Below are 57,671 nucleotides of genomic sequence, written 5' to 3' on the forward strand. Positions count from 1 at the left end.
CTTCGTCTAGAGGCCTAGGACACCGCCCTTTCACGGCGGTAACAGGGGTTCGAATCCCCTAGGGGATACCACTATTTTAAATTTGTGTTATTAATAACATGAATATTTACCAGAAATGGGGCCTTAGCTCAGCTGGGAGAGCGCAACACTGGCAGTGTTGAGGTCAGCGGTTCGATCCCGCTAGGCTCCACCATATTACTGTTCAATGCAGTAAGTGAAAAAACCACCTTAGGGTGGTTTTTTTATACCTAAAATTTAAATGTCTTTCGATAGTCGTCTAGCTCTTTGGGCAACATTTCACCCACTTGCTCATTCCATTATATATGTTTTAAAGATTTGGTTTGATAGAGCGGGAGAGGGGCGATTAACGCAATTAGTTTCTGGTCGTTTCGATTTTTATGGGCTAGTTGAATTTTATGTCATAGATATCTGTACAAGCAGCAGATCTACCGAGCACGCTTTAGCAAACTAATTCAAGGTGAATAGCTGCATTAATGGTTATTTCTTTATAAAGCTAGTTAACGCAGAATTAGACAGTCGAAACGCTCCAGAATGCCTAGTTTTATCGGTTCTGATGCTGTGACTCTTAATAAACAAAGAGTGAGCTTGAACCTAGTTCAACTATGCTCTTCAATCGTTACAAGCTGCATGATCTTGTATGTTCCAGACATACATAAGACATTTCCTCCACCCATGGAGGTTAGATGCAGCGAATGTCATTAAAGCACGAGACTATATGGATATAGGAGGTAGAGTAACGCAGGAGCAGTTACCGAGGAGCACTTAATGACCTTGTCTCAGTGCCGCTAAATTATCGCTGAGCGACCAAATGTTTATACTGATTGGTATAATACACTTGCCCATTCCACTTTATGTTTCAATGATTTGCTACGATAGAGTGGGTGAGGGGCCTTAGTTCAGCTATGCTTCTGACTCGTTGCAAACCACATGGATGTATTGAATGCCTTTTGAGCAGGACTCTATGGATACAGAAGGTTGAGTATCGCAGTCGCAGTAACCTAGGTGCATTTAACTACCTAGGCTCTGAGCCGATAAATTTTCGCTGAGGAACCAAATCCTTTTAGATGTAACAATTTTATAGCAGGAAGCAAAAAGCCATCATTGTGATGGCTTTAAGTTAGTCGATAGTTAACTTAGTCAATACCTAAGAAGCCACCAGTCTGATGGGCCCAAAGCTGCGCGTAGATCCCACCGGAAGTGATTAACTCTTGGTGAGTACCTTGCTCAACAATTTTACCTTCATCCAATACAATTAATCTGTCCATTGCTGCAATGGTTGATAATCGATGTGCGATGGCAATAACAGTTTTACCTTGCATCAGCTGATATAAGCTTTCCTGAATTGCAGCTTCAACTTCAGAATCGAGTGCTGAGGTGGCTTCATCAAGTAGCAGGATAGGTGCATTTTTAAGTAATACCCGCGCAATAGCGATACGTTGACGCTGACCGCCTGATAATTTCACACCGCGCTCACCTACTTGAGCATCGAGCCCTACATTACCCTCGGGATCGCTTAACGTTTGAATAAATTCATAAGCTTGTGAGTTCCTAATTGCAGCTTCTAACTCTTCATCACTTGCATCAGGGTTACCATAAAGAATATTGTCACGAATAGAGCGATGTAACAGTGAAGTATCTTGGGTCACCATGCCAATATGAGCGCGCAGAGAGTCTTGAGTGACCTCGGTGATATTTTGCTTATCGATAGCAATATTGCCTGACTCAACATCATGAAAGCGCATTAATAGATTAACCAAGGTTGACTTACCAGCACCAGAGCGGCCGACTAAGCCCACCTTTTCTCCTGGCTTAATGTTCAAGTTTAGCTGGTCGATAACACCTGTATTCTCACCATAGTGAAAACTGACATTATTGAAATCGATGCCGCCTTTACTGACGTTAAGCGCGGGGGCATTATCGATGTCATTAATCTCTGTTGGTTTAGATAGGGTATTCATGCCATCTGCAACAGTACCTATGTTTTCAAATAGTGAGCTGATCTCCCACATGATCCACTGTGACATGCCGTTTAGTCTTAGAGCCAGACTGATCGCAATCGCTATTGCGCCAACGGTAATGGCATCATCACGCCATAACCATATAGAGACTGCCGCAATAGAGAAAGCAAGTATGTAATTGATAACCTGTACACTGACATTAATCCAAGTCACTAAACGCATCTGTTTATACACGGTTTCTAAAAAGGTGCGCATACTGCTTTTGGCGTATTCAGCTTCTTTTTGGGTGTGTGAAAACAGCTTTACGGTAGCAATGTTAGTGTAACTATCGACGATACGGCCTGTCATGGTTGAACGAGCATCGGCTTGTTCGGTTGATACTTTTTTAAGTTGCGGCAAAAATCGCCACTGCAAACCTACATAAACAGCTAACCAAATAAGCATGGGGATCATTAATCTCATATCTGCTTTGGCAATCATCACCACCATGGAGGTGAAATAAACCAAGATATAAACTAAAACATCCAGCAGTTTAGTGACTGTTTCACGAACAGCGAGCGAGGTTTGCATCACTTTAGTTGCAACGCGGCCTGCAAAGTCATTTTGGTAGAATGACACACTTTGCTTTAACAGATAGCGATGAGCTAACCATCTGATAGACATAGGATAGTTGCCTAGTAAACCTTGATAAACTATCAGCGCATGCAATAAGGTAACTAACGGGATCACCACCAGAACCAATACGGTCATACCGAGTAAGCGTGCGCCTTCTTGCTCAAATAAAGTCTCTGGATCATGTTGAACGAGTAAGTCGACCAGATCGCCCATAAAGCCAAATAGCGATACTTCAAGGATCGCGAGTAACGCGGTCAAAATCGACATAATAACCAGGGGGACTTCAAAGCCACGGGTGTAATGGCGGCAAAAAGCGTAGACCCCTTGCGGCGGTTGTTGTGGTTCTTTGCTAGGCAGCGGATCGACCCAAGACTCAAATCGTTTGAACATGTTTTTACTCAGTTTTATAGAAAAGTTAGAAAAATCTAATGAATTGATAGCATATCGGATTACTTAGATTAAGTGTATACAAAGCAGTGTAACTAAATATTCTTTATGTTCAGTTCCGTTTTCCGCTAGTTCGCAATCAGCATGTTGCGTACTATTGTTGGCATTAAAAGAGTTCTTGGGGCTAAACATGGTCGAGCACAATTGTCAGACCGATCTGCAAGCTTGCCGTAAAGCAAGGCTTGCTCGCGATCCACGTTTTGATGGGCAATTCTTTATTGGTGTATTAACGACCAAAATTTATTGTCGGCCAATTTGTCCTGCTGTTAGCCCAAAAGAGCAAAACGTAAGATATTTTGACACTGCACTTCAGGCCGCGAATGCTGGTTTACGGCCTTGTCTTCGTTGTCGCCCCGATAGTGCACCACAATCTTATGCGTGGAAGGGAACACAAACCACACTCGATAGAGCAAAAGCTTTGATCGATAGTGGCGCGATTTCAGGACAAGACGGTGAGAGTATAGAGAACTTAGCGAGTCGCTTAGGCATTAGCAGCCGTTATTTACGAAAACTATTTCAAGATAAGCTGGGTACATCGGTGAAATCTTATGCTCAATATCAACAACTGATGTTAGCCAAACAACTACTGCACCAAACTAAGCTGAGCATTACCCAAGTGGCGTTTGCAGCAGGTTTTAACAGTATTCGCCGCTTTAACGAAGTGTTTCAGCAGACATTACAGCTAACGCCTAGTGATTTACGTAAAAGAGCAACCATCACCAGTGATGCAACTAAAACGGAATTATGTGAAACGAAAGGGCGTATTGCACTGAACTTACAATTGAGCTTTAGACCACCATTACGTTGGCCTGAACAGCACCACTTTTATCAAGTTCGTGCGGTGCAAAACATGGAATGGCTAAATGACGAATTGAGTTATGGCCGCAGTTTCACTATTAATGAGGTAAGTGGTTACTTCAATGCTAGGCTCGACAGTGCTGCAAACCTATTTAATGTTGAAATTGTATTAGAAGATGATAGCGCATTGGCGCAACTTGGTTTGATTATCAACGAGATCCGTAGAGTACTAGATCTTAATGCCAATATTACACAAATAGATAATGCATTACGCGAGTTAACGCCTATCAGCAGTTTAATGCGTAAAGGGTTAAGGTTGCCTGGTGTTTGGTCGGCATTTGAAGCAGGCTGTCGTGCAGTGCTTGGCCAGCAAGTTAGTATTGTACAAGCATCAAAATTACTTAATCAGTTAGTGCTCGCTTATGGCGAAGAACGCATGATAGGCGATAGAAGGGTTAAGCTTTTCCCTACACCAAAGGTCGTCGCTAGCGCAGAATTAAGCGAGCTAAAAATGCCCGGCGCCAGAAAGAAAGCACTGAATGCACTCGCTCAATTTGTGACAGAAAATCCAGATGCTGATTTAGTCGATTGGTTATCAATTAAAGGCATTGGTCCATGGACCGTGGCTTACGCCAAGATGCGTGGTCAGAGTGATCCAGATGTTTTGCTATGTGGCGATCTTGTCGTAAAAAAGAGAATTTTAGCCTTGTATGCCGAACAAGGTTTGAACAATGATAATTACACTGAAATAACCGAGTCATTGGCAAAGCAAATCGCCCCTTGGGGGAGCTATTTAACTTTTCAATTGTGGAACCTTTGATAATGAGCAAAATTAATCCTATTGCCAAACTTAACTTCCAAACAAGTTATGGACAACTCTCCCTTTGCGCTAACGCTCAAGGTCTAACCCACCTTAACTTTATTCCTAGTGCTGAAGATGAATGGCAAACTCGCGAAATAGATAATCAACAGATCATCGATAACCTTGACGGAATTGCAGATAAGCAGGAGTTGGCTGTTGCTGAGCAACATTTAGCGCAAGCCCAACAAGAGCTGATGGAATACTTTGCCCAAAAACGACAGTATTTTGAGGTGGCGCTTGCGCCAAAAGGCACCGAGTTTCAAAAACAGGTGTGGCAAGCGTTAACGGAGCTAGAGCACGGTCAAAGCTGCAGTTACGGCGAGATCGCTAATAAAATAGCTAGACCGAAAGCGGTTAGGGCAGTAGGTACTGCTAATGGGGCTAATCCGATTGCCATTATTGTGCCTTGCCATAGAGTGATTGGTAAAAATGGCACATTAACGGGTTATGCTTATGGTTTAGCGTTGAAGCAAAAGTTACTCATACTTGAGGGCTTATCGGTTTAGCTTATTCATTTAGCTTAACTTTCCATGATTCACTTTTGGAGGTTCACTTTTTAGATTCATTGCTAGGGCTCACTTATACAGCCGTTTATAACAATGATTCTAGAGCTGTGGTGACACGCAAAGCGGTCCACTAAGAAAGATAAGCTTTTAAGCCGATATTAGCGTAGAATAAGCGCCTTATTTTTGATTAGGCATTAACCTGTAAATTATGACTCAGCCAGTATCTTCAATCGACAACGCAACAACTCATAGCGACTTTACTCAACTAGGGCTGATCCCTGAGTTGCTTGAGACCTTAAAACTGCTGAGTTATACCACGCCAACTCCCATTCAGTCGCACATGATCCCAGCTGTGATTGCTGGCAAAGACGTTCTCGGTGGTGCAAAAACAGGTTCGGGTAAAACGGCAGCATTTGCCTTACCGATTATTCAAAAACTCGCTAAGGCAGGTCCACGAAAAGCAGGCAGTAACTTCGTTTCTTGCTTAGTGTTAGTGCCAACTCGTGAATTGGCCCAGCAAGTAAGCGACAGTTTTATGCGTTACTCGCAGCTTATTAAGCCTAATCTAAAAACACTTGCGGTATACGGTGGTGTGTCAACTAACACCCAAATGCAAAGCTTGCGTGGTGGCGCAGATATTGTGGTTGCAACGCCTGGTCGTTTAATTGATCTTATTTCAAGTAATGCACTTAAATTAGATAAGACCCACACCTTAGTGTTAGATGAAGCTGACCGCATGTTAAGCCTTGGTTTTACCGAAGAGCTTAATGAGCTGTTAGCCAAATTGCCAAAAGCTAAGCAAACCTTATTGTTCTCTGCAACGTTTCCAGAAGAAGTGCGTGAACTGACTAGCTCACTACTTAATAACCCTGTTGAAGTTCAGCTACAGGATGAAGAAGAAACCACCTTAGTACAGCGCGTTATTACCGTTAACCGTAACCGTAAAACAGCATTGCTAGCACAGTTGATTAAAGACAATCAGTGGCAACAAGTGTTGATTTTTGCCAGTGCCAAGTACAGCTGTAACCGATTAGCACAAAAGTTAGAAAATGCGGGTATTACTGCAGAAGTATTCCATAGCGACAAAGGCCAAGGCGCGCGTAACCGTGTACTAGACGGTTTTAAGTCTGGTGACATCAGCGTGTTAATTGCAACTGATATTGCAGCTCGTGGTATCGATATTGAAAAGCTGCCGATTGTGATTAACTTTGAGCTACCAAGAAGCCCAGCAGATTATATGCACCGTATTGGCCGAAGTGGTCGTGCAGGTGAGGCTGGTTTAGCAATGAGTTTAATTTCTCATGATGAATATCAACACTTTAAGTTGATTGAAAAGAAAAATAAAATTCGCCTAGAGCGTGAGCAGATCCCGGGGTTTGAAGCTGATCTTGAAGCACCTGAAGATTGTCCTTCTCGCGATGTTAAACCAATGGCCAAACCAGCAGGTACTGGCAAAAAGCACCGTAAAAAAATCAATGCTGAGGTCTGGGGCAAAAAGTCTTAAATCAGCTATTCAACTTAAAAAAATTAGGGACTCTTATTGAGTCCTTTTTTGTATTCAGTGATATCAGTATAAGAATTTAACCGCCATTTTGCGGCCTAGCGTCAAATTTTCATCATAGGTTGTAGTGCTCGGTAATAAAGCAATAGCGCACCATGGCGGCTTTAGGTATGCTCTTGTCGATTTACCGTCTCTTATGCTGATTGGTATTAATACTCACAATTTATCTAGGAAACACTATGCAGCACCTATTTTGGTTAGTAGAGGGGCAAATTGCAGGACGCAGTGGGCCGAACAAAGACCCTTGGGATCTTGCACAGATAAAAGCATCGGGTGTTGATGCAATTTTATCTGTTAATCATGGTGAAGAGTGCAACGCACAAGAGATTGCAGACTTAGGTTTAGACTACCTATGTGTGCCGTTTTCAAGCAACATTCCGCCTAAAGAAGAAGATCTAGCACTTTGTACTGAGCAAGTACCCAAAGCGCTGGCTTTTATTAGGCAATGTGAGCAGCAAGACAAAACCGTATTAATCCACTGTCGCTCAGGTAAAGATCGCACAGGTCTTATTATGGCTTACTATTTAATGGATAACGGCGCAGCGCCGCTTCACGCAGTTAGCCAAGTTAGGGCTGTTCGAGATATTGCATTTAGCTCCGAAGGTTGGGATCAATTTGCATTTGATGTGCTTTATGCGCTACAAGATTAACTAAGGTTCGCAAATAGAATAATAAAATGAATGCAAAAGGATTGCAGACGTTCACTCCATTAAAGTTACTTCTTATTTTGGCAGTTTGGATTTTTACCGGCTGCCAATCTTCTGCTGTTTTTCCCGATAAAACCATCTCAACCCAACTTACGCCGCAAAAAGATTGGCCCCTTGTGAGTTATGTACAAGATGATTTAAAGGCTCACCCAGACCTAACCGGTGTATTCCCCCTTGCCGATGGGGTTGATGCGTTAATTGCTCGTTTAGCGCTGGTAAGCGCAGCTAGTGCCAGTATTGATATGCAATATTATATCTATCGTGGTGACGATAGTGGCCGCTTACTGATGTGGCATTTAATTGAAGCCGCTGAACGCGGGGTTAGGGTCAGAATTTTATTTGATGATATGGCGATTAAAGATGCTGATGAAGCACTTGTCATGTTAGCTCAGCACAAAAATATAGAGGTGCGTTTATATAATCCTTCTTTTGAGCGTAGTTTTCGTAATCTTGCTTTTATTGCTGGGTTTTCTCGGTTAAATCATCGCATGCACAATAAGTCATTAACCGTCGATAACGCCATCACTATAGTCGGTGGGCGTAATATTGGTAATGAGTACTTTTCTAATAATACCGACGTAGAGTTTGGCGATTTTGATTTAATGGCAATTGGTGATGCGGTAGGGCAGGTATCAGATCAATTTGATCTGTATTGGAATGCGCCAATTAGCGTTGAGATCAATGCGCTTACCGAACACCGCGTTAGCGATGAGCAAGCTGCTGAGGAACTAAAGTTGGTTGAAGCCGAAAAGCTAGCCTACAACGCGAACCCTTATATTGAGCGATTATCGCAAAGTGACTTAATTCAGCAAATGCAAAATCATAGTCTGTTTTGGTATTGGGGGCCGACAACACTGGTTTTTGATCAACCAGACAAACAGAATCACACCTCTGACACCGACAGCATTTTAGCTAATTTAAGTGCTTTTTTAGCCGAGGCTCAAGATGAAGTGATATTGGTGTCACCTTATTTTGTGCCGACTAAAGCAGGCACTGACAGCATCATCGAAACTGTTAGACGAGGCATAGATATTACGATATTGACCAATAGTTTAGCGGCTACAGATGTTCTCGCAGTTCATGCTGGATATCGTCAATATCGGCAACGTTTATTAGAGGCGGGGGTTAAGATATTTGAGGTGAAAGCCAATCCTGATGTGAAAAAAAGCAGTAGTTGGAGTGGCAGTTCTAAAAGTAGCTTACATGCTAAAACCTTCATAACAGATAGACGTTCGGTATTCGTCGGCTCGTTCAATTTCGATCCGCGTTCGGCTTGGTTGAACACTGAAATGGGCCTAATTGTTGATAATAAACAGTTGGCTCAAGAAATCGTTGCTAGCATTTCAGCTAACTTAGCTGAGAGTACCTATCGACTATCAGTCGAAGACGAAGAGATCGTTTGGTTTGATGATTTTAACCAGCGTAAAATTTTTACTGAGCCTGATGCAGGGTTATGGCGTAAATTTCTTGTCGATTGCATCGCATTATTACCAATCGAGTCCCAGCTTTAATTGTTTGATTTTATAGCTTAGGTTACAGTTTCTCATACAAAGTAATGTACTCATGGCGATAAGTCGTATGGACGCAATAACTAAAAATAAACCTAAGAGTAAAGCCAATCAGTCCCAAGGTTTGCTGCTGTTTAAATTATCGCTGACTCAGTTGTTTGCCTTAGGCACTCTGAAAATTCGAGAATTGGTACCTTATAGTCCACTGAGTGCGATTCCTCATTCTCACCCTACCATTTTGGGCGCTGCTACAATACGTGGTGCGACGATTCCGATTATCGATATGGCAGCTGCGATTGGATACCGGCCAATCACTGAGGAAGAGCGTAAGGATAGCTATATCATTATCACTGATTGTCAAAGGATGGTTATCGGATTTTTGGTTCGCTCAATCGATAAAATTATTGAGTGTAACTGGCGTGATATTGAAAAGCCGCCAAGCACACTAGGTAAAAATGCATTTTTGACTGGCGTGACTAAAATTGATGATAAGTTGGTGCAGCTGCTTGATGTCGAGTTATTGCTATCTAAGGTGTTCCCGCTCAGCCCCGAAACCACAAGAGCTATTTTGACCGATGTGCAGCGCGAATATTTAAAACCGATGAACATCTTGCTAGTGGATGACTCGAAAGTTGCGCGTAAGCAGCTCAGCGACGCCCTTGATAGCATTAATATTCCGTACCAAGTAACTGCAGACGGTAAAGAGGCGCTGGCTATAATGGAGCAAGCGGAGCGCGAACATCAGCCAATCAATATTTTAGTGAGTGATATCGAAATGCCAGGTCTTGATGGTTATGAATTGGCATTTGAAGTCAAGAATAACTCAGCCATTGCACCAGCCTACATTATCTTACATACCTCACTTTCAAGTGAGATCAGTGTCAGCCAAGCCCACCAAGTCGGTGCTAATGAAGCGTTAACTAAATTTTGTGCTCATGAACTTATTGAGGCTATGCTGCGCGGGGCTGAAAAAGCCTCTGCAAACGCCAATCTTTAGGACCTTATTAGCAAGATGTTAACCGTGAGTAATTTAAAGCGCTAATTGCTTAGCAAAGGTAGACAATACTTGCTGCTTCCGATACAAACTGTATAGAAGGGAGATTGACGCTATATAAAAGGCGCAAATCATAAGCGGCCTTTGTATTAGGGTTTCTACATACTATAAAAATGACAGGTTAAGTAATGAATCAAAAACCATCTTTGTTTGCCAAGTTGGCAGACGGCAGTTTAGTGTTACAAATTCTTATTGGTATTATCGCAGGTGTTGCATTAGCTACGGTATCTAAAACCGGCGCAGAAAACGTTGCGTTTTTAGGGCAACTATTTGTTGGCGCGTTAAAAGCAATTGCACCTGTGTTAGTTTTCATTTTGGTTGCGGCATCGATTGCCAATCAAAAGAAAAATGCTAAAACCAATATGCGTCCGATCGTAATTTTGTACTTATTTGGTACGTTTTCGGCTGCAGTAACCGCTGTTTTGATGAGTTTTGCATTTCCAACTACACTTGCGTTGAGTTTAGATGCAGCGCAGGCTAATCCACCAGAAGGGATTGGCGAAGTTGTCCACACATTATTGTTCCAACTAGTTGATAACCCAGTTAATGCGTTAATGACGGGTAACTACATAGGTATTCTTGCTTGGGGTGTGGGCTTAGGTCTTGCTCTGCATCATGCAGCAGACTCTACTAAGCAAGTGTTTGCCGATGTGAGCCACGGTGTATCACAGATGGTACGCTTCATTATCCGTTTAGCGCCTATTGGTATTTTCGGTCTAGTGTCTTCAACATTTGCTACAACGGGTTTTGCGGCTATCGCAGGTTATATGCATTTGTTATTGGTGTTACTAGGCGCTATGGCAATCATGGCGTTAATTATTAACCCTGCGATTGTGTACTTTAAAATACGTCGTAACCCATACCCATTAGTGTTTACTTGTATTCGTGAAAGTGGTGTTACAGCCTTCTTCACTCGTTCAAGTGCGGCAAATATTCCGGTAAACATGGCGCTGTGTGAAAAGCTAAAGCTACATGAAGATACTTATTCTGTGTCTATCCCACTTGGCGCAACAATCAACATGGGGGGCGCGGCAATTACAATTACAATTTTAACGCTGGCAGCAGCTAATTCGATGGGTATTCAAGTTGATCTGCTAACGGCTATTTTATTAAGTGTGGTTGCGGGTATTTCTGCTTGTGGTGCATCAGGTGTTGCGGGCGGCTCACTGCTACTTATCCCGTTAGCGTGTAGTTTGTTTGGTATTTCAAACGATGTGGCGATGCAAGTTGTTGCAGTTGGCTTTATTATTGGTGTCATTCAAGATTCTGCTGAAACAGGCTTGAACAGTTCTACAGACGTTATCTTTACCGCTGCTGCTTGTGAAGCTGCTGAGCGTAAAGAGAACGCGTAATTAGCTACACGGTGAAGCACATCATGCGTTAACCACTGTAAAGTCTTACTAAATACTAAAAGCCCACTACGTAGAGTGGGCTTTTTCGTTAGGTCTGGGTAAATAATCATGCGCCCACAATACCCAGTGGCATGCCTGTCTTCCATGCGCCACGAGTAAAGTCAGGAAAGTCCACTGAGTTACTGCGATTATTAACAGACTCTTCGCTGAGAATATTGACCACCGACCAAGCTGCACCGTCGTATACATCCTGATCCAGTGGTTCGCCATTACGTAAGCAATACACCATGCGCCACAGCATTAAAAAATCCATGCCGCCATGGCCACCATTACGCTCTGCTTCTTTACCCATTTGCAGCCATAGCGGATGATCATATTTGGCATACCAGTTTTCCATATCCATATCCCATTTATGGAAATTTCCTGATCCACCTTGCTCAATAGCGATTCTATTGGGGAAGCCTGCAAACACACCATTAGTACCTTGGATGAGATTATGGCGGCTGTATGGTCGAGGCGTAGTGGTATCGTGTTGAACCATAATGGTTCGGCCTTTAACAGTTTTAATTAATGAAGTATTAATATCGCCATTGATATAGTTGAGCTGGTTACGTTGATGATCTGCAGGGAACTCTCGCTCAGCATATAAGGCACGCCCGAGAGCTGGGGAGCTCATTGATGTGAGGTAATCAAACCTATCGCCGCGGTTGATATTCATATATTGCGATACTGGCCCTAAACCATGTGTAGGATAAAGATTACCGTTACGTTTTGTATGCCAGCCCGTGCGCCATGAGCCGGTTTTACTGTCAATTTCCTTCATCTGCCAGCGCAGCTCATGGATATAAGCTGCTTCGCCATGCAGTAACTCACCGAATACTCCCTGACGCACCATATTGAGCACCATTAACTCATCGCGGCCGTAGTTGACGTTTTCCATCATCATGCAGTTTTTTTGTGTACGCTCTGCGGTATCGACAATCTGCCAGCACTCTTCAACGGTTAAGGCGAGTGGCACTTCCACAAAAGCATGCTTACCGCTTTCCATGGTATCTATAGCCATAGGGGCGTGCCATTTCCACGGAGTTGAAATGATAACAATATCAATATCATCTCGACTTAATAAATCTTTATAAGCGTTGTCGTTACCGGTATATCGCGAAGGTTTTGCTAACCCTTGGGCTTCAACAAATTCAATGGATTTGTCTAATACACTGGCGTCGGTATCACAAATAGCTTTAATTTCGACTCCCTCTAAATGACAAAAATGTTTTACGTGGCCAGAGCCCCGCTGGCCGACGCCAATAAAGCCAACACGCACAATATCCATTTTAGGAGCAATAAGCCCCATCACAGTGTGTTGGTTAGCCGGTTTTTGTTGCACAGCGTTGGCTGTAGATAAAGGAAGTTGTGAAGTAAGAATTCCAGCGGCAGTCACACCCGCTGTTTTTAAAAAGTGTCGGCGATTAAACTTCATTGTAGGTCCTGTAATGCCAATCAGAATATTGTGCTACGGCTACTTTGGTGCTTGTTTGATTAGAAAATCGTGGAGTGAATAGTTGATTCCGGAAATCGTCATTCTCCTTTTCTACTCATTTTGAGCTCGTCTAGCAAAAGTGGTTAGCGTCAGCTAAATTTTACACTGATTGATTTAGTATTATTCTTGAACAAGAACACAAAGTTATATCAGATTTTGACCAGAAATAGGTTAAAAACTGGTATGAAGTGTTAAATACTTGTCTTTTAATGCGCATTGGCTAAAGTAATGCATAGAAAGTGATTTATATCGCATTTTTAATTTTTTGTTGCGATACACTCAAATGGTAATTTAAGCGGAGTTTACGACTTTTGAATGTGCCCCATTGTTGAGCGGCTTTATCTAAGCTTTGCAAACTTGTGTCGCTGATTTTAAGAGTAAACTCAAACAACGATTGAATGTGGATAACCAAGATAACTAACCTACAAATGCTTTTAAATGGAGAAATGAGCTGATGACTCTTGTGCGCAGTAAGACAGATGAAGTTATTCAAATTGAGAAAGGTGCCAAACTCAAGGAGATGGAAATGTCGGTTGTTGAAAAGCGCAAGCGGTTGTCTTGGCGAGAAGATGAGATTGCAAATCGAGAGGTTGTTGGTCGTTGGATAGATGAAAGACCATTACTGGGTGATAACATTACTCTTTATAAGCAAGAAGGTAAGTATTTTTTAGAGACTTGGTATTTAGATGGCTGTCATAGCTTAGATGAAATGACGTTCGAGCGTACTGATGAAGGCATTAAGCTTGAAGATAAAGGCGGTAACATTTTTGGCGAGTATTTTTTGCTTACCACGAGTAATGAGCTAAAGTTTTGTAATTCATCAGATTGTTATTATACGGCCAAAGTTGATGTTGCTGCAGCGTAAATACAGTCAATAGCGGTTGGATTGATTTTAAAGGGGCATAAGCCCCTTTTTTGATCTATTGCTTAAAAAGGATGAGCACTACTAAAATGCATTGGCTTACCTGAGTAGGGATGAATAAAGCTTAACTCTTGAGCGTGTAATTGTAGGCGCTTAGCTGCATTAATAATATTGTCATCACCATAGAAATCATCACCTAAAATAGTGTGTCCTAACGCTTGCATGTGTACGCGTAACTGGTGAGTTCTGCCTGTAACAGGCTTTAGCTCAACTAATGACTTATTTTCCCCTTGGCTAATCACTTTATAATGAGTGATTGCAGTTTTGCCTGTCTCGCTGACCATCTGTTTAGGTGGATTGGCTTTGTCTGCTGCAAGAGCAAGTTCAATAACACCATTTGCATCAGTGAATATACCCGCTACTTCAGCAATGTAAGTTTTTTGAGTCTGTCTATTCTGAAATTGAGTCTTTAGGCTCGATTCAGCTTTTTTATTACGGGCAAATACCATTATCCCCGATGTTGCACAGTCTAAACGGTGCACCAAAATACAGTCTTTAAACCGTTCTTGTAAACGGGTGAGGGCGCAATCGTGAGTGTACTCAGCGATCCCTGGATTTGAAAGCAAGCCAGAGGGTTTATTGATAACGATAATATCTCGGTCGATATAACGGATATCTAACCAAGGGATACTCGGGGGCTGATAGCTAAATATTTGCATGTGTTCTCCTATTAGGCGGGATTCTAGCAAATACTTAGCTTTTAGACATGTACTTAATGCAACGGTGACTTAGCTTGTGCTTTGTTATTAAACAGAACGCAACAGTTACAAATACTCAGGCGGAGTATTGCGGGTCCATAAACGGCTATATGCCATTAATTGTGGGTAGAAAGTACGAAATGCAATTTCAATATCTGTATCGAGTTTTTTGACACATTCCTGCGCGCCATTAAATATCTCAGGTTTTGATACACGTTTGGCGACAGAAGCTAAGGTTTGATTTAGGCCTTCTCGTGTTTGATAGGCGACCAACCAGTTTTCTTGACGGATTTTAGGGGCGATAGAAACGAGCTTTTCTGGCAGTGCATCACAATCGTCAATAGCGTTGTAGGCTTTTACCGCAAACTCTTCCAGCGTTTGATGATGATACTCATCCCAGTATTTAGCCAACATATGGTCAAAGCTCAAATCTATAATAATCGGCGCTGCACGAGTCAGTGACTTTGGGAATAATGTCAGTAATTCTTTGGTGATTTCATGGCTGTCAGTCAGTTGGTCTATTTGCCTATGTAGCCATATTCCTTGTTGAAGATGTTTTGGAAAATCTTCGATACTGCCTTTTGCAAAATCGCCAGCGATATTGGCAGCCATTGAGGTCTGGCTGTTGTCTGCTAAATGAAGGTGTGCAAGAAAGTTCATATTTTATACTTGGTGATACGCGTACTTCACGGTATCATGCTGCGCGATGCGAAGGAAATTCTTTCTCAATTTAGTTGGATTATTCCAGTTAAATACGGGCTTTATATTAAGAATATGCGTCAAATGATAATAAAATGTCCATCAATTAAACGGTTTGAGGATCAAGGATGATGTGGAACTGGTTAACCCGAAAGCTTGTTAGAAAACAGCAAGTCACCCGTAGAAAAGTCAATATTGACATTCCCTACCAGCAGCATAGCTATCGCAGAGAAGACTTTGATAATAAAAGTGCCAATGCGCCTGTAAAAACTAAATCGGATTCATTTAAGTCACTAAGCTAATCGTTATATGTGCGATTAGCAGGTGCGCTTAAATCGTTAATTGACGGTTTTTTAAGTCTGGATTGTTGATCTTCTATTACGCTAGTCATAGACTAGCGGCCGATTTAGACACATTTGAGACTTTACATGCGCGTTGCTGATTTTTCGTTTGAACTCCCTGATGAGTTAATTGCCCGTTATCCTACTGCTGAGCGAACTGCCTCTCGATTGCTGTCACTTGATGGTAATAGTGGCGCGCTGGCTGATTTGCAGTTCACCGATATTTTAGAACGAGTCAATCCTGGCGATTTGATGGTATTTAATAATACTCGAGTGATCCCTGCACGCATGTTCGGTCACAAAGAGTCAGGTGGTAAGCTTGAAATTCTAGTCGAGCGTATGCTTGACGATAAGCGTGTGCTTGCACATGTGCGTTGCTCTAAGTCGCCTAAAGTGGATAACATTATCTGCCTGGATGCTGACTACAAGATGAAAATGCTTGCTAGACATGACGCATTGTTTGAACTAGAGCTACAAGGCGATAAAACGATTCTTGAAGTGCTAGAAGAAGTTGGCCATATGCCACTGCCACCTTATATCGACAGACCCGATGAAGATGCCGATAAAGAGCGCTATCAAACGGTTTATAACCAAAACCCAGGCGCAGTAGCTGCACCTACAGCAGGCCTTCACTTTGATGATGCTATGCTGGCAAAGCTTAAAGAAAAAGGCGTAAAGACTGCGTTTGTGACCTTGCATGTCGGCGCGGGCACGTTCCAACCGGTTCGCGTTGATAATATTCTTGATCACAAGATGCATTCAGAGTGGGCAGAAGTGCCACAAGACGTGGTTGACCTAATCGCGACAACGAAAGCCGCTGGTAATCGTGTTATTGCGGTCGGAACAACTTCAGTGCGTTCTTTAGAGAGTGCAGCTAAAGCATCAGCAAACGAATTAGAAGCATTTAGCGGTGATACTGATATCTTTATTTACCCTGGATACCAGTTCCAAGTTGTCGATGCAATGGTGACCAACTTCCACCTACCAGAGTCAACGTTAATCATGCTTCTTAGTGCATTTGCTGGCTTCGATGAGGTAAAAAACGCCTATCAGCACGCGATCGCTCAAAAATACCGCTTCTTTAGCTATGGTGACGCCATGTTTGTGACCAAAAAAGCGAACTAATTATCAAAATTGCTTTAAAATACCCAGTTCATCATTAATGAAGTGGGTATTTTTTTATCTGCGTTTTTAATGCATATTTTGGCATTTAGGGTTGATACTGAATTGTTTGCCCTTATGTTTGTCATAATCTTAGACTCAAATACTTGAGTTAACTCGGGTCAGACTGTTTATCTGGCGAGGTGAAAAATGAAATTTGAATTAGATACAACTCAAGGCCGCGCACGTCGTGGTCGTTTGATATTCGAACGTGGCACTGTAGAGACTCCAGCATTTATGCCTGTGGGAACCTACGGTACCGTTAAAGGCATGACGCCTGAAGAAGTGCGTGAAACTGGCGCTGATATTTTACTAGGTAATACGTTCCATTTATGGTTACGTCCTGGTGAAGAGATCATGCGTAAGCATGGCGATTTGCATGACTTTATGAACTGGCAACGTCCTATTTTGACAGACTCTGGCGGATTCCAAGTATTTAGCTTAGGTGATATCCGTAAGATCACTGAAGAAGGCGTTCACTTCCGCTCACCAATTAACGGTGAAAAGATTTTCTTGGACCCAGAAAAGTCAATGCAAATTCAAGATTCATTAGGCAGTGATGTGGTAATGATTTTTGACGAATGTACGCCATACCCAGCAACAGAGGACGAAGCACGTAAATCGATGCAGATGTCACTTCGTTGGGCACAGCGTTCACGCGATGAGTTTGACAGACTTGAGAACCCGAATGCACTGTTCGGTATTATTCAAGGTGGTGTCTATGAAGACCTACGTGACGAAAGCTTAAATGGCCTAGTTGATATTGGCTTTGATGGATACGCTGTTGGTGGTTTAGCAGTTGGCGAGCCAAAGGAAGACATGCACCGCATTCTTGAGCATGTTTGTCCAAAAATTCCAGCTGATAAACCTCGTTATTTGATGGGGGTCGGTAAGCCAGAAGATTTAGTTGAAGGCGTACGTCGCGGTGTAGACATGTTCGATTGTGTTATGCCAACTCGTAATGCTCGAAATGGTCATCTGTTTACCAGTGAAGGTGTTATTAAGATCCGTAATGCACGTCATCGTGATGACACTTCACCACTCGATGATAAGTGTGATTGTTATACCTGTAAGAATTATTCTCGGGCGTACCTTTACCATTTAGATCGTTGTAATGAAATTTTGGGTGCTCGTTTAAACACCATTCATAACCTTCGCTACTATCAAAGATTGATGGAAGGTTTGCGTGGCGCTATCGAGACAGGTACATTAGACGCCTTTGTTACGGAATTCTATACCAGCCAAGGTCGAGAAGTACCTGAAGTTCCTGAATTATCCGATTAATTTTTACTCAGACAATAAGAAGAGAATACTATGTTTATTTCAAACGCATATGCAGCTGATGCTCCTGTTGGTGGCGCTGGTGGTACGATGGAATTGATTTTCATGTTGGTCATTTTCGGCCTAATTTTTTACTTCATGATTTTCCGTCCACAATCAAAGCGCGTTAAAGAGCACAAGAACCTAATGAGCTCTTTGAGCAAAGGTGATGAAGTGCTAACAAGCGGCGGTATTCTAGGTAAAATCGCAAAAATCAGTGATGAAAACGACTATGTATTGTTGACTATCAACGAAACAAGCGAAATCACGATCAAGAAGGATTATATTGCGGCCGTATTGCCAAAAGGCTCTATTAAGTCACTTTAAGCCAAGAGGGCAATGGCGTGTTGAATAAATACCCGATGTGGAAAAACCTGATGGTGATATTAATTATCGCCGCCGGTGCATTCTATGCGATACCAAACCTTTTCGGTGAAGACCATGCAGTTCAAGTGGTTGCCACACGAGGAGCCGAGGTCTCAGCGTCGACAATGTCGACAGTAAATGATGTATTAAAAAGCAAAGGTATCGCTGTAAAGCGTTCCGAGCTTGAAAATGGTCAGTTGTTAGTACGTGTTAATAATGGTGAAGAGCAATTAATTGCTAAAGAAGCTATTAGTGAGGCGTTAGGCGACAAGTTCACCGTAGCATTAAACTTAGCACCAGCGGTACCTGAGTGGCTTGAAGCCATGGGTGGTTCACCAATGAAGCTAGGTTTGGACTTACGCGGTGGTGTGCACTTCTTAATGGAAGTAGACATGGGTGAAGCGATTCGTAAGATGACCGAAGCCAAAGTCGCAGACTTTAGAACTGATTTACGAGCTGAGAAAATTCGCTACGCGGGTATTCGCAACGGCGCCAAAGGCATCGAGATTAAATTCCGCGATGCTGAGACTTTAGCTAAAGCTGAAAGCTTTCTTAAGTCTCGCAGCAACGACATGGTCTTCCAAGACAAAACTGTTGGCGAAGACTATGTTCTTGTTGCAAATCCAAGTGAAACTTACCTAAAGCAAGTTAAAGAAGAAGCGCTACAGCAAAACATCACTACACTGCGTAACCGTGTTAACGAGTTAGGTGTGGCTGAACCTGTTGTACAGCGTCAAGGTGCTGAGCGAATTATCGTTGAGTTACCGGGCGTTCAAGATACTGCTCGTGCTAAAGAAATTTTAAGCGCAACAGCATCTATCGAATTCCACATGGTTGACCAAAAAGCTGACGTTCAAGCAGCAATGAGTGGCCGAGTTCCAGCCGGTTCTGAGCTTTATCAGCGCCGCAGTGGTGGCCCTGTTGTATTGAAGAAAACAGTTATGTTGACCGGTGACCATATTCAAGGCGCACAGCCAAGCTTTGATGAATATAGTCGTCCACAAGTATCAATTAACCTTGATGCAAAAGGTGGTTCAATCTTCTCTAATGTCACTAAAGACAACATCGGCAACCCAATGGCAACGCTATTTATCGAGTATAAAGATACCGGTGAAAAGAATGCTGATGGTAGCGTGAAGATGAAGAAGATAGAGGAAGTTATCTCTGTTGCGACGATTCAAGCACGTTTAGGTCGTAACTTTGTGATTACTGGCCTTGAACATGCTGAAGCACAAAATCTAGCACTATTGCTACGTGCAGGTGCCTTGATTGCGCCTGTTTATATTGTTGAAGAACGCACAATTGGTCCAAGCTTAGGTCAAGAAAATATCGAAAACGGTATGCAAGCGATGATCTGGGGTATGGCTGTAGTACTTATCTTCATGTTGGTTTACTACCGTGGTTTCGGTCTAATCGCAAACCTTGCACTAACAGCTAACTTGGTGATGGTTGTGGGCGTTATGTCTATGATCCCAGGTGCTGTACTTACTCTACCGGGTATTGCTGGTATGGTATTGACTGTAGGTATGGCGGTTGACGGTAACGTACTGATTTACGAACGTATTCGTGAAGAACTTCGTAACGGTCGTAGCGTACAACAAGCGATTCATGAAGGTTATGGCAACGCGTTTTCAACCATTGCCGATGCAAACATCACTACCTTTATGACAGCATTAATTCTATTTGCTGTTGGTACTGGTGCGGTGAAAGGTTTCGCTGTTACCTTGATGATTGGTATCGCCACTTCGATGTTTACTGCCATCGTGGGAACACGTTCAATCGTGAACGCGATTTGGGGTGGTAAGCGTGTGAAGAAACTATCTATTTAAGGGACGTTGATAATGTTACAAATATTAAATGTTAAAAGTACAGTCAACTTCCTACGCCACGCACTACCTATCAGTATTTTCTCTGCTGTATTGGTGCTGGGGTCGATTGCAAGTTTAGCAACGAAAGGGATTAACTGGGGCTTAGACTTTACCGGTGGTACGGTTGTCGAGCTTGAGTTTTCAAAACCTGCTGATCTTAACGCTGTGCGCAGCAGTCTTGTGACTGAAGCGGTTGGCGGTGCAGTGGTACAGAACTTTGGTTCTAGTCGTGACGTGCTTATTCGTCTTCCTGTTAAAGATGACTTTAAAAGTGAAGATCAAGTTAATGACGTAATGGCAGCTGTGACTCAGCTTGATGCTTCAGTGATCCAAAAGCGTGTTGAGTTTGTTGGACCACAAGTAGGTAAAGAGCTTGCAGAGCAAGGTGGCCTTGCGGTTTTAGTTGCACTGATCTGTATTCTAATTTACGTGTCTTTCCGTTTTGAATGGCGCTTAGCATTAGGTTCTGTGGCGGCACTAGCGCACGATATCATCGTGACCTTAGGTGTATTCTCGGTATTACAACTTGAGTTTGACCTAACGGTATTAGCGGGTTTATTAACCGTTGTCGGTTACTCGCTGAACGATACCATCGTAGTATTTGACCGTATTCGCGAAAACTTCTTAAAGTTGCGTAAGAGCTTGCCGGAAGAAGTTGTGAATATCTCAATCACGCAAACCATGAGCCGTACTATTATTACTACAGGTACAACATTAGTTGTGGTTGTCGCCTTATTCCTAAAAGGCGGCACAATGATCCACGGTTTTGCTACTGCACTACTAATGGGTATTTTTGTTGGTACTTTCTCTTCAATCTACGTAGCAAGTTTCTTAGCGATTAAGTTAGGGATCAATCGTGAGCACATGATGCCAGTAGAAATCGAAAAAGAAGGTGCAGATCAAGATGCATTGATGCCTTAGTTTTAAGGTATAAATAGAAAGCCACCCAAGGGTGGCTTTTTTTATGCTTGCGATCTGCTTGAACTAATTGTTTCGTTAGCTTAAAAAACTATTAAAATAGGCTTAAGTTGGTGTAGTGTGTTGTTCGAAAAAACAGCGCTCGACAGGCTGGATGATTTAGCAGTAGCATGTAGTTCTATTTCACCATTATCTTAATCAGGCCAAACGCGCATAAGTAGTAAGGAATGACATGGAAGAGCAAACACGTTTAGTCGCAACGGGGAATCTGCTGGAAGCTCATACTTGGAAAGGTATGTTAGAATCGAGTGGCGTGCAAGTTGAGATCAGAGGTGAAGCCTTATTAGGCGGCGTTGGTGAGTTACCTACAGGCATTCAAAACGTCGAGCTTTGGGTGACTGAAAGCCAATATGAACTCGCTAAAACACAAATGGCTTCTTTAGATGCGCAGTGTCCACAATGGAAGTGTGTGAGCTGTCATGAAGTGAATGAATCGAGTTTCGAGCTCTGCTGGAATTGCGGCGCCGAACGCAGTGAGAAATACAGTTAATGAAACATAACCCAGGTTTTTTAGCGCTTGTAGAAAGCATTCTTCCTCAAGTGACAGAAGTAACGGTTGAGCAGTATCAACAAGCTATGCAAGCTTGGACATTACTCGATGTTAGAGAGGATTCTGAGTGGCAAAATGGGCATTTACCCAATGCTCAGCATTTAGGGCGTGGCATTATTGAGCGAGATATTGAAACCTTATTTGCCGACAAACAAACACCATTAGTGCTTTATTGTGGTGGCGGTTATCGCTCGGCATTGGCAGCGTATAACCTGCAAGTTATGGGTTATAGCAAAGTCGTATCATTAACAGGTGGTTATAAGGCATGGCTTGAGCGACAATTGCCGATAGAACACGACTAAACGAGTCGTAACTTGTCGTTAAGGTGTCACTATAGATGCAATATTTTCCGCTGTTTGTCGATACTCAATCACTCAAGGTTCTGGTTGTTGGTGCGGGCGATGTTGCCAGCCGTAAACTGGATTTACTTAGCCGTACACAAGCGCACATCAAAGTGATTGCGCTTGATGTATGTCAAGACACCCAAGCTTATGTTCAGTCAGGGCGCATATCGCTCGAACAGCGCAGCATTAAGCAAAGCGATATTAAAGATTGTGATTTACTCTATCTTTGCACCGCCGATACAGCGCTGAATGAACAGCTTGCGGTGTTTGCACAAGAGCAAGGCATTTGGGCTAATGTGGTTGATAATCCCAAGTTTTGCCGCTTTATTACTCCCTCTATCGTTGATCGAGGACGTTTACAAATCGCCATCAGTACCGCTGGCGCAGCCCCTGTGTATGCTCGTGAGCTCAGATCTCGATTAGAATCCTGGTTACCACAATCTATTACTCCATTGTTTGATTTTATTGCCGAGCGTAGAGGCGAAGTACAACAGCGACTGCCGGTATTTAAGCAAAGAAGGGTATTTTGGGAGCAGTTCTTCAGTCGAAACGATACTCGCTATGACGAAAGTACTGAAAAACACTATCAATCTAGTTTTACAATTAGTAAGCAGCGTGGAGAGTTATTGCTAATTGATACAACTACAGATCCTAAGTTATTGCCTATTGGCGCCATGCCCTATCTACAAAAGATTGAAGTTACTTACTCACGCCTAGATGTGCCATTCGAGCTGAATGAGCTATTAAGAAGGGATGCGAGTATAAGCAGTCAATTCGATACAAAATGCATAGAAGCACAGTTGGCTAAAGGGGAGTCATGCTTAGTTTTTGGCAATGTTGATGAAATCAACGATTTAGCAGAGCAATTTCCTAACGCCAAATACCTCAAACCAGGCAGGCTTTAGCGCCATCGTTGATGAGTTGACTTTTTAGAACTCAGATTATGTGTTGATAGACGAAATTAAGGTAAACTTGCCGCAAATTAATTTGTGAATATTCTCATGGCACTTAAAGCAACCGTATTTAAAGTCGCAATTCAAATCGCTGATATGGATCGCGGTTATTACCAAGATCATCAATTAACTCTAGCACAACACCCGTCTGAAACAGATGAGCGTATGATGGTGAGATTGCTAGCTTTTGCTATGAACGCCAGTGACTCACTGACATTCAGTAAGGGCTTGTGTGTTGATGATGAACCTGAGCTTTGGGACAAGTCATTATCAGATGAAATTAACCTATGGGTTGAGTTCGGCCAAAGTGATGAGAAATGGTTACGCAAAGCTTGCGGTCGCGCTAAACAAGTGCAACTGATCACTTATGGTGGTCGTAGTGTGCCGATTTGGTGGAAGCAAAATGAAGCGACTCTTGAGCGTTATGATAATCTTACGATTTGGAATATACCTGAAGAAGCAGTAAAAGCCATGGGGCAACTTGTTGGTCGGAATATGGCATTGCAGTTCAATATTTGCGAAGGCCAGATCTGGATCTCTGATAATGATAACTCGGTACTTGTAGAACCTGAGTTACTAAAAGGTCTGCAAGAATAACCTGTTAATAGAACTTAAAAAGTTTTATTAAGGTAAGCTTGAATACAAAGAATAAAATAAAAAGCCAGTCAAATGACTGGCTTTTTATTGTTATAGCGTAGAGGTGAAACTGCTAAGCCTCTTCAGCAGTTTCAATATCACCTTTGCCCTTGGTCTTAAGCATGATTAGAGCGGTAACGATTAAGGTTGATACCACACCTGCTACAGTAGACAAGGTCATTGGAAGACCTGCACCTAATGTAGGTGAGCTAAGCATAAAGCTAATCACCACAGTCGTCATAAACATGGCTGGAATAGTACAGATCCAATGAAATTTATTTAGACGTAGTAAGTAAGCTGATGCTGTCCATAACATCATTACCGCAGTCGCTTGGTTTGCCACGCCGAAGTAGCGCCAAATCACACCAAAATCAACTTGAGTTAGTACTGCACCAGCAGCGAATAATGGGATAGCAAACATCAAACGCTTTGGTAGTTCGGTTTGAGGCATTTTGAAAAACTCAGCCAAGATTAAACGAGCGCTACGGAAGGCTGTATCACCAGACGTAATTGGCAATACAATTACACCTAATACCGCTAAGAAACCGCCTACAACGCCGAGTAACCCAGTAGATGCTTCATAAACCACGTTTGCAGGGTTGCCTGCCATACCTGCGTTTAGTCCTTCAACACCGCCGAAGAATGAAAGTGCGATAGCACACCAGATCAACGCGATAATACCTTCACCAATCATAGCGCCGAAGAATACAAAGCGGCCATTCGATTCATTTTCAACACAGCGTGCCATTAGCGGAGACTGAGTTGCGTGGAAACCTGAAATAGCACCGCAGGCAATAGTAATAAACAGTGCTGGCCATAGTGGCATATCATTCGGGTTAAGATTTGTTAGGAAGTCACCCACTTCAACGCCAGGTAATAGGCTATGCTCGCTAGAAACGATTAAGGCGATAGTTAAGCCTACAGACATAAATACCAATAGCGCGCCAAAGAATGGATATAGGCGGCCAATGATCTTGTCTACTGGTACGATAGTCGCAATTAAGTAGTAGCAGAAGATAATACCAACGAAGATGCTCACATCCCAACCGGTTAGCTTGCCAAGTAGACCTGCAGGAGCTGAGATAAATACCACACCAACAAGTAGCAATAGGATAATGGCAAATACGTTCATAAAGTGCTTAGCGCCTTTACCTAGGTATTTACCAGCAAGGCTTGGTACTGACTCACCGTTGTTGCGAACTGACAACATACCAGAGAAATAGTCGTGAACAGCACCGGCGAAGATACAACCAAGTACAATCCATAACATGGCTGCTGGACCGTATAGCGCACCAAGAATTGGACCAAAAATAGGACCCACACCAGCGATATTCAATAACTGAATTAAGTACACTTTACCTTTTGACATTGGCACATAATCAACGCCGTCAGTCTTTGTAAATGCCGGGGTTTGGCGCTTGGCATTGATGCCAAAAACTCTTTCGACAAATGCACCGTAAATGAAATAACCACCGATCAACAGACCGACGCAAAGGAAAAACCACGTCATAATTATTAACTCTCCAAACTTAGAATGGTCGCGAGTGTATAGATATTTATGACGTCTGGAAGTGGCAACTGACTGAGCGGTTAAATTCTCTAGTTAAGCGGCAGCATGGCGTTGTTAGTGGTTGTAGCGCACCAAGCTTAAGCCTACTGAAAATCAAATAACAGCTGGCTAGCTTATCGTTGCGCTGTGAGATCAGAGCTTTGCCTTTGCAGGAGCTGTGGCTTAATAAGTGTCTTTGGAACTTAAATTTAATTCATTGCAGTCGTTGCGTTTAACTACTTGGGTTGAAACAACTGAGTATGGTTTTTGTTTATTGAAAGCCAAATAGTTGTTTGAGTTGTTTTAAGTAGCGTCGTGACACTGGAACTTTTGCGCCGGAGCGAGTAGTCACTTCGGCACCTGCATCTTGTACTTCAATTTCTGCAATTGCTGTCGGTGCAATTAAATACTGCCTGTGGCAATAGATAAGTGAGGTTTTTTCTTCGAGTACCCTCAGTGTCATATGGGTGTGCACAAGCTCTGTTGCTGTTGCTACATGGACGCCGCTCATATCGCTATAAATATACTGTACTGAATCAGTGGCGATTACTTTGAGTTTATTGCCACAAAAACAGGGAATGTGCGCTAGCTTCTCGCTGATGATAGGCCCAAGTGCTTTAGGAGTAAGATCTTTACGTAATCTCGCTAAAGTACTAGTAAAGCGATTATCATCGATAGGTTTGAGTAAATAGTCGAAGGCTTGCTTTTCAAATGCGGTAATAGCGTACTCGTCAAATGCAGTGACAAACACGATCCTTGGCATGTCATCAGGATCGAGCATGGCGGCTAACTCTAATCCGGATATTTTTGGCATTTGAATGTCTAAAAATATCAGTTGAGGTTTGAGTTTTGTGATTGCTTGAATTGCTTCGATTGCATTACTGCACTGCGCCACAATGTCAAAATCTGGCTCGTTCTCAAGTAAAATCGCAATTTCTTCTCTAGCGTAGGGTTCATCGTCAATGATAATGCAACTAATCACGGTTAAGATCCCATATTCGGTAAGTGAATACTGATTGTAGTGTAAATATTTGGCTCAAAATCGATGGAGACTCCATATTGAGGGCCAAATATATTTTGAATGCGTTTATCGACAATGTTCATACCTAAGCCTTCGCTGTCTGTTGTGGGCGAGTAAAGCCCGGCATTATCTGTTACAGACAACAATAAGGTGTCATCTGCTAATTGTTCACCTTTAACGACTATCACACCTGCATCGAGCATGTTAGAGATGCCATGTTTAACCGCGTTTTCAATAATAGGCTGCAAAGTAAATGCTGGTAACTTGCATTGTTGCAATGACTCTGGAATTTCAATGTTGACGGTTAACTTATCGATAAAGCGCGCTTTTTCAATGGTTAAGTAGGAGTCGATATGCTCAAGCTCATCAGCCAGTGATACAAGGCCTGTGGTACGCTTTAAGTTTATGCGTAAAAACTGCGATAGGTTTTGAATGAGCTGGCGCGCAGTGTTGGGATCGCGGCGGATAATTGCCGCAATCGTATTTAATGCGTTAAACAGAAAGTGCGGATTCACCTGCGCCTGCAATAGCTTTAACTCAGCTTGAGTGAGTAAGCTTTGCTGCGCTGCAAAGCGACCATACAGAATTTGGTTTGACAACAAGCGGCCTAAGCCTTCACCTAAACTGCGATTAATATTTAAAAATAACTTTTTCTTAGGCTCGTAAAGTTTAATGGTACCTATCACCTCCGCATCAGAGCGCAGGGGAATAACTAAACATGAACCTAATTGGCACTCTTTTGAGATAGAGCAAGAGTAGGGCGTGTTGACGCCATCGGCAAACATCACTTTATCTTGCTCAATCGCATCTTGAGTGAGTTTTGAAGATATCGGCGTGCCGGCGATATGGTGATTGTCACCTATGCCGCAAAATGCCAGCAGCTTTTCAGTGTCAGTAATGGCGACCGCGCCCACTTTAGTTTCTTCAATAACTATTTGTGCAACTTGCTTGCTGGCCTCTTGGGTAAAGCCTGTTGATAATATACCGACACTGCGCTCTGCGATGCGTAAAGATTGTGTTGAAAACACTGATGACATCTTGTCGTACATGGCTTTTTGATCGCGAATAATACTCATAAACAGCGCCGCACCAACAGAGTTGATAAGCAGCATAGGTAAAGCTATTTGTTGGACTAAGATCCAGGCTTCATCAAAAGGTTTGGCTACCGATAAAATTATCAGCATTTGCATCACCTCTGCCGCAAAGGTAACTATGCATACCATCAACGGAGAATAAATTAACTCTTGTTGGCCGATACGGCGCAGGTAATAGCTAAATAGTCCCGCAGATAAGCCCTCAAGTGTTGTAGAAATCGCGCAGGCTAGATCGGTAAAACCGCCCATGCTGTAACGGTGTAATCCACCAGTGAGTCCGACAAAAAAGCCGGTAACGGGGCCACCAAGCAAGCCGCCTAACACTGCGCCCATTGCTCGGGTATTAGCAATAGCATCATTAGTTTGCTCACCAAAGTAGGTTGCCATGACGCAAAAGCCAGAAAAGATAAAGTAGATATAGACTTTATGGGGCAGGCGAGTAGCGGCTTCAGTAAATACTTTGAATAGCGGAGTCTTACTCATTAGATAAACGATCACCATATAAAGGCTCATCTGCTGAGTTAGAAGTAATATTAGTGACATGCAAGGCTCACAGGCTAAATTGCTGGCGGTTATCTAGTGGTGTATAGCTAAATTAATATAAGCTCACTTAGTCCAATCTACCTAGATAATTTTAGCCGTTTTGGCATGACTGCCAAGCAGATCAAAGTTTTCAACAGCAATATGGCGTATAAGGCGTTTAATATATACACCTTAATGAGATTAACAAAATGTCTGAGCTAACACTTGATTCAATTCATGGTCACAAGGTAATGGAGCTTATGCTTGCACATGGGCAGTCGTTAACTAAAGAAGCATTGAAATCATTGATGCACCAAACCTTTGGTGAGCAAGCTCTTTATCATACTTGTTCTGCATCTGAGATGGACGCTGACGCTTTAATTGAGTTCTTAGAAAAGAAAGGCAAGTTTATTCATTTTGATGATGGCATTGCAATTGCCGCAGACCGCATTTGTAATCATTAAATTTATATGGCCCGCTACTGCAGGCTTTTTTTATCTAATTTAAAAACTTGTTTTATGAATAGATGCTACGGGCAGACTTTAGCCATCAGCCATGAAGTATAAGAGTTATACCGACAAAATTGCTGATGTAATGAGTTAGAGCTGTAATAGTAAAAGCATACTCAAGCCTTATTGATGCTTAATCAACGGCATTAAATCAGTTGTAAAGCCACTTGGAAACTCGAATCCGCCAACTGTTTACAGCGGCAAACTTGGCCTTTTACAATATTTTGATTATCCATATCTGGATTAAATGTCACGGCAATTAATGTACCTAAAGGCATTGATTGTGTGCATTGCAATAATGCTCCCATACGAGATAGGTCAATGCAAAGAGCGGCTGCTGGCTTGGTTATAACATCGACTTCGCTTTGTATGCTAATCATGACCCTTTCTGACTCCATATCTACGCGAGCCGATTTGCGCCTGTCTTCTCTATAATTTTCCATGAGCGGTTATCCTTGCATCTATCAGTTTATCTCTTACTGGCAACTGTCGATATTAATAGTAAATGACTTCAATGAGAAATTTCATCATAAACTGTCTGAACGCTGGAGACAAAAAAGCCCAAAGCATTGCTTTGGGCTTGTCGTTTATAACGTGTCTACTTTTCGTCTTCGTCTCTAGGGCGAGGATAAGGCAGTTTTAGTTGTCCCCAACGGATCACAATTACCGTTGCTGCTAGCACTAATGTCGACAAGGAAATGGCGATTATTCGCCAGTCATCCATGGCTTTCATGTCTAAAATTAGATAACGGGCTAGGGCAACGATGGCGATGTACAGCGGCATGCGGATCGGCAATTTACCTGATTCGGCATAGTGAGACACCATTGCTAGTACTTCAAGGTAAATAAACAGTAGAAGTAGATCCGCAAGTGCAACGGCACCTACATCAAAAATATGTTTGATCTCTTGGCCAATCGCAACAACCGTGGCGATAGCAATAATAATAAGTACTAGATGTTCTATGGCCTTAATACTGGTAATGCCATATTTTCGATACATTTTATCCATGATGTTCCCTACTGCAGTCGTTTGATAAAGGGTATCAGCAAATCAAAAAAATGTGACATTATCGATGTGACGCTATTCACAATTGCGTTTGATATTTTTCTTGGTGAATCGTAAATAAATACAAATTGTAAGTGATATGTTTTTGATTCACCTAAATTGATAACGGTTTGTCTGATATTTAAATGCTTTAAAATCAAATGTATCGAATTTAAAGTTACGCTAAAGGGGAAGTGTTTAGGCCACAAATTGCAAATTTGGTGAACTGTCTGTTGAGACATGCCGATTAATGAGCGAGCAAGAGTTTATGCTGATTGGTATTAATCGCGTATTAGTTGATGTGATATATGAGCTTGATGAAAAAAGCATATAAAAAAACCGCCCTTAGGCGGTTTTCATCTTAAACGTAAATTAACGTTTAAGTGCTTCGCTCAATAATGGGCGGAAAGACTTAACTAATGCTGTAGTCGTCTTTGGAGAACCAGCAACGATGTTGCCAGAAACTAGGTAGTTGTGGTTACCAGTAAAGTCAGTAACAGTACCGCCAGCTTCACGCACGATCAGATCGCCTGCAGCGATGTCCCATGGCTTTAGACCGATTTCGAAGAAACCATCTACACGGCCAGCAGCTAAGTAAGCTAGATCAAGAGCTGCAGAACCTGCACGACGTACGTCAGCAGACTGAGTGAATGCAGTTGCAAATAACTTCATGTAAGTTTCAGTGTGCTGTTTAGCTTTGAATGGGAAACCGGTAGCAATAATAGTTTCGTCCAAATCTTTGTTAGCAACACGGATACGGAAATCGTTAAGTTTTGCAAACTTACCGCGTACAGCAGAGAACAGTTCATCACGGATTGGATCGTAAACAACAGCGACTTCAGTTTTGCCTTTGAATTGCATAGCAATAGAAACAGCAAAATGAGGAATACCTCTTACGAAGTTGTTAGTGCCATCCAGAGGGTCAACAATCCATACGTAATCTTTGTTTGTTCCTTTATTCTCACCAGTTTCTTCACCAATAATAGTGTGGTCTGGGTAAGATTTACGGATCTGATACGTGATTGCAGCTTCAGCTTCCTTGTCTACGTTAGTCACGTAGTCGTTAATGCCTTTTGAACTGACTTCAACTCGGTCTAGTTCTGCATAGGCGCGCAAAATCGTTTGGCCGGCAGCGCGAGCAGCGCGCACAGCAATGGTATGCATTGGAAGCATTGCAAATCCCCTGGATGTAAAAGAACGGATATAAATTATCGGAGGCGGATTATACTCTATTTGACCGTTATATCAAATGCTGATTTTTGTATAAGCAAAATGGGTCGCTTGTGGTAACATTCTTTCACGTGTTCTCTCAGAAAAATAAGTAGTTTCATGCTCAGCAATATTCGCGTCGTTCTTGTCGGTACTTCCCACCCAGGGAATATAGGTTCAACAGCCCGTGCTATGAAAACCATGGGGTTATCCACTTTATATCTAGCGGAGCCAAAAGTTGAGCCAGATGGCCACTCTATTGCGCTAGCAGCGGGTGCATCAGATATTTTAAAGCACGCTATAACAGTTGGCTCTGTAGAAGAAGCGATTGCAGATTGTAGCTTGGTTATCGCAACCAGTGCTCGTAGCCGCACGTTAGATTGGCCAATGCTAGAGCCGCGTGAAGCAGGTGAGAAGCTTGTAGGTTCTGCACTAAACGGCCCGGTTGCTATTGTGTTTGGTCGCGAAAATAACGGCCTAACAAATGAAGAACTGCAGCGTTGTGATTACCATGTGGCTATTCCGGCTAACCCAGAATATACCTCATTAAACTTGGCTCAAGCAGTACAGATTATTTGTTATGAAGCCCGTGTCGCGCATCTAGCACAAGTACAAAGCACAACAGAAGTTGGCGCGGTAGAAGGTGATGAGTCTGAGCAAGACTACCCATCATCAAAAGAGCGTGAAAACTTTTTCGAGCATTTGGAAAATACCTTATTCTCGACCAACTTTATTGTTAAGAATCATCCTGGCCAGGTCATGACTAAGTTACGTCGTTTATTTAGTCGTACTCGTATTGAGCGCCAAGAGATGAATATTTTGCGCGGTATTTTAACTTCGGTTGATAAAGTCGTTGCTAAAAACGAGACTAAAGATAAGTAAAGCGCTAAAAAGGAAGTAGCTAAATGGGTGTTATCGCAAGACTGAAAGACGACATAGCCTCTATTTACCATAGAGATCCAGCGGCTAACGGTACAATTGAAATTTTATTCAATTACCCGGGAATGCAAGCGATTTGGATCCACAGGGTGAGTAATAAATTGTGGGTTAGAAATTGGCGACTTTCAGCGCGATGTTTGTCAACGTTTTCACGTTGGCTAACCGGAGTTGAAATTCATCCGGGCGCAACGATTGGCGACCGCTTTTTTATCGACCATGGTATGGGCGTAGTCATAGGTGAAACCGCAAATATCGGCAACGACTGTACGCTTTATCATGGTGTGACCTTAGGTGGTACAACATGGCAGGCAGGTAAACGCCACCCAACATTAGGTAATAATGTGGTGATTGGTGCGGGTGCTAAGATATTAGGTCCGATTACCATGCATGACGGAGCTCGTGTGGGCTCAAATTCTGTAGTAGTAAAAGATGTGCCTGCAGACACTACAGTTGTCGGGATCCCTGGCCGGGTAGTGGCAACGCCGTCGGCGCAATCAAAAGAAACCTCACAGCGCCGCACTGAAATGGCTAAAAAGTATGGTTTCGATGCTTATGCGGTATCACCAGATAATCCAGATCCGGTTGCTAATGCGATTGGTCAAATGCTCGATCACATGCATTTAATGGATTCTAAGGTCCAAGAAGTCTGCCAAGCCGTACAAACTTTAGGCGGAAGTGTCTGCACTGAGAAGCTGCCAGAGCTCGATGTTGAAGATTTTAGTGAAGCAGAATTAGCGGCAGCGCAGAAGCGTCAGAAGTCATTAGATGAGTTTGATCCCATTATCTAGCAGAATGTGCGTTTAAAATCTTAAATGCCATTGAATCTTGCCTAATAAACAGGTTAAATACCCCAGCAAAATGACGGGGTATTTAATTCCTGTCATGATCCTATTAATACCTGACCAAATTGCTAGGTTTTATACTTGACTAAAATAGTCGGGTATGTTGAAATTAGCCTATGCTTTTTTGGGAGACGTAGTAGCATGAAACTTACATCGAAAGGTCGGTACGCAGTCACAGCAATGTTAGATGTTGCTATGCATTCAACAAATGGTCCTGTGCCATTAGCCGATATTTCTGAGCGTCAAGGGATCTCTCTATCTTACCTCGAACAACTCTTTGCAAAACTTAGAAAGAACGGCTTGGTTTCAAGTGTCCGTGGGCCCGGTGGTGGATATCGCCTAGGTACAGACGCTTGTGAGATCTCAGTTGGTATGGTTGTACGTGCGGTTGATGAGTCCGTCGATGCAACACGTTGCCAAGGTCAGGGAAACTGCCAGAGTGGAACGCGATGTTTAACCCATTCTCTGTGGGGAGACTTAAGTAATCAAATCTCCGATTTTTTGAATGGCATATCGTTAGCAGGATTAATGCATAAAAGAGATGTGCAGTTTATCTCCGTTAAACAGGATAAATTGCAGCAGGAGCAAAGGCTCAGCATTTAGCAGCTTTTGTTATGAATATAAAAATTATTTTTTGTACGTTGTAAGTGGTCTCCGCTAGAGGCTACAAAGTACGGAGTGTGTGATGAAGCTACCTATCTACTTAGATTATGCTGCGACGACGCCGGTTGACCCTCGCGTTGCAGAGAAAATGATGAAGTGCATGACAATGGACGGCATTTTTGGTAACCCAGCGTCTCGTTCTCACCGTTACGGCTGGCAAGCTGAAGAAGCGGTTGATATTGCGCGTAACCAAATTGCTGACCTTATCAATGCTGACCCACGTGAAATTGTTTTCACATCTGGTGCAACTGAGTCTGACAACCTTGCAATTAAAGGTGTTGCTCACTTCTACCACAAGAAAGGCAAGCACATCATCACCAGCAAGACAGAACATAAAGCCGTTCTAGATACTTGCCGCCAACTTGAACGTGAAGGCTATGAAGTGACTTACCTTCAGCCTGAGCCAAGTGGTCTAATTCCGGTTGCTATGATTGAAGCTGCTATGCGTGAAGACACTATTTTAGTGAGCATCATGCAAGTGAATAATGAAATCGGTGTTATTCAAGATATCGACGCAATTGGTGAACTTTGTCGTTCACGTAAGATTGTATTCCATGTTGATGCGGCGCAAAGCGCTGGCAAAATGCCTATCGACGTGCAAAAGACTAAAGTCGACTTGCTGTCTATTTCAGGCCACAAAATGTACGGCCCGAAAGGTATTGGCGCACTATATGTGAGCCGTAAGCCACGTATTCGCCTAGAAGCAGCAATGCACGGTGGCGGACATGAGCGCGGCATGCGCAGTGGTACACTAGCAACTCACCAAATCGTGGGTATGGGTGAAGCTGCAGCAATTGCAAAAGCGGATATGGATGTAGACAACGAGCGTATTCGTCGTTTACGTGACAAGCTTTGGAATGGTATTAACCACATCGAAGAGACTTATATCAACGGTGATATGGAAAACAGACACTGCGGTAGCCTAAACGTCAGCTTCAACTTCGTTGAAGGTGAGTCATTAATGATGGCATTAAAAGACTTAGCAGTATCTTCAGGTTCAGCATGTACTTCAGCAAGTCTAGAGCCTAGCTACGTATTACGTGCATTGGGTCTGAATGACGAAATGGCGCATAGCTCAATTCGATTCTCAATCGGTCGTTTCACGACAGATGAAGAGATCGACCATGCAATAGAAACGATTAAAGAATCTATTGGTAATTTAAGGGAAATGTCTCCGCTTTGGGAAATGTTCAAAGACGGTATTGATCTAGACACAGTTCAGTGGGCACACCACTAACCTTAACTTAATTCACGAATAGATAAATTGGAGTTGTATCATGGCTTATAGCGAAAAAGTAATCGACCATTATGAGAACCCACGTAACGTTGGTTCATTTGATAAAAATGATCCGTCAGTTGTGACTGGCATGGTAGGCGCACCAGCTTGTGGTGACGTAATGAAGCTACAACTGCGCATCGACGACAACGGTATTATCGAAGACGCTAAGTTTAAAACTTACGGTTGTGGTAGTGCTATTGCTTCTAGCTCACTAGTAACTGAGTGGGTTAAAGGCAAAACAATTGAAGAAGCTGGCGCAATTAAAAACACTGATATTGCTGAAGAGTTAGCGTTACCACCAGTAAAAATTCATTGCTCAATTTTGGCTGAAGATGCGATTAAAGCCGCTCTTGAAGAGTACAAAACAAAGCAATCTAAGTAATACCTGGAGTTAAGATGGCAATTAGTATCACTCCCGCAGCGGCTGAACGTGTTAAGAGTTTCTTAACTAGCCGTGGCAAAGGTTTAGGCTTACGTTTAGGACTTAAGACATCAGGTTGTTCTGGTATGGCTTATGTACTTGAGTTTGTTGATGACCTGAATGACGACGATGAACTTTACGATGTCGATGGTGTAAAAATTATCATCGACGCTAAAAGCTTTATTTATCTTCAAGGGATTGAGTTGGACTTTGTTAAAGAAGGTCTAAACGAAGGTTTCCAATTTAATAACCCGAACGCGAAAGGTGAATGTGGCTGCGGTGAGAGTTTTACCGTTTAAGCCATTTAAAGTTAAACTATGAATTATTTCGAGCTGTTTAGTTTACTTCCTTCCTATGATGTCGACACCGCCTTACTTGCAGATCGCTATCGCGAACTGCAAAGGGCGGTTCATCCCGACAAATTTGCTAACGCAAGTGAGCAAGATAAGCGTCTGTCAGTGCAACGCACTGCGCAAATTAATGACGCTTTCCAAACGCTTAAAAATCCAATTCAACGCGCTGAACATTTGTTAGCACTGAAAGGGTTAGAGCTTAGTCATGAATCTACCACGTTAAAAGATACGCAATTTTTAATGCAGCAGATGGAATGGCGTGAATCGCTTGAAGATATTGCTCACAGTAATGATCCTGAAGACGATATAGCCGCGTTATACGACTCTTTTGACCAATACGCTAAACAGATCACTGCAGAACTAAAAGTGTTATTGATTAGCGATCTTGAAGTGGATCATTTGCAGGCTGCAGATCAAATTCGTAAACTCAAGTTTATGGCAAAATTACAAGATGAGTTGACTAGGGTGGAAGATGCACTCTTCGATTAGTCAGCGGTCTTAATTTTATAATATTGTTGGCTCAAGCTATTGAGCCAACATTTTTTTAAGTTGGATATTTATGGCACTTTTGCAGATAGCAGAGCCTGGACAGAGCGCTGCTCCCCACCAACATCGTCTCGCCGTTGGGATAGATTTAGGCACCACTAACTCACTTGTTGCTGCGGTTCGTAGTGGCGTAGCGAATACTTTACCTGACGAAGATGATAGACATTCTTTACCTTCAGTCGTTCGTTATACCCAAGATACAGTGATGGTAGGGCGAGACGCTGAAGCGTTTTCTGCTCAAGATCCGCAAAATACCATAGTGTCAGTTAAACGCTTTATGGGTCGTAGCCTAGCTGATATTCAGTCTGGCTCGCAGTCTTTTGCTTACGAGTTTGAAGCAAGTGAAAATGGTTTACCGATATTTGTCACGCCAAGCGGTAAAGTTAACCCAGTACAAGTTTCTGCCGAAATTTTAAAGCCGCTGGTGGCCCGTGCGGAATCAACACTTGGTGGCACGTTAGAAGGTGTGGTGATAACCGTTCCTGCTTACTTTGATGACGCGCAACGTCAAGGCACTAAAGATGCAGCAGCACTGACTGGTGTAAAAGTATTACGTCTTTTAAATGAACCAACAGCAGCAGCGATTGCTTACGGTTTAGATTCAGGTCAAGAGGGTGTAATCGCCGTTTACGACTTAGGTGGCGGTACTTTTGATATTTCAATTCTACGTTTAAACAAAGGCGTATTTGAAGTTTTGGCAACCGGTGGTGATTCCGCTTTAGGCGGCGATGATTTTGACCATGCGCTGCAGGCTTATTTAATTGAACAATGGCAGTTAGTTGATGTTAGCGCTAGCCTCAATCGAAAAATACAGATTGAAGCGCGCCGGGTAAAAGAAGCATTAACTGATGCAGCAGAAACAGTCGCAAGTGTTATTGATGATAACGGTGCTGAGCAGTCTTTATCTATCAGCCGAGAGCTATTTGATAGCCTGATCAGTAAGCTTGTAAAGAAAACCATCGCAAGTTGCCGCCGCGCACTGCGTGATGCCGATGTTAGCGCTGATGAAGTACTTGAAACTGTCATGGTTGGTGGTTCAACTCGAGTGCCTTTAGTGCGCCAAGAAGTTGAAAGCTTCATGGATAAAACGCCGTTAACTTCTATTGACCCCGATCGCGTGGTTGCCATTGGCGCAGCGATTCAAGCGGATATCTTAGTCGGTAATAAGCCAGAATCTGATTTATTGTTACTTGATGTTATTCCATTATCGCTTGGTATTGAAACCATGGGCGGCTTAGTTGAGAAAGTGGTTTCACGTAACACCACTATTCCAGTTGCCCGTGCGCAAGAGTTTACCACGTTTAAAGATGGTCAAACGGCAATGGCGTTTCATGTGGTTCAAGGTGAACGTGAGTTAGTGGCTGATTGTCGCTCACTGGCTAAGTTTACTTTACAAGGTATTCCGCCGCTTGCGGCCGGCGCTGCACATATTCGAGTGACGTTCCAAGTTGATGCAGATGGCTTGCTAAGCGTAACGGCAATGGAAAAATCCACCGGGGTGCAATCAAGTATTCAAGTTAAGCCGTCATTTGGTTTAAGCGATGAAGAAATTGGCAGTATGCTGAAAGACTCGATGGCTAATGCGAAAGATGATATTACTCGCCGTATGCTAGCTGAAAAGCAGGTTGAGGCTGCTCGTGTGCTCGAGTCATTAAGTGCTGCATTAAATAAAGACGGTGATTTACTGTCAGATGATGAACGTACAGCTATTCAAGCCGATATGGCATTACTTGCACAAACTGCAAGTGAAGAAGATGCTGATGCGATTGAAAAGGCTATTGAAGCATTAGATACGGCGACGCAGGACTTTGCTGCTAAGCGTATGGATAACTCAATTAGACTCGCTTTAAAAGGGCAGTCGGTTGACAATATATAGGTAAGGTTATGCCACAAATTGTATTTCTACCCCACGAAGAGTTGTGTCCAGATGGCGCAGTAGTTGAAGCGCAAGAAGGCGAGACGGTTTTAGACGTTGCACTACGTAACGGCATCCATATTGAACATGCCTGTGAAAAGTCGTGTGCTTGCACCACTTGTCACGTCATTATTCGTGAAGGCTTTGATGAGCTAGAAGAGAGTGATGAGCTAGAAGACGATATGCTAGATAAAGCATGGGGTCTAGAGCCTGAAAGTCGTTTATCTTGCCAATCACGAGTGCCAGCCTCTGACTTAGTGGTGGATATCCCTAAGTACACTATCAATATGGTTAGCGAAGGTTAGTCCTAGGCGAACTTAAATTGATTTTTTAAAAGCCAGTAGCTAAATCTACTGGCTTTTTTGTTTTTATTATCTTCTCCAAGAATCCTGCTAACAGGCATTAGTTTGCGGTTATAAGCAATGAATACAACTTTCTTTATTTGTGTTCGGGAAGCATTTTTCAAAAAATGCTTAGATTAGCTCACCTTTTTAAATGATTGCTTCGAGTTGGCTTATACTCAATCAAGTGCAGATAAAAGGAGCGTAACGATGAAGCTAAAATGGATAGATTCATTAGAAATTGCTTTAGAGTTGTTAGAGAAATATCCCGAGGTAAATCCTGAAACAATTCGCTTTACCGATCTAAATGAGTGGATATTAGCACTTGATTGTTTTGACGATGATCCTAGCCATTGCAATGAAAGAGTACTCGAAGCAATTCAGGCAAATTGGATTGCTGAAAAATGAGACACTTTGGCAGCATTAAGCTTATAAGTGTGATATCGATCTACTCTGTTGATTGTTGACTGCGCAATTCCATTTGCAGTTGATCCGTATCAAGTGTCGTTGCAAAAATTGTTCTAGATTGAAGTCTAATTTTGAGTGGCTTTGGTTTAAGTCATCATTTTTCATTATTTTGAGAAAGGGATGTGAACATGCGTAAGTTATTATTATTAGGCACAATCTTGTTATCTCCTGCTGTTGCTTTTGCTCATGAGGGGCATGGTGGTGTTGGTTTATTTCATCACTTTGTTGACTTAGCTCCGGCGTTAGCACTTTTAGCGGTTATTGGTGTAGGCTTTGTTTGGGTTAAAAAACGTAAGTAATATTGTGATAAATGATTGGCTAATTTAGTTGGTCAATCGTTTAGCTTTAGTTAAATTAGCTATAAAAAATGCAAAGTGACGGCTGTAAAGTGTGACCCACCCAGACTTTTTGTATCCAGATATCAGACTTATCTCAATTAGATGGCCGTTAAAGGGTAGGCAATAGGTGCATAATTTCGTATAATCCGCGCGAAAATTAAAACCCCTATATTCAAGAAGGAAGCTTTTCATGGCTATCGAACGTACTTTTTCTATCATTAAGCCTGATGCTGTTGCAAAAAACCACATTGGCGCTATCTATAACCGTTTTGAAACGGCTGGCCTGAAAATCATCGCTTCTAAAATGGTTCACCTAAGCCAAGAGCAAGCTGAAGGCTTCTACGCTGAGCACAGCGAGCGCCCATTCTTTGGTGCACTAGTTGCATTCATGACTTCTGGTCCTATCATGGTTCAAGTTCTTGAAGGCGAGAACGCTGTTTTAGCTCACCGTGAAATCCTAGGTGCAACTAACCCTGCTGAAGCTGCTGAAGGTACAATCCGCGCAGATTTCGCAGAAAGCATCGATGAGAACGCTGCTCACGGTTCTGACTCACTAGCATCAGCTGAGCGTGAAGTAGCTTACTTCTTCAGCGCTGAAGAGCTATGCCCACGCACTCGTTAATTCGAATGTGTGACACAAAAAGGAGCCTTTTGGCTCCTTTTTTGTTTTCTGTGCCCCATCCTAAATAACGTTGACACTTTTCAAACCTTTTTTGGAGAGTGTGATGAAATCAATAAATAAGCGAACCCAGAAAGATTACTCCCTTGCTTTTAACCTGGCTGTAGTGGACCAGGTAGAAAAGGGATGCTTAACTTACTTTTTACACTGTATATACTGAGCTGATTGGTCTTACTTCAGACATACTTGCGGTAGCAATTAGCTAATGGCATTTTTTAATATAGTGCTGGAGTGGGTGCAAGCATTGTTAAATTACAGTCACTCTTCTTGTTATATATCGAAGGTTACTTTCTATTTTTAGTTAAAAATATTTGTATGACCAAGCATCATAATATGTTTGCGGTTAAATATTATTCAAATAAAAGTAGTTTCTTAATTTTCTCACTTATTAGTTAAATGTATTTGAACACCTTCATCGACCCAATGTTTATCTTGTGTTGTATGTTGGTTTTATTTTTGTTTTTAAATATACAATCCGTTAACCTTATTTTAACAAATATATTATTTTTGATACATGTGCACTGCTACTTATTTATCTTTTACTTAATCTTATTTCGCCTGCTATATTTCTTAAGTTGTTGCTTTGCATTTATTTTTTTGGGTTCCTAATTTTTTAAATGTATCAAATAATATCTTTATAGTTATTTTTATGTTGCGACTGTTGACATAAAAGTTAAATTTAAACAGTATTTAACTCAGAGGCGTTAACCGCTCGTTTAAATAAAACTAAAATAAATTTAACTATTCCATTTTTATTTCTGGAATTGAGGGAATTAATATGAGCTCTGTATCATTAACAGCAAAAGCTATCCGTAGTAGCTTTATTGCTGCAGCCGCAACAAGCGTTGCTTTATCTGGGTTTGTTTATGCAGAAGAATCAGCTGCAGGAAGTAATGCAGAAGAAAGTGTTGAACGTATTCAGGTAACCGGTTCACGTATTAAGCGTGCAGACATGGAAACTTCTAGTCCTGTAAGCGTAATCGATGCCTCAGCTATTATGGCATCAGGTGCGACTTCTATTGATGACGTGTTACAGAAAATGACCGCGTCAGGCGGTGCAATGACCAATGCTGCTGTTAATAACGGCTCAGGCGGTAACGCTCGTGTTAACTTACGCGGTCTAGGCTCTAACCGTACTCTGGTATTAGTTAATGGTCGTCGTATGATTGCCTCTGGTACTGGTGCTGCTTCATCTGTGGATTTGAACACGATTCCTGTTTCAATGATCCAACGTGTTGAAGTACTAAAAGATGGCGCGTCAGCTGTATACGGTACAGATGCGATTGCTGGTGTGGTAAACGTTATTTTGAAGCGTGATTTTGAAGGCTTTGAAATGAATGTACAAACGGGTATGTCTGGTCACGGCGATGCCGATGAAACAAGCGTTGATTTTACCGTTGGTAATACGTTTGACAAAGGTAACGTAGTTATTAATGCCCAATTCACTAAACGTGGTGATGCAAGCCAGGCTGATAGGGACTTCTCTGAGTGTCCTATTGCTGAAACTTCTGGCGGAAGTGAACTGTATTGTGGTGGTAGCTCATATTCAGAAGGCGGCCATATTTGGGGCGATAAGAACCATGGTATCGTAGGTTCAGGTGAAGACGGTGCTTATGAAATAGGCGATAGTGGTTACTATGGTCACTATATTGCTGGTGATGACGGTAAAGCAAAGTTTGCTTACTTCGACCCGAATAAAACCGAAGCTGACTTAAGTGGTCGTGGTGGCGAATACCATGACTTTACTAATGAAGATAAATATAACTATTCAAAAGATAGCTATCTTTCAACACCGATGGAACGTTTGAACCTTTCATTCTCTGGTACTTATGAGCTATCAGATTCAATCATGTTCTTTTCTGAAGCTATGTACTCTAAGCGTTGGTCTGAGCAACAAATGGCTCCACAGCCAATTTGGAACAGCACTGCGTGGGCGTACGATTCTTCTTGGATGAATAAAGAGCTGGTTGGTCATGTACAGGAAGGCGAAAAACTAAATTACGGTCGTCGTGTGGTTGAGTCAGGTACACGAGATTTCTCACAGGTTGTAGATACTGTTCGTGTAGTTGTAGGACTTGAAGGTGAGTTTGAAAACGGTTGGACTTGGGATGCCTCTTACAATAAAGGTAAGAATGACTCTGTAGACACTCTCGCAAACCTACATAACCTAGGTTCAATTAATGATGCAGTATTAGCACAAGAGTTTGATCCTTTTACTCAGTCTTCATGGGAAGGTGAGAGTATTGCACCGTATATTTATACAGAAATTAATGCTGGTGGCAGTGAGCTAGATATTATGGCCGCTACGTTGTCAGGTGAAATAATGGAGCTACCTGCTGGAGTCCTAGGCTTTGCAGCTGGTTATGAGTTCAGAAAAGAGTCTGCTTATTATACGCCAGATTCATTAACATCACAGGGGCTAGCGAATGATCCGCGTGTAGAGGCGACGGCCGGTTCTTTTGACGTAAATGAAGCATATGCTGAGCTTGCTATTCCATTACTAAGTGATTTACCGTTAGCGCAACAAGTTGATTTGAGTGCTGCTATCCGCTACTTTGATTACAGCACATTTGGTTCTGATAATACGTGGAAGCTAGGTCTAACTTGGCGCATGACTGATGACTTAATGGTTCGTGGTGGTATGTCTACTGCATTCCGTGCACCTACAGTCAGTGAGCTATATGGCGGTAAGTCTCCATCGTTTGACCAAATTGTTCACCCAGCAACGGATCAAACCCAAGCAGAAGTGACTGTCGGTGGTAATCCAAATCTAACTCCTGAAGAAGCTGATATCACAACGCTAGGCCTAGTTTACTCACCTAGTTTTGTTGAAGGTCTATCTTTCACTGTTGATTACTACGATATTGAGATAAGCAATACAATTACAAAAGTATCTTCAAACTACATTGCAAATCAGTGTTTAGATGCCGGTGGCAATAAGATTAATACAGGTACTGCGCTATGTCAGTCTTCAAATATCGAAATTGATGGAACAGGTCGAATCTCATTTGATAACGGGCTACAAAACGTTGGTCAAACTAACACCTCTGGTTACGATATTAACGTGGCATATGTATTTGAAGGTTTAGGCTTAGATTGGAGAGCGGGTCTAGATACTTCACTTCTAAATGAATATGAAGAATTTGACCAAGACGGTAACAAGGTGGATTACCGTGGTTACATCACAGGTGGTGTCGGTGCTTACGCTAAACTAAAGACTAACTTTAATTTGACTGCTACCGGTCGTGACTGGAGCGCAACATACGAAGCGCGCTATATCGACGGTATGGATTCATTTGCTTGTAAAGATGATCCATCAAAGTGCTATGCCCCTAGTGTAGATACTGTTATGTACCATGATCTATCTGCAACATATGACGTAACTGAAACGGTTCGCTTATCAGGTGGTGTAAACAACCTATTTGATGAGCAGCCTCCATATTACACAGGTAATAACGATTCAAATACTGACCCGTATACTTATGACGTACTTGGCCGCTACTTCTTTGTAAGAGCAAGTGTAAAGTTCTAATCATAAAATAGTATTTAGTACATAATAAAAAACCTCCTTAATGGAGGTTTTTTTATGGCTATTTACAGCGACTATCAATCGACACTTAATCATGAGCTTTAAAAGCAAACAAACTAATGATTCAGTCTTAACTCTTGCCTATGCTGCTGACTAAAATGGTTACTGCAACTTAGACAGCGTTGCTCTAGCGGATCTTTTGCTAAGCGTTCAGGCTCTATTTCATTCTCACAATCACTGCACACACCGTACAAACCAATTTCAAGCTGACAGCGAGCGGCATCTAAGCGCATCAGTTCAAAAAATAATGGGTGCTCACATAAGTGAACTTCAGTCATGATTTGAATGAGTTCACAAAGAGAATAATTAAGCTGGTCCATTAGCTTGATTTGCATTTCGGGGAGTGCAGCAATCTTGTCTCTTAACTCCGACTCTATATTCGATAGAGTCTGCTGGATTTGGCTGGTACTCACTTCTATTGCCTGTATTTATCGACTTTAACGGCCTATCAGTCTAATCAAGCAGTCATTCGGCGATATGACTGAGATCAAGTCAAACCAATATTTAGTGGATTATGACGATAAATACGACTTAAGATTGATCTAGTCAGGTAATTTGGCTCGTGCTTGGCGAAGAACCTGAATAATCTCATCTGCAGTTTTAAAGACCCTTAGTTCCCTAAACAGCTCATCTGCCTCGCTGTATTGGCGATTCAAGTATCCAAACCATTGCTTAATTCGAGCGGGGTAATAGGTGCTCTTACGGCCTTCTAGTTCTCGGTCAGTGTATTGCAACATGAGTTCTAGCGCTTGTTGCCAAGAGTAAGCCGCTTCACCTTTTATATGGGAAGCTAAATTTGGTAGCGATATTGCTCCACGGCCAACCATAATGCTGTCGCAACCTGTAACTTGCATACAACGCTCAGCATCATCCTTATTCCAGATCTCACCATTAGCAATAACTGGAATTGGCAATTTATTATTGATATCGGTGATGTATTCCCAGTAAGCAGGCGGCTTATAACCGTCGACTTTACTGCGAGCATGTACAGCCAGCTCGCTGGCACCAGCTTCATATATCGCAAGCGCATTTTCCATATAAAGTGACTTGTCGTTAAAGCCTAAGCGAATTTTGGCTGTTACAGGCTGGTCATTTGGCACTGCCTCTCGCATTGCTTTGACTACATTATAAAGCTGCTCAGGATACTGTAGCATCACAGCGCCGCCATTACTGCGATTGACCATTTTGGCAGGGCAGCCAAAGTTAACATCGATACCTTTCGACCCCAGCTCAATTGCTCTGATAGCATTTTCTGCCATCCAGCCAGGCTCTTGGCCAAGCAGTTGCACTCGCACTGGTGTGCCAGATAGTGTTTGGCCACCATGTTGTAATTCTGGGCAAATACGATAGAACACCTTTTCAGGTAGTAGTTGATCAACCACGCGAACAAACTCGGTGACCATAAGATCATAAGGGTTGATTGCAGAGAGAATATCTCGCATTAAATCATCAACAACGCCTTCCATAGGCGCCAAAATTATTCGCACAGACTTGTCCAATATATCGCTATTTCAAGGCGCAGCATTCTACCTTATCGCAAACTCTGAGGCCAACATAAACAAGCCTCATAAGCCCTAGGCTCGGCTATTAACACTGACCGTAGGATATCTTTTAAACCGTAATTGAACCTCAACCCTATATAAGTGGGCTGTTACTAAAACTGCAGATCTTGCTTTCATTAGATTAAAAATCGCAGTTAAACATCGAGATATCCAAGCCATATGTCCCGCGCATTATTTGACCTAACAGCTTTAATGAGCCATAAATGTGATAGATGTATAAAAATTGAAATTAAATTGCTAACGACAAGGTCTAGTTAAGCAAGCCAACAAAATGTGCCGTTGGTAACCGATATTAAAGTTGATTAAAGAAAAGGAAGATATTATGAAATTAGTTAATAAAACTGCAATTACTGCTGCTGTAGGTGCTGTTGTAATGGGAAGTGCATTAACAGCCAGTGTACAAGCAAGTCCATTTGGTTATAGTGAAATGTCTGCCGGTTACCAATTATTCGCAGGCGAAGGCAAGTGTGGTGAAGGTAAGTGTGGCGGCGAGAAGAAAGATGCCAAAGAAGGTAAGTGCGGTGAAGGCAAATGTGGTGGCGACAAAGCTAAAGCCAAAGAAGGTAAGTGTGGCGAAGGCAAGTGCGGTGGCGACAAAGCTAAAGCCAAAGAAGGTAAGTGTGGCGAAGGCAAGTGCGGTGGTGACAAAGCTAAAGCCAAAGAAGGTAAGTGTGGTGAAGGCAAGTGCGGTGGCGACAAAGCCAAAAAAGAAGGTAAGTGCGGCGAAGGTAAATGTGGTGGTTCAAAATAAGCTTTCCCAGCACTAAAAAGGGGTCAGCATATCGCTGGCCCTATTTGTTTGTGAGAATAATGTAGGCGTGCAGTATGACAAATAATAGGCTTAATCAAGGACAAGTTGGATTGGGACTTAGGCGAGAAATGTTAGATGAGTTTTGCCAAATAGTGCCTAACGACATTAACTTTTTTGAAGTAGCACCTGAAAACTGGATGACGCTTGGTGGCAAGTTTGGCAGACAGTTTAGAGAGTTGACCGAAAAGCATGAGTTTTATTGCCATGGTTTATCACTTTCTATTGGTAGCCCAGAGCCGCTAGATCTTGAGTTTGTTAAAAACGTAAAAGCCTTTTTAGACTTACACCAAATTAGCACCTATTCAGAACATTTAAGTTACTGCTCTGGCAGTGGCCATATGTATGATTTAATGCCAATTCCTTTTACAGCAGACGCTGTAATGCATGTTGCTAAGCGAGTAAAACAGGTAGAAGACATTATTGAACGACCTTTGATTTTAGAGAATGTTTCTTTTTATGCTGCGCCAGGGGCAGAGATGTCCGAGGTTGAGTTTGTTAACGCAGTCATGCAAGAAGCTGACTGTAAAATGCTTCTGGATGTAAATAATATCTACGTAAATTCGATTAATCATAACTACGATGCGCTTGAGTTTTTAAAGGCGATGCCAACAGACAGGATTGCTTATTTACATATAGCTGGACACTATGAGGAAGCTGAAGATCTGATAGTGGATACGCATGGGGCAGATATTATAGATCCGGTATGGAAGTTACTCGAAGCATGTCATCAATTTCATGGCGTTTATCCAACCTTGCTTGAACGCGATTTTAATATTCCCAGCACCAAAGAGCTACTGTTGGAGATCAATCAGGTTCATGATTATCAAAATCGGCATTTAACCAGTGTAAAGAGGAGTGCTTAATGAGCTTTGTTGATGTGCAACAAAATTTTATGGATTATATAAAAGATCCATCTTTACCTTTGCCTGATGGTATTGAAGCACGCCGAATGAAAATATATCGCGAGCTTTTTTTTAATAACATCGATGGTTTTGTGTCGAATGCCTTTCCTGTGTTGAAGAGTTTATATGCCGAGCAAGATTGGCTTAAATTAGTGCAGACATTTTTTATTAATCATGACTGTAAAACGCCGATTTTTATTGAGATTGCACAAGAGTTTTTACTGTTTTTACAAACACAGTATCAGACAACTGAGCAAGATCCGCCTTTCATGTTAGAGCTTGCCCATTATGAATGGTTAGAGTTAGTTGTTGCCGTAGCACAAGATGATCCTAATCAGCAATTGATAGAGACTGGTTGGCAAGAGATAACTCAAATTAAGCTATGCGTTTCTACTGCGGCACAAATTGCGCAATACGCTTTTGATGTGCAGCATATTAGTCCTAGTCATCAACCAAGTGAACCGAGTGACAATCCGCAGTTCTTTTGTATTTACCGTGATGCTGAAGAAGAGGTCGTTTTCTTGCAATTAAACCCATTAACCGCGCAAGTACTTGCCTATATGGCGCAATACAATTATGTGGATTATGAAGTGTTAATTGATTGGTTATTAACAACATACGCTCAGATTGAACCCGATGCGCTGCGACAAGGTTGCCAGCAATTACTGATGGATCTCAGTAGTAAAGGCATAATTAAACAATTTATTGAGCAATAGGCTTTACTATTAGGGGGACGGATCTCTATAATGACCGCAAAAATTGATCTAGATCAATAAATGCAGTTAACAATAATAATTAGAGGTATCTATGAGTCAGCCGTTTAAAGACCCATTCAACATTGTTTATTTTATTGGTTTTATTCTTGTAATGTTAATTCCTACATTACCTGCTAGTTTGTCTTGGTTAAAGGTTATGGGACTAATTTAATCCGCCTTTAAGTCTAGCTAATGTATACTGGCCGCTCATATTGAGTGGCTTTTTGGTTTATTAGGGTAGATTAATGGTATTAAAACGTGGCTTTTTTCTAATTATTGGTCTTTGTAGCCTCGGATTAGGGATTTTGGGCATAGTGTTACCATTGTTGCCTACGGTACCTTTTATTTTGCTCGCCGCTTATTGTTTTGCGCGTTCGAGTGAGCGACTTTATCAATGGTTAATGCGCCACCCTTGGTTTGCAGACGCACTTCGCGACTGGCAAGCAAAAGGTGCTATTCGCAAAAGCCTAAAGAAAAAAGCGTATATCGTAAGTGGCCTTAGTTTTTCAGTCAGTATCGCGATTGTACCGCTCATTTGGGTAAAACTTTTATTAGTATGTCTTTGCGCTGGATTATTTTTCTATCTTCGTAGTATTCCTGAGCTTGAAGATTAAGTCATTGTTGTATTGAGTCATTACATTGAAATCTAACTACTATTTTAGTTTTTAATCGCTTGCCTTTGCTATAAAGAACAATCAAAAGGCAAAATCGTCTAGACAGAGCCTACACTTCTGCTGTTAGTTAGTTGCAACTGAGTATAAAGGGGCTTAAGCTTTACGCCGTTTTTTACACTTCAATGACATTGCAAGCTCAGCTATTGAGTCTTGTGTCAGCAAACTACATTAGATTAAGTATAGAATTATGGTAATGAATACTGACAGCTTGGCACTAATAAAGAACAGCATTAAAACCATCCCTAACTACCCAAAAGAAGGGATTCTGTTTAGAGATGTGACTAGTTTATTAGAAGACCCACAAGCCTATAAACTCACCATTGGCCTTTTAGCTGAGCAATACAAAGACCAAGGTTTTACTAAAGTTGTCGGTACTGAAGCTCGTGGCTTTTTGTTCGGTGCACCACTTGCACTTGAATTAGGTATTGGCTTTGTGCCTGTACGTAAGCCTGGCAAGTTACCAAGAGAAACTATCTCAGAGAGCTATGAGCTTGAATATGGTCATGACGTTCTAGAGATCCATGTAGATGCTATTACTGCTGACGATAAAGTGCTTGTTATCGATGACTTGTTAGCAACTGGCGGCACAATCGAAGCAACTGTTAAGCTAATCCGTAAGTTAGGCGGCGCAGTTAACGATGCAGCATTTGTTATTTCATTGCCAGATCTTGGTGGTGAAGAGCGTCTAAAGGCAATGGATTTAAATCTATTAAGCCTATGTGAGTTCGAAGGCGAATAAATCTTTGCCTAGGTGATCACCTTATAAGATGAAGCGTAATCATAAAACTGATTATTCTTTATCTTAAAAGGCGAATTTATCACCGCCAAACCGCTCCTCAGGCGCTTGAGATAGCATGTAAAAGCGTTGCATGCTATTGTTCAAAGATGTCGAGGAGCGTGCTCCCGAAATCGTATTAATGACACGTTGGGGAGTTCCATGTCATATCAGGTGTTGGCCAGAAAATGGCGCCCTGCCACATTCGAGCAAATGGTTGGCCAGTCGCATGTTTTACATGCCTTAACCAATGCACTTACTCAGCAAAGATTACACCATGCCTATCTGTTTTCCGGTACTCGCGGTGTGGGTAAAACCAGTCTTGCGCGTCTTTTTGCTAAAGGCCTAAACTGCGAACAAGGTGTTACAGCAACCCCGTGCGGTCAATGTTCTGCGTGCGTCGAAATTGCAGAAGGTCGTTTTGTCGATTTAATTGAAGTTGATGCTGCATCAAGAACAAAAGTCGATGATACACGTGAATTATTAGACAATGTGCAATATAGGCCGAGCCGTGGCCGCTTTAAAGTGTACCTTATCGATGAAGTACACATGCTATCGCGCAGCAGTTTTAATGCCTTATTAAAGACATTGGAAGAGCCTCCTGAGCACGTTAAGTTTCTGTTAGCAACAACCGATCCACAGCGTTTGCCGGTAACGGTACTGTCGCGTTGCTTACAATTTAATTTAAAAAGCTTATCGCAAGATGAAATTGCAGGGCAACTTGGTCATGTATTGGGCCAAGAGCAGCTTAGCTTTGATGCTAGCGCATTAACGTTATTAGCAAAGGCTGCCAACGGCAGTATGCGTGATGCGTTAAGTTTAACTGATCAAGCCATCGCTTTTGGCGCAGGCCAAGTCAAGCTTGAACAAGTGCAAACAATGCTTGGTAGTATCGATGAAAAGCATGTTATCGCATTGCTTGAAGCGCTTGCTAATGCTGACATCATGAATTTGATGCAAGTCACCGCTAAGGTGCTTTCATTTGGCGCTGAACCTGAAGAGGTTTTACGTAGCTTACTTGAGCTTTTACACCAAATTACTTTAACTCAGTTTGCGCCTGCCGCCGCACAGATGTCACTTTATAGTGAGCAAATCCAAGCATTTGCACAGCAGCTTTCCGCAGAGCAAGTTCAGCTTTATTACCAGCTATTACTTACAGGCCGTAAAGATCTACCCCATGCTCCAGATCCTAAATCTGGACTTGAGATGGCATTGCTAAGAGCGGTAACTTTTGTGCCTGAAAAGCCGGTTACACGTTGGGCTGTTGATAGTCAATCTGAACTGCAAATTCCAGATGTTAATAGTGTGCAGGTTGCGAATCGCATTGCTACTGATGCGACTGCTGTTAATACCATAGCTGCGAATACAAATGCGCCTAATAGCCCGCAGCAAACTGGTAGTGCACTAGATACTCAAAAAAAAACTGCTGATTCTGTAGCTAGTGCAGAAAAGACAGAACCAGAGGCGCTTGATTCTCTTGTTCAGCCTAAGCCACAATCTGCACAAGACATTGCAGATGTAACAACGAGTCAGCAACATGCAGCTGAAGGTTCAGAGCAAGAACATTCAGTTGAACCTACCAATACAGCCGTTCAAGACGAAATGGCTGCAGAAGATCAAGATGAAAATGAACCATTAGATGGCTTAAATAGCGAAATGGCCGTCATTATGAGTCAGGCTCAAAGCCAAGGTTTTGAGCAAGAACCTCAATCATCAGCTCCTCAATCTGACACACCGTTGTCAGGTCTGCAAGCATCTACAAACAGCAATGCTAATAAAGCTGCAACTCAGGATGAAGCTTCAGTTATTACTGGCGCTTCATCTGGCCCTCAATCGTCAGCTGAACCCATAGTTGCTGACAATAGCGCCAATTATGCTTCTGAAGATGATGATTTAGCCTCTTACGCTGATTATGCGGGAGCCTTTGGCGATAATAACGATTACCAAGACGATTATGGCTTTATTCAGCAGGATGTGAGTTATCAAGCTGAGCAATCACAAGTTTCATATAGCACTAATCAAGGTTTTAACGCTAACGGCAACAATAGTGATGTCGAAAGTGATGCCCAAAGCATTAGTCAAGAGCAGGACAACAATACATCGCAACCGGCAACATCTTTGGGATCAACAAGTAATGCGCTAGATGTCGGGGATGATATTTTAGATGCAGTGCTTGCTGCTAGAGCCACTCTTTTAGAGGAACTGACTGAGGATACTCCTAAGGAAGGAGATTCAAAAAAGTCATTAGAGGTTCGTAAACCTTTCACGCCTCCAGCGAGAAAGGAATCCCCTGTAGCAGCAAGTGCAGAGCAAAGTACAGAACAAACTGCTGATGTTGCTGATACGCTGGGAGCTGGTTATAGCTCTAATATGAGCTCTAGTATGAGTTCTGATGTGGCTTCAGAGCCAGAAGTTATTGATAGACCGCCATGGGAAGAGCCTCATGAGGATGATCCCTGCGCACGTTTTAGCGATAATATTGACAGTGATAACAGCGAACTTGCAGCAAAATCTGATCAGCAAGCAGCGATTAATTTACCAGCAAGTTCAATCACTGGTTCAACTGCAGTTCAGGATGCTGAGCTAAACTTACCTGCATTACCTAGTGGTGATTTAACGGGTAATGAAGTGGATCTTAAATGGTACCGCTTTATGTCTGAACTTGAAGTCGGTGGTCGTGTAAGGCAATTAGCGGTTAACTCAGTGTGTCATCATTTTGAGCAACCCTTGTCTTTACTGCTTAAACCGGATCAAAAACATTTAGCTGCCGACGTTGCCATTAAGCAATTAGAAGAAGCGATGTCTGCGGTGTTAGGCGAAGAGTGTCGCGTGCAGGTCACGGTTGGTGCAGATCACGATAGAGAAACGCCGCTAGAGGTGAGACGACGTTTTCACAAAGAGATTTTAACTCAAGTCCACCACGACTTAATGACCGATGACAATATCCGCTGGCTTACACAGAATATGGGAGCGGAGTTAACCGCTGACTCGCTTACTTACGCACCAGAATTATTGGTTCAAAAAGGAAATCGCATTGAGTTAATCGATATTGCGAACTTTAAGCGGTTAACTGAGTCATAATTTTATAATTGAATTTCAGCTTTCATTGCTAATCATTCATTTTTTAGTAAGATTAGCCCACTTTATTTGTTGTAATACATAATAGAAGAGAATTAGAGTATGTTTGGAAAAGGCGGTATGGGCAACTTGATGAAGCAAGCCCAGATGATGCAAGACAAAATGGCTAAAGTGCAAGAAGAAATCGCACGTATGGAAGTTACCGGTGAAGCTGGTGCTGGCCTAGTTAAAGTCACTATGACTGGTTCTCACAGCGTTCGTAAAGTAGAAATCGACTCAAGCTTGCTTGAAGACGATAAAGAGATGCTAGAAGATCTTATCGCTGCAGCTTGTAACGATGCTGCTCGCCGTGTTGAAGAAAACCAAAAAGAGAAAATGGCTGAAGTGACTGGCGGTATGCAATTACCACCAGGCATGAAGATGCCGTTCTAAGTTTTAAATTGCTGTTTTAATGGTGTATTCACTCCGTTAAATTGGGTAGCGGTTGTAAAGAAGCTTCCAAGCAATTGAACACGATAAAGCTCAAGTTTTTACTTGAGCTTTTTTGTTTCCGCTATACAAAACTACTTTGTAACAACACACATTCCATTCACTCACATCGATATCCTTGCAGGGGCAAGTAACGATGTGGCAGACTCTCATCCTTTGCCATATCTCTTAAGACTCGCTTTTTCAGTGGCTTAATTAGAAACATTGCGAATTAAAATGGACTCATGATGTGAGAGGTTGTGTGAAAGAGAGTTGGAAAACTAGTCTAAAAGATAAACTTAACGGTCTTGGAGTATCTTTGGTGGTATTTGGCGGCATTGTTCTCTTTAATGCCCTGTTTGGTGAGCCGCCAATTAAGCTTAGTGGAATCGATAAATACAGTAAAAGCATGCCGGTCGAAGAAGCACGCGAGATTGGTTTTATTCTTTTTAAGAGTAAGCATTACAGCGATGCGAGGGCCTTTTTCACGCCAGCTGCAAATCAAGGAGATATCGGCAGTCAGTTGTCGCTGGCCACTTTGTACTTTTACGATTTGAATGCACCAGATAACTACCAAAAAGCGTATCGCTGGTTTAGTCAAAATAGCGATAATGCGTTTGCACAATACTATTTAAGCCTGTTATATCACTTTGGTTATTACGTACCACAAAGCCCGCTAAAATCGTTGTTTTGGCTCGAAAAGTCTGCTAAGCAATCATTCCCAGCTGCGCAACATAATTTGTCTGTTTATTATTTTAATTTAGGTAACTATCGTGAGGCTTATCTTTGGGCCTTGTACGCTCGAGGTAATGGTTTTTCTCAGTCTCGCAGTATGGTTAGCCAAGTTGCTCAACGGCTAACTGCGGCAGAAAAAGCTAATGCAGACCAAACCTATAGAAACACTAAAACTCAGCATGAGTGGAATGACGACACTAACCAGACTAACGAATTACTAGAGCAGGTATTTTAACCATGAAGATAAGTTCTATATCGTTAGAAATAGCAAGTGGTCAAACTCAAGATTTTGGCGCGGTAACGAGTTCATCCCATTTAAAGCAACAGCTTAACCTAGTGATGCAAACTGTTGTGTTTGAAGAGGATGCATCTGAAGCCGGTATTAATGCTGATAAGGGGCTAGAATCCTCGAGTAGCGCATTGACTATGCCAATGATAGTTGTTCGGGCTAAGGTGCGGCAGCGAGAGATAACATTGACTTATGATCTCTTAAGTGAGGAAGAGGGTTTATTAGCCCTGTATTACACCAATGATAAAGGCAGGATAAAATGGCAAAAAGAATTTGGTTTTGTAAGTTTTAATGAGCTAGCTGGGCATTTGCAACGACTTCTGTCTCAGAGCGAAAGTACATTTATCGAGTACTATTTTCCAAAGCAAACATCTTTTAGCCAAGTGATAAAATACGCGAGTATCGTTTATATTTGCGCTGCTTGCTTTGGCCTTGTGTCTTTTGTGTTTATGGCTGACTTGATTTGGCGAAATGACTTTTTTCAAAGCGCCTATATCGCCTCAGGCATGACTTACGTAATTAGTTTGCCAATATTGTTATTTAAGGCATTTTCAGATGAAGCAAGACAGCGCGCAGCGCAGATGGGGCAAAGCATCAGTAAACAAGTGATTGCCATCTTAGTTGGTAATATCATTTTGAGCTGTGCAGTTGTTGCTGGTGGCAGTAAATTACTGCACCTGATCACGGCAAAACCAATAGCAATGAGTGTAGCCTTTTCCGACAAGCGTCAAGATTACTGGGGAAAAAGCTGCAGGGGAGGTGTTAATATTGAACATTTCTTTGGTGCAGTTTGTCTAGAAAATAAAGCCTATTGGAAAGTAATTCGCCCCGGCATGCAAGCAGTTATACAAGGCGAGTCTTCGGCTATCGCTTTTGATATAAAGGCGATAGAGCTTAAATAACCTTATTTGACGACAGTTAAGTTTTTGGGATTATCGATACACATAAATTTGAAGAATTCTATGTTAGTATCTGACGCTAATTTTATGATGACTTGTATCTACTAGTGAGTTACTCGCTTTTTGCGCAGGGCATCGGCTATTTTTTAAGGCATATCTATGCCAGCATAAGCGGAATGTTAAATGAAATTTAGTCCACTCGTTGATGAGTTGATCCAATCTCTTCGTTGTTTGCCGGGCGTTGGCCCAAAATCGGCTCAAAGAATGGCGTTTCAGCTATTAGAGCGTGACCGTAAAGCGGGCGCTAAGTTGTCAGAGGCTTTAGGTAAAGCGATGTCTGATGTGGGTCATTGTCAGTCATGTCGTACTTTTACCGAAGAAACCTATTGCCCAATTTGTGTCAGTACTAAACGCGGCCACTCTGAAGTGATTTGCGTGGTAGAAACGCCTGCTGATGTATTAGCAATTGAAGCTGGTGGACACTTTACTGGTCGCTATTTCGTTTTACTTGGGCATTTATCACCGCTTGATGGTGTTGGTCCTGATGAATTGGGGCTTGATTTACTTGAGCAGCATTTAGCGTCCGGCGATGTCAGTGAGCTTATTTTAGCGACTAATCCAACCGTTGAAGGTGATGCGACAGCGCACTACATTGCTGATATGGCCAAGCGTCATCAGTTAACGGTTAGCCGCATCGCCCATGGTGTGCCGGTTGGTGGTGAGCTTGAGTATGTAGACAGCACTACCTTAGCTTTATCCTTTAATGGACGTTTACCTATCTAATAACATCAAGACTTGTTCTGCATTGTTGAGGCTTAAGTCTAAACTACAGCGATAAGCACTTGTTTGAGAATGAAATGCTTTTTAAATCCAGTTTGTGATTATCACCAACTGGATTTTTTTTTGTGCAATTGAAACCAATGCACACACTTTCCCTTGAAAAGCGATTTTATAGCCCCATCTTATTTGTAAGCTTTATTTAAACTGATTTTTAAAGGGAACATTTCATGTCACAACAAGAGACACATGGCTTTCAAACTGAAGTCAAACAACTATTACATTTGATGATCCATTCTTTGTACTCAAACAAAGAGATCTTTTTGCGTGAACTCGTATCTAACGCGGCAGATGCTGCAGATAAGCTACGCTATGAAGCCCTAACAAATGACGATCTTTATGAAGGCGATGGTGAGCTACGTGTTCGCATTAGCGCTGATAAAGAAAAGGGTACTGTTACTATCGAAGATAACGGTATCGGTATGACTCGTGACGGTGTGATTGAGCACTTAGGTACGATTGCTAAATCAGGTACTGCAGATTTCTTTAAAAACTTATCTGGCGATGAGTCAAAAGATTCACAGCTAATTGGTCAGTTCGGTGTTGGTTTTTACTCAGCCTTTATTGTGGCAGACCGTGTAACGGTTCGTACTCGCGCAGCAGGCCATAGCGCTGATGAAGCTGTACTGTGGGAATCAGCGGGTGAAGGTGACTTTACTGTTGAAACTATCTCTAAACAAACTCGCGGTACTGAAATTACGCTTCACTTACGTGATGATGAAAAAGAGTTTGCTGATGACTACCGTCTGCGTTCAATCATTACTAAATACTCAGATCATATCTCGGTACCAGTAGAGATGTTTGAAGAGGGCACGCCTGCAGTTGAAGCAACTGAAGATTCAGAAGCCGTACCAGCAACAGAAGGTAGCTGGAAGCCAATGAACAAGGCGACAGCACTATGGACACGTAACAAGAGTGATGTGTCTGATGAAGAGTACCAAGAGTTTTACAAGCATATTTCTCATGACTTCGCTGACCCACTTTTGTGGAGCCACAACCGCGTTGAAGGTAAGCAAGAGTACACCAGCTTGCTGTATATCCCTGCTAAAGCGCCTTGGGATATGTGGAACCGTGACCGTAAGCATGGCCTAAAACTGTTTGTACAGCGCGTATTCGTAATGGATGATGCTGAGCAGTTCATGCCAAGCTACCTACGTTTTGTGCAAGGTTTGATTGACTCAAACGACTTACCGCTAAACGTATCTCGCGAAATTTTGCAAGATAACAAAGTCACTACAGCGCTGCGCACTGCAGTGACTAAGCGTGTATTAGGCATGCTTGAGAAACTGGCTAAGAATGATACTGAAAAGTATCAGTCGTTCTGGACTGAATTTGGCCAAGTGCTAAAAGAAGGTCCTGCTGAAGATTTTGCTAACAAAGAGCGTGTAGCTGGTCTACTGCGTTTTGCATCGACTCACACCGGTGAAGCAACGGCTAACGTATCGCTAGCAGATTACATTGAGCGCATGAAAGAAGGTCAGTCTAAGATCTACTACATTGTTGCCGATAGCCATGAGGCTGCAGCTAACAGCCCACACCTTGAAGTGTTACGTAAGAAAGGCATTGAAGTGTTATTAATGTCTGAGCGTATCGATGAGTGGCTAATTAATCACTTAACTGAATTTGATGGCAAGAAACTACATTCAGTGACGCGTGGTGATCTTGAGCTAGGTGAGCTTGAAGATGCTGGCGAAAAAGAAGCGCAAGAGAAGCTACAAACTGAATCAGAAGGCCTAGTTAAGCGTGTTAAAGACAGCTTAGGTGATAAGGTTTCTGAGGTTAAGGTGACAACACGTCTAACTGACACGCCTGCATGTGTGGTTGCCGGTGAAGGCGAAATGTCAACGCAGATGATCAAGTTGATGCAAGCAGCAGGTCAAGACGTACCTGAGTCTAAGCCGACATTTGAGCTAAACCCTGAGCATCCGTTAGTAGCGCGTTTAAATGACGAGCAAGATGAACAGCTATTTGCCCAGTGGTCAGAGCTTTTACTGCAACAAGCATTGTTGTCTGAAAAAGGTAGCCTTGCTGATCCATCAGCCTTCATTAAGCTAATGAACCAAATGCTACTAGCTAGCGTTAAGTAATCAACAGCTATGATTAAAGAGGCAGTATAACTGCCTCTTTTTTATGGTCACTCGCTAATAGCGAAGGAAAAGTTATGCAATCGATTCTAGAGCTGACTAAAGAAAACATCCAACAAGTGGTCGACGCTTCGATGGAGAAGGTGGTTGTAATGGCGTTTTGGGCAAGTCAAAGCCCAGAAAGTGTAAGCTTGATGCAAACCCTTGAAAGCATCGCCCAGCAACAAAATGGCCGTTTTGTATTAGCTAAGGTTAACTGTGAAACGGAAATGGAAATTGCCAATTACTTCCAGATCCAGAGTTTACCGACAACTTTGGTATTACACCAAGGCAAACCGGTAGACGGCTTTGCTGGCGTGCAAGAGACTGCGCAAATTACTGAGATGCTGGATAAGCATTTACCTGCCGAGTGGCAATTAAAGCTTAATCAAGCGCGAGTGTTTTTAGCTGAAAATAACGCAATTGCCGCATTGCCACTGCTAAAAGATGCCTACAACGAAAAGCAAATCGCTGAAATCGCCTTAGCCTTAGCCGATGTGTATTTATCGCTAAATGTGCTGGAAGATGCACAAGCTTTATTAGATTCAGTTGGCCTTGCCGATCAAGATAGTTATTACCAAAGTTTAAAAGCCAAGCTTGCTTTAGCGCTTGATGCTGCTGACACGCCAGAAATTAGAAAGCTACAGCAAGATGTTGAAAACGATCCATCTAACTTAGA

56 protein-coding genes and 2 tRNA genes (1 of these 58 running past the window's edge) are annotated in these 57,671 nt (G+C 42.3%); 46 read left to right on the forward strand and 12 right to left on the reverse strand.

Annotated elements, in window-relative coordinates:
* Position 1: 1 nt before the first annotated feature.
* Positions 2 to 71, forward strand: a tRNA-Glu gene (locus tag MSG37_RS13625).
* Between the two features lie 46 nt (positions 72 to 117).
* Positions 118 to 193, forward strand: a tRNA-Ala gene (locus MSG37_RS13630).
* 961 nt (positions 194 to 1,154) lie between these two features.
* On the opposite strand, the gene MSG37_RS13635 is transcribed toward MSG37_RS13630, so the two are convergent.
* The gene (locus MSG37_RS13635) at positions 1,155 to 2,984 is read right to left on the reverse strand and encodes an ABC transporter ATP-binding protein (protein ID WP_248471201.1); all 1,830 of its coding nucleotides are present in this window, start codon (positions 2,982 to 2,984) and stop codon (positions 1,155 to 1,157) included.
* A gap of 187 nt (positions 2,985 to 3,171) precedes the next feature.
* Here MSG37_RS13635 and MSG37_RS13640 point away from each other — a divergent pair, with 187 nt between their 5' ends.
* From MSG37_RS13640 to sstT, 7 genes are all read left to right on the forward strand, one after another.
* The gene (locus MSG37_RS13640; RefSeq protein WP_248471202.1) at positions 3,172 to 4,659 is read left to right on the forward strand and encodes an Ada metal-binding domain-containing protein; all 1,488 of its coding nucleotides are present in this window, start codon (positions 3,172 to 3,174) and stop codon (positions 4,657 to 4,659) included.
* A gap of 2 nt (positions 4,660 to 4,661) precedes the next feature.
* On the forward strand, positions 4,662 to 5,207 hold the full coding sequence (locus MSG37_RS13645; protein WP_248471203.1) for a methylated-DNA--[protein]-cysteine S-methyltransferase: 546 nt from the start codon (positions 4,662 to 4,664) through the stop codon (positions 5,205 to 5,207).
* Between the two features lie 208 nt (positions 5,208 to 5,415).
* Positions 5,416 to 6,711: a DEAD/DEAH box helicase gene (locus MSG37_RS13650; protein ID WP_248471204.1), complete on the forward strand. Its 1,296-nt coding sequence runs from the start codon at positions 5,416 to 5,418 to the stop codon at positions 6,709 to 6,711.
* A 236-nt stretch (positions 6,712 to 6,947) separates the two neighbouring features.
* Complete coding sequence (locus MSG37_RS13655) at positions 6,948 to 7,418, forward strand: dual specificity protein phosphatase family protein (protein ID WP_248471205.1); 471 nt, start codon at positions 6,948 to 6,950, stop codon at positions 7,416 to 7,418.
* Positions 7,419 to 7,444: 26 nt separating this feature from the next.
* Positions 7,445 to 8,986, forward strand: coding sequence for a phospholipase D family protein (locus tag MSG37_RS13660; protein ID WP_248471206.1), 1,542 nt, complete (start codon positions 7,445 to 7,447; stop codon positions 8,984 to 8,986).
* Positions 8,987 to 9,038: 52 nt separating this feature from the next.
* The gene (locus MSG37_RS13665) at positions 9,039 to 9,980 is read left to right on the forward strand and encodes a chemotaxis protein (RefSeq protein WP_248471207.1); all 942 of its coding nucleotides are present in this window, start codon (positions 9,039 to 9,041) and stop codon (positions 9,978 to 9,980) included.
* Between the two features lie 185 nt (positions 9,981 to 10,165).
* Positions 10,166 to 11,389, forward strand: a complete 1,224-nt coding sequence (gene sstT, locus MSG37_RS13670) for a serine/threonine transporter SstT (RefSeq protein ID WP_248471208.1) — start codon at positions 10,166 to 10,168, stop codon at positions 11,387 to 11,389.
* A 106-nt stretch (positions 11,390 to 11,495) separates the two neighbouring features.
* On the opposite strand, the gene MSG37_RS13675 is transcribed toward sstT, so the two are convergent.
* On the reverse strand, positions 11,496 to 12,866 hold the full coding sequence (locus MSG37_RS13675) for a Gfo/Idh/MocA family oxidoreductase (RefSeq protein ID WP_248471209.1): 1,371 nt from the start codon (positions 12,864 to 12,866) through the stop codon (positions 11,496 to 11,498).
* 514 nt (positions 12,867 to 13,380) lie between these two features.
* Here MSG37_RS13675 and MSG37_RS13680 point away from each other — a divergent pair.
* Entirely contained in the window at positions 13,381 to 13,791 is a 411-nt protein-coding gene (locus MSG37_RS13680) for a hypothetical protein (RefSeq protein WP_248471210.1), read from the forward strand.
* Between the two features lie 62 nt (positions 13,792 to 13,853).
* Here MSG37_RS13680 and MSG37_RS13685 read toward each other — a convergent pair whose 3' ends face one another.
* On the reverse strand, positions 13,854 to 14,507 hold the full coding sequence (locus tag MSG37_RS13685) for an RluA family pseudouridine synthase (protein WP_248471212.1): 654 nt from the start codon (positions 14,505 to 14,507) through the stop codon (positions 13,854 to 13,856).
* 105 nt (positions 14,508 to 14,612) lie between these two features.
* Positions 14,613 to 15,206 (reverse strand): ACP phosphodiesterase, encoded by a 594-nt coding sequence (locus MSG37_RS13690; protein WP_248471213.1) that lies wholly within the window; start codon positions 15,204 to 15,206, stop codon positions 14,613 to 14,615.
* 167 nt (positions 15,207 to 15,373) lie between these two features.
* Between MSG37_RS13690 and MSG37_RS13695 the strand changes: the two genes are divergently transcribed.
* From MSG37_RS13695 to MSG37_RS13740, 10 genes are all read left to right on the forward strand, one after another.
* Positions 15,374 to 15,547: a hypothetical protein gene (locus MSG37_RS13695; RefSeq protein ID WP_248471214.1), complete on the forward strand. Its 174-nt coding sequence runs from the start codon at positions 15,374 to 15,376 to the stop codon at positions 15,545 to 15,547.
* 126 nt (positions 15,548 to 15,673) lie between these two features.
* Positions 15,674 to 16,711, forward strand: coding sequence for a tRNA preQ1(34) S-adenosylmethionine ribosyltransferase-isomerase QueA (queA, locus tag MSG37_RS13700; RefSeq protein ID WP_248471215.1), 1,038 nt, complete (start codon positions 15,674 to 15,676; stop codon positions 16,709 to 16,711).
* A 186-nt stretch (positions 16,712 to 16,897) separates the two neighbouring features.
* The gene (gene tgt / locus MSG37_RS13705; RefSeq protein ID WP_248471217.1) at positions 16,898 to 18,031 is read left to right on the forward strand and encodes a tRNA guanosine(34) transglycosylase Tgt; all 1,134 of its coding nucleotides are present in this window, start codon (positions 16,898 to 16,900) and stop codon (positions 18,029 to 18,031) included.
* Between the two features lie 30 nt (positions 18,032 to 18,061).
* Complete coding sequence (yajC, locus tag MSG37_RS13710; protein WP_012154722.1) at positions 18,062 to 18,394, forward strand: preprotein translocase subunit YajC; 333 nt, start codon at positions 18,062 to 18,064, stop codon at positions 18,392 to 18,394.
* Positions 18,395 to 18,411: 17 nt separating this feature from the next.
* Entirely contained in the window at positions 18,412 to 20,262 is a 1,851-nt protein-coding gene (gene secD, locus MSG37_RS13715; protein ID WP_248471218.1) for a protein translocase subunit SecD, read from the forward strand.
* Between the two features lie 12 nt (positions 20,263 to 20,274).
* Positions 20,275 to 21,222, forward strand: a complete 948-nt coding sequence (gene secF / locus MSG37_RS13720; RefSeq protein WP_248471219.1) for a protein translocase subunit SecF — start codon at positions 20,275 to 20,277, stop codon at positions 21,220 to 21,222.
* A 229-nt stretch (positions 21,223 to 21,451) separates the two neighbouring features.
* Positions 21,452 to 21,769: a DUF2007 domain-containing protein gene (locus tag MSG37_RS13725; protein WP_248471220.1), complete on the forward strand. Its 318-nt coding sequence runs from the start codon at positions 21,452 to 21,454 to the stop codon at positions 21,767 to 21,769.
* Positions 21,769 to 22,131: a rhodanese-like domain-containing protein gene (locus MSG37_RS13730; RefSeq protein WP_248471221.1), complete on the forward strand. Its 363-nt coding sequence runs from the start codon at positions 21,769 to 21,771 to the stop codon at positions 22,129 to 22,131. The genes MSG37_RS13725 and MSG37_RS13730 overlap by 1 nt, the downstream gene beginning before the upstream one ends.
* Before the next feature lie 35 nt (positions 22,132 to 22,166).
* A complete protein-coding gene (locus tag MSG37_RS13735) occupies positions 22,167 to 23,078 on the forward strand; it encodes a bifunctional precorrin-2 dehydrogenase/sirohydrochlorin ferrochelatase (RefSeq protein WP_248471222.1) in 912 nt (303 codons plus the stop codon).
* A gap of 96 nt (positions 23,079 to 23,174) precedes the next feature.
* Positions 23,175 to 23,723 carry a YaeQ family protein gene (locus MSG37_RS13740; RefSeq protein ID WP_248471223.1) on the forward strand — a complete coding sequence of 183 codons (549 nt, stop codon included), beginning with the start codon at positions 23,175 to 23,177 and terminating at the stop codon, positions 23,721 to 23,723.
* Positions 23,724 to 23,835: 112 nt separating this feature from the next.
* Here the strand turns inward: MSG37_RS13740 and MSG37_RS13745 are convergent, their stop codons facing one another.
* From MSG37_RS13745 to MSG37_RS13755, 3 genes are all read right to left on the reverse strand, one after another.
* The gene (locus tag MSG37_RS13745; RefSeq protein WP_248471224.1) at positions 23,836 to 25,272 is read right to left on the reverse strand and encodes a carbon starvation protein A; all 1,437 of its coding nucleotides are present in this window, start codon (positions 25,270 to 25,272) and stop codon (positions 23,836 to 23,838) included.
* 310 nt (positions 25,273 to 25,582) lie between these two features.
* Positions 25,583 to 26,293, reverse strand: coding sequence for a two-component system response regulator BtsR (btsR, locus tag MSG37_RS13750; RefSeq protein WP_248471225.1), 711 nt, complete (start codon positions 26,291 to 26,293; stop codon positions 25,583 to 25,585).
* A 2-nt stretch (positions 26,294 to 26,295) separates the two neighbouring features.
* Entirely contained in the window at positions 26,296 to 27,969 is a 1,674-nt protein-coding gene (locus MSG37_RS13755; protein ID WP_248471227.1) for a sensor histidine kinase, read from the reverse strand.
* A gap of 188 nt (positions 27,970 to 28,157) precedes the next feature.
* Here MSG37_RS13755 and MSG37_RS13760 point away from each other — a divergent pair, with 188 nt between their 5' ends.
* Positions 28,158 to 28,412 carry a YecH family metal-binding protein gene (locus MSG37_RS13760; RefSeq protein WP_248471228.1) on the forward strand — a complete coding sequence of 85 codons (255 nt, stop codon included), beginning with the start codon at positions 28,158 to 28,160 and terminating at the stop codon, positions 28,410 to 28,412.
* Between the two features lie 191 nt (positions 28,413 to 28,603).
* Here the strand turns inward: MSG37_RS13760 and MSG37_RS13765 are convergent, their stop codons facing one another.
* The 3 genes from MSG37_RS13765 to suhB form a co-directional block, all read right to left on the reverse strand.
* Positions 28,604 to 28,900 carry a PilZ domain-containing protein gene (locus tag MSG37_RS13765; RefSeq protein ID WP_248471230.1) on the reverse strand — a complete coding sequence of 99 codons (297 nt, stop codon included), beginning with the start codon at positions 28,898 to 28,900 and terminating at the stop codon, positions 28,604 to 28,606.
* A gap of 155 nt (positions 28,901 to 29,055) precedes the next feature.
* The gene (locus MSG37_RS13770) at positions 29,056 to 29,466 is read right to left on the reverse strand and encodes a phosphate-starvation-inducible PsiE family protein (RefSeq protein WP_248471231.1); all 411 of its coding nucleotides are present in this window, start codon (positions 29,464 to 29,466) and stop codon (positions 29,056 to 29,058) included.
* A 408-nt stretch (positions 29,467 to 29,874) separates the two neighbouring features.
* Positions 29,875 to 30,675 (reverse strand): inositol-1-monophosphatase, encoded by an 801-nt coding sequence (suhB, locus tag MSG37_RS13775; protein WP_248471232.1) that lies wholly within the window; start codon positions 30,673 to 30,675, stop codon positions 29,875 to 29,877.
* Between the two features lie 156 nt (positions 30,676 to 30,831).
* On the opposite strand from suhB, the gene trmJ reads away from it, so the two are divergent.
* From trmJ to MSG37_RS13840, 13 genes are all read left to right on the forward strand, one after another.
* Positions 30,832 to 31,593 (forward strand): tRNA (cytosine(32)/uridine(32)-2'-O)-methyltransferase TrmJ, encoded by a 762-nt coding sequence (gene trmJ / locus MSG37_RS13780; RefSeq protein WP_248471233.1) that lies wholly within the window; start codon positions 30,832 to 30,834, stop codon positions 31,591 to 31,593.
* 23 nt (positions 31,594 to 31,616) lie between these two features.
* On the forward strand, positions 31,617 to 32,438 hold the full coding sequence (gene cysE, locus MSG37_RS13785; protein ID WP_248471234.1) for a serine O-acetyltransferase: 822 nt from the start codon (positions 31,617 to 31,619) through the stop codon (positions 32,436 to 32,438).
* A gap of 195 nt (positions 32,439 to 32,633) precedes the next feature.
* The gene (gene iscR / locus MSG37_RS13790) at positions 32,634 to 33,095 is read left to right on the forward strand and encodes a Fe-S cluster assembly transcriptional regulator IscR (protein ID WP_028767226.1); all 462 of its coding nucleotides are present in this window, start codon (positions 32,634 to 32,636) and stop codon (positions 33,093 to 33,095) included.
* A gap of 82 nt (positions 33,096 to 33,177) precedes the next feature.
* On the forward strand, positions 33,178 to 34,392 hold the full coding sequence (locus MSG37_RS13795; RefSeq protein WP_248471235.1) for an IscS subfamily cysteine desulfurase: 1,215 nt from the start codon (positions 33,178 to 33,180) through the stop codon (positions 34,390 to 34,392).
* Positions 34,393 to 34,432: 40 nt separating this feature from the next.
* Positions 34,433 to 34,816: a Fe-S cluster assembly scaffold IscU gene (gene iscU / locus MSG37_RS13800; protein WP_028767228.1), complete on the forward strand. Its 384-nt coding sequence runs from the start codon at positions 34,433 to 34,435 to the stop codon at positions 34,814 to 34,816.
* A 14-nt stretch (positions 34,817 to 34,830) separates the two neighbouring features.
* On the forward strand, positions 34,831 to 35,154 hold the full coding sequence (iscA, locus tag MSG37_RS13805) for an iron-sulfur cluster assembly protein IscA (RefSeq protein ID WP_248471236.1): 324 nt from the start codon (positions 34,831 to 34,833) through the stop codon (positions 35,152 to 35,154).
* Positions 35,155 to 35,172: 18 nt separating this feature from the next.
* Positions 35,173 to 35,697, forward strand: coding sequence for a co-chaperone HscB (gene hscB, locus MSG37_RS13810; protein WP_248471237.1), 525 nt, complete (start codon positions 35,173 to 35,175; stop codon positions 35,695 to 35,697).
* A 70-nt stretch (positions 35,698 to 35,767) separates the two neighbouring features.
* The gene (gene hscA, locus MSG37_RS13815) at positions 35,768 to 37,630 is read left to right on the forward strand and encodes a Fe-S protein assembly chaperone HscA (RefSeq protein ID WP_248471238.1); all 1,863 of its coding nucleotides are present in this window, start codon (positions 35,768 to 35,770) and stop codon (positions 37,628 to 37,630) included.
* 8 nt (positions 37,631 to 37,638) lie between these two features.
* Positions 37,639 to 37,974: an ISC system 2Fe-2S type ferredoxin gene (fdx, locus tag MSG37_RS13820; RefSeq protein WP_248471239.1), complete on the forward strand. Its 336-nt coding sequence runs from the start codon at positions 37,639 to 37,641 to the stop codon at positions 37,972 to 37,974.
* Between the two features lie 246 nt (positions 37,975 to 38,220).
* Complete coding sequence (gene iscX / locus MSG37_RS13825) at positions 38,221 to 38,418, forward strand: Fe-S cluster assembly protein IscX (RefSeq protein WP_248471240.1); 198 nt, start codon at positions 38,221 to 38,223, stop codon at positions 38,416 to 38,418.
* A gap of 188 nt (positions 38,419 to 38,606) precedes the next feature.
* On the forward strand, positions 38,607 to 38,777 hold the full coding sequence (locus MSG37_RS13830) for a hypothetical protein (RefSeq protein WP_248471241.1): 171 nt from the start codon (positions 38,607 to 38,609) through the stop codon (positions 38,775 to 38,777).
* Positions 38,778 to 39,006: 229 nt separating this feature from the next.
* Entirely contained in the window at positions 39,007 to 39,438 is a 432-nt protein-coding gene (gene ndk, locus MSG37_RS13835; protein WP_248471242.1) for a nucleoside-diphosphate kinase, read from the forward strand.
* An 835-nt stretch (positions 39,439 to 40,273) separates the two neighbouring features.
* Positions 40,274 to 43,027, forward strand: a complete 2,754-nt coding sequence (locus MSG37_RS13840) for a TonB-dependent receptor (protein ID WP_248471243.1) — start codon at positions 40,274 to 40,276, stop codon at positions 43,025 to 43,027.
* Between the two features lie 113 nt (positions 43,028 to 43,140).
* Here the strand turns inward: MSG37_RS13840 and MSG37_RS13845 are convergent, their stop codons facing one another.
* Together MSG37_RS13845 and dusC are read right to left on the reverse strand one after the other, a co-directional pair.
* On the reverse strand, positions 43,141 to 43,497 hold the full coding sequence (locus tag MSG37_RS13845) for a TraR/DksA C4-type zinc finger protein (RefSeq protein WP_248471244.1): 357 nt from the start codon (positions 43,495 to 43,497) through the stop codon (positions 43,141 to 43,143).
* 129 nt (positions 43,498 to 43,626) lie between these two features.
* A complete protein-coding gene (gene dusC, locus MSG37_RS13850) occupies positions 43,627 to 44,571 on the reverse strand; it encodes a tRNA dihydrouridine(16) synthase DusC (RefSeq protein WP_248471245.1) in 945 nt (314 codons plus the stop codon).
* Positions 44,572 to 44,968: 397 nt separating this feature from the next.
* Between dusC and MSG37_RS13855 the strand changes: the two genes are divergently transcribed.
* The 12 genes from MSG37_RS13855 to MSG37_RS13910 form a co-directional block, all read left to right on the forward strand.
* Complete coding sequence (locus MSG37_RS13855; RefSeq protein ID WP_248471246.1) at positions 44,969 to 45,397, forward strand: hypothetical protein; 429 nt, start codon at positions 44,969 to 44,971, stop codon at positions 45,395 to 45,397.
* Positions 45,398 to 45,471: 74 nt separating this feature from the next.
* Positions 45,472 to 46,320 (forward strand): DUF692 domain-containing protein, encoded by an 849-nt coding sequence (locus MSG37_RS13860; RefSeq protein ID WP_248471247.1) that lies wholly within the window; start codon positions 45,472 to 45,474, stop codon positions 46,318 to 46,320.
* Positions 46,320 to 47,075, forward strand: a complete 756-nt coding sequence (locus MSG37_RS13865; protein ID WP_248471248.1) for a putative DNA-binding domain-containing protein — start codon at positions 46,320 to 46,322, stop codon at positions 47,073 to 47,075. The genes MSG37_RS13860 and MSG37_RS13865 overlap by 1 nt, the downstream gene beginning before the upstream one ends.
* Before the next feature lie 284 nt (positions 47,076 to 47,359).
* Positions 47,360 to 47,728 (forward strand): YbaN family protein, encoded by a 369-nt coding sequence (locus MSG37_RS13870; RefSeq protein ID WP_248471249.1) that lies wholly within the window; start codon positions 47,360 to 47,362, stop codon positions 47,726 to 47,728.
* A 247-nt stretch (positions 47,729 to 47,975) separates the two neighbouring features.
* Positions 47,976 to 48,527 (forward strand): adenine phosphoribosyltransferase, encoded by a 552-nt coding sequence (gene apt, locus MSG37_RS13875; RefSeq protein WP_248471250.1) that lies wholly within the window; start codon positions 47,976 to 47,978, stop codon positions 48,525 to 48,527.
* Between the two features lie 198 nt (positions 48,528 to 48,725).
* Positions 48,726 to 51,644: a DNA polymerase III subunit gamma/tau gene (gene dnaX / locus MSG37_RS13880; RefSeq protein ID WP_248471251.1), complete on the forward strand. Its 2,919-nt coding sequence runs from the start codon at positions 48,726 to 48,728 to the stop codon at positions 51,642 to 51,644.
* A gap of 99 nt (positions 51,645 to 51,743) precedes the next feature.
* Complete coding sequence (locus tag MSG37_RS13885) at positions 51,744 to 52,073, forward strand: YbaB/EbfC family nucleoid-associated protein (protein WP_248471252.1); 330 nt, start codon at positions 51,744 to 51,746, stop codon at positions 52,071 to 52,073.
* A gap of 298 nt (positions 52,074 to 52,371) precedes the next feature.
* Entirely contained in the window at positions 52,372 to 53,079 is a 708-nt protein-coding gene (locus tag MSG37_RS13890) for a tetratricopeptide repeat protein (protein WP_248471253.1), read from the forward strand.
* A 2-nt stretch (positions 53,080 to 53,081) separates the two neighbouring features.
* A complete protein-coding gene (locus MSG37_RS13895; protein WP_248471254.1) occupies positions 53,082 to 54,035 on the forward strand; it encodes a hypothetical protein in 954 nt (317 codons plus the stop codon).
* Positions 54,036 to 54,215: 180 nt separating this feature from the next.
* Positions 54,216 to 54,815, forward strand: a complete 600-nt coding sequence (gene recR / locus MSG37_RS13900; RefSeq protein ID WP_248471255.1) for a recombination mediator RecR — start codon at positions 54,216 to 54,218, stop codon at positions 54,813 to 54,815.
* A 224-nt stretch (positions 54,816 to 55,039) separates the two neighbouring features.
* Positions 55,040 to 56,956, forward strand: coding sequence for a molecular chaperone HtpG (htpG, locus tag MSG37_RS13905; RefSeq protein ID WP_248471256.1), 1,917 nt, complete (start codon positions 55,040 to 55,042; stop codon positions 56,954 to 56,956).
* Between the two features lie 74 nt (positions 56,957 to 57,030).
* A protein-coding gene (locus MSG37_RS13910) for a tetratricopeptide repeat protein (RefSeq protein WP_248471257.1) crosses the window boundary here: on the forward strand, positions 57,031 to 57,671 show its 5' portion. It continues 205 nt past the right edge of the window; the window shows 641 of its 846 coding nt (coding positions 1-641); the start codon lies at positions 57,031 to 57,033; its stop codon lies off the right edge, out of view.

The sequence above is a fragment of the Shewanella sp. 1CM18E genome (assembly GCF_023161665.1).
GTDB lineage: Bacteria > Pseudomonadota > Gammaproteobacteria > Enterobacterales > Shewanellaceae > Shewanella.

Bases quoted from the DNA above. Each gene is read 5' to 3' on its own strand.
- MSG37_RS13690 (WP_248471213.1), bottom strand. From the start codon at position 15,206: ATGAACTTTCTTGCACACCTTCATTTAGCAGACAACAGCCAGACCTCA.
- suhB (WP_248471232.1), bottom strand. From the start codon at position 30,675: ATGCTTCCAATGCATACCATTGCTGTGCGCGCTGCTCGCGCTGCCGGC.
- iscA (WP_248471236.1), top strand. From the start codon at position 34,831: ATGGCAATTAGTATCACTCCCGCAGCGGCTGAACGTGTTAAGAGTTTC.
- MSG37_RS13735 (WP_248471222.1), top strand. From the start codon at position 22,167: ATGCAATATTTTCCGCTGTTTGTCGATACTCAATCACTCAAGGTTCTG.
- hscA (WP_248471238.1), top strand. From the start codon at position 35,768: ATGGCACTTTTGCAGATAGCAGAGCCTGGACAGAGCGCTGCTCCCCAC.
- MSG37_RS13770 (WP_248471231.1), bottom strand. From the start codon at position 29,466: ATGGATAAAATGTATCGAAAATATGGCATTACCAGTATTAAGGCCATA.
- apt (WP_248471250.1), top strand. From the start codon at position 47,976: ATGGTAATGAATACTGACAGCTTGGCACTAATAAAGAACAGCATTAAA.
- MSG37_RS13765 (WP_248471230.1), bottom strand. From the start codon at position 28,900: ATGGAAAATTATAGAGAAGACAGGCGCAAATCGGCTCGCGTAGATATG.
- MSG37_RS13760 (WP_248471228.1), top strand. From the start codon at position 28,158: ATGTCTGAGCTAACACTTGATTCAATTCATGGTCACAAGGTAATGGAG.
- yajC (WP_012154722.1), top strand. From the start codon at position 18,062: ATGTTTATTTCAAACGCATATGCAGCTGATGCTCCTGTTGGTGGCGCT.
- MSG37_RS13640 (WP_248471202.1), top strand. From the start codon at position 3,172: ATGGTCGAGCACAATTGTCAGACCGATCTGCAAGCTTGCCGTAAAGCA.
- MSG37_RS13840 (WP_248471243.1), top strand. From the start codon at position 40,274: ATGAGCTCTGTATCATTAACAGCAAAAGCTATCCGTAGTAGCTTTATT.
- MSG37_RS13860 (WP_248471247.1), top strand. From the start codon at position 45,472: ATGACAAATAATAGGCTTAATCAAGGACAAGTTGGATTGGGACTTAGG.
- iscU (WP_028767228.1), top strand. From the start codon at position 34,433: ATGGCTTATAGCGAAAAAGTAATCGACCATTATGAGAACCCACGTAAC.
- MSG37_RS13830 (WP_248471241.1), top strand. From the start codon at position 38,607: ATGCGTAAGTTATTATTATTAGGCACAATCTTGTTATCTCCTGCTGTT.
- dnaX (WP_248471251.1), top strand. From the start codon at position 48,726: ATGTCATATCAGGTGTTGGCCAGAAAATGGCGCCCTGCCACATTCGAG.
- hscB (WP_248471237.1), top strand. From the start codon at position 35,173: ATGAATTATTTCGAGCTGTTTAGTTTACTTCCTTCCTATGATGTCGAC.
- cysE (WP_248471234.1), top strand. From the start codon at position 31,617: ATGGGTGTTATCGCAAGACTGAAAGACGACATAGCCTCTATTTACCAT.
- iscR (WP_028767226.1), top strand. From the start codon at position 32,634: ATGAAACTTACATCGAAAGGTCGGTACGCAGTCACAGCAATGTTAGAT.
- MSG37_RS13665 (WP_248471207.1), top strand. From the start codon at position 9,039: ATGGCGATAAGTCGTATGGACGCAATAACTAAAAATAAACCTAAGAGT.
- MSG37_RS13635 (WP_248471201.1), bottom strand. From the start codon at position 2,984: ATGTTCAAACGATTTGAGTCTTGGGTCGATCCGCTGCCTAGCAAAGAA.
- recR (WP_248471255.1), top strand. From the start codon at position 54,216: ATGAAATTTAGTCCACTCGTTGATGAGTTGATCCAATCTCTTCGTTGT.
- MSG37_RS13655 (WP_248471205.1), top strand. From the start codon at position 6,948: ATGCAGCACCTATTTTGGTTAGTAGAGGGGCAAATTGCAGGACGCAGT.
- MSG37_RS13740 (WP_248471223.1), top strand. From the start codon at position 23,175: ATGGCACTTAAAGCAACCGTATTTAAAGTCGCAATTCAAATCGCTGAT.
- MSG37_RS13745 (WP_248471224.1), bottom strand. From the start codon at position 25,272: ATGACGTGGTTTTTCCTTTGCGTCGGTCTGTTGATCGGTGGTTATTTC.
- MSG37_RS13675 (WP_248471209.1), bottom strand. From the start codon at position 12,866: ATGAAGTTTAATCGCCGACACTTTTTAAAAACAGCGGGTGTGACTGCC.
- ndk (WP_248471242.1), top strand. From the start codon at position 39,007: ATGGCTATCGAACGTACTTTTTCTATCATTAAGCCTGATGCTGTTGCA.
- tgt (WP_248471217.1), top strand. From the start codon at position 16,898: ATGAAATTTGAATTAGATACAACTCAAGGCCGCGCACGTCGTGGTCGT.
- MSG37_RS13660 (WP_248471206.1), top strand. From the start codon at position 7,445: ATGAATGCAAAAGGATTGCAGACGTTCACTCCATTAAAGTTACTTCTT.
- MSG37_RS13755 (WP_248471227.1), bottom strand. From the start codon at position 27,969: ATGTCACTAATATTACTTCTAACTCAGCAGATGAGCCTTTATATGGTG.
- MSG37_RS13645 (WP_248471203.1), top strand. From the start codon at position 4,662: ATGAGCAAAATTAATCCTATTGCCAAACTTAACTTCCAAACAAGTTAT.
- queA (WP_248471215.1), top strand. From the start codon at position 15,674: ATGCGCGTTGCTGATTTTTCGTTTGAACTCCCTGATGAGTTAATTGCC.
- MSG37_RS13895 (WP_248471254.1), top strand. From the start codon at position 53,082: ATGAAGATAAGTTCTATATCGTTAGAAATAGCAAGTGGTCAAACTCAA.
- iscX (WP_248471240.1), top strand. From the start codon at position 38,221: ATGAAGCTAAAATGGATAGATTCATTAGAAATTGCTTTAGAGTTGTTA.
- fdx (WP_248471239.1), top strand. From the start codon at position 37,639: ATGCCACAAATTGTATTTCTACCCCACGAAGAGTTGTGTCCAGATGGC.
- MSG37_RS13685 (WP_248471212.1), bottom strand. From the start codon at position 14,507: ATGCAAATATTTAGCTATCAGCCCCCGAGTATCCCTTGGTTAGATATC.
- MSG37_RS13730 (WP_248471221.1), top strand. From the start codon at position 21,769: ATGAAACATAACCCAGGTTTTTTAGCGCTTGTAGAAAGCATTCTTCCT.
- trmJ (WP_248471233.1), top strand. From the start codon at position 30,832: ATGCTCAGCAATATTCGCGTCGTTCTTGTCGGTACTTCCCACCCAGGG.
- MSG37_RS13680 (WP_248471210.1), top strand. From the start codon at position 13,381: ATGACTCTTGTGCGCAGTAAGACAGATGAAGTTATTCAAATTGAGAAA.
- MSG37_RS13865 (WP_248471248.1), top strand. From the start codon at position 46,320: ATGAGCTTTGTTGATGTGCAACAAAATTTTATGGATTATATAAAAGAT.
- secF (WP_248471219.1), top strand. From the start codon at position 20,275: ATGTTACAAATATTAAATGTTAAAAGTACAGTCAACTTCCTACGCCAC.
- MSG37_RS13855 (WP_248471246.1), top strand. From the start codon at position 44,969: ATGAAATTAGTTAATAAAACTGCAATTACTGCTGCTGTAGGTGCTGTT.
- MSG37_RS13650 (WP_248471204.1), top strand. From the start codon at position 5,416: ATGACTCAGCCAGTATCTTCAATCGACAACGCAACAACTCATAGCGAC.
- MSG37_RS13725 (WP_248471220.1), top strand. From the start codon at position 21,452: ATGGAAGAGCAAACACGTTTAGTCGCAACGGGGAATCTGCTGGAAGCT.
- MSG37_RS13695 (WP_248471214.1), top strand. From the start codon at position 15,374: ATGATGTGGAACTGGTTAACCCGAAAGCTTGTTAGAAAACAGCAAGTC.
- MSG37_RS13795 (WP_248471235.1), top strand. From the start codon at position 33,178: ATGAAGCTACCTATCTACTTAGATTATGCTGCGACGACGCCGGTTGAC.
- htpG (WP_248471256.1), top strand. From the start codon at position 55,040: ATGTCACAACAAGAGACACATGGCTTTCAAACTGAAGTCAAACAACTA.
- sstT (WP_248471208.1), top strand. From the start codon at position 10,166: ATGAATCAAAAACCATCTTTGTTTGCCAAGTTGGCAGACGGCAGTTTA.
- MSG37_RS13870 (WP_248471249.1), top strand. From the start codon at position 47,360: ATGGTATTAAAACGTGGCTTTTTTCTAATTATTGGTCTTTGTAGCCTC.
- MSG37_RS13885 (WP_248471252.1), top strand. From the start codon at position 51,744: ATGTTTGGAAAAGGCGGTATGGGCAACTTGATGAAGCAAGCCCAGATG.